The sequence below is a fragment of the Mitsuokella sp. oral taxon 131 str. W9106 genome (genome assembly GCF_000469545.1).
Classification (GTDB): Bacteria; Bacillota; Negativicutes; order Selenomonadales; family Selenomonadaceae; genus AWVT01.
Window position 1 is genome coordinate 56,674 of record NZ_KI273056.1, and the last position, 57,671, is coordinate 114,344.

General features: G+C 57.2%; 50 protein-coding genes, 1 tRNA gene and 1 pseudogene (2 of these 52 only partly in view). 12 read left to right on the forward strand and 40 right to left on the reverse strand.

Annotated features, from left to right (window positions below; all coding sequences use genetic code 11):
• The 5 genes from purB to HMPREF1985_RS03050 form a co-directional block, all read right to left on the reverse strand.
• Positions 1-1,123, reverse strand: the 5' portion of a protein-coding gene (gene purB, locus HMPREF1985_RS03030) for an adenylosuccinate lyase (protein WP_040636884.1). Its footprint begins 170 nt before the window's first position; 1,123 of the gene's 1,293 nt are visible here — the first part of the coding sequence; its start codon is at positions 1,121-1,123; its stop codon lies beyond the left edge, outside the window.
• Positions 1,124-1,463: 340 nt separating this feature from the next.
• Positions 1,464-2,495 carry a galactofuranose ABC transporter, permease protein YjfF gene (yjfF, locus tag HMPREF1985_RS03035; protein ID WP_021770987.1) on the reverse strand — a complete coding sequence of 344 codons (1,032 nt, stop codon included), beginning with the start codon at positions 2,493-2,495 and terminating at the stop codon, positions 1,464-1,466.
• Complete coding sequence (locus HMPREF1985_RS03040; protein ID WP_021770988.1) at positions 2,492-3,547, reverse strand: ABC transporter permease; 1,056 nt, start codon at positions 3,545-3,547, stop codon at positions 2,492-2,494. The genes yjfF and HMPREF1985_RS03040 overlap by 4 nt, the downstream gene beginning before the upstream one ends.
• Positions 3,547-5,055: a sugar ABC transporter ATP-binding protein gene (locus HMPREF1985_RS03045; RefSeq protein WP_040636885.1), complete on the reverse strand. Its 1,509-nt coding sequence runs from the start codon at positions 5,053-5,055 to the stop codon at positions 3,547-3,549. Before HMPREF1985_RS03045 ends, HMPREF1985_RS03040 begins: the two co-directional genes overlap by 1 nt.
• 119 nt (positions 5,056-5,174) lie before the next feature.
• Complete coding sequence (locus HMPREF1985_RS03050) at positions 5,175-6,194, reverse strand: ABC transporter substrate-binding protein (protein WP_040636887.1); 1,020 nt, start codon at positions 6,192-6,194, stop codon at positions 5,175-5,177.
• A 447-nt stretch (positions 6,195-6,641) separates the two neighbouring features.
• Between HMPREF1985_RS03050 and rbr the strand changes: the two genes are divergently transcribed.
• Entirely contained in the window at positions 6,642-7,190 is a 549-nt protein-coding gene (rbr, locus tag HMPREF1985_RS03055) for a rubrerythrin (protein WP_040636889.1), read from the forward strand.
• A 146-nt stretch (positions 7,191-7,336) separates the two neighbouring features.
• Positions 7,337-8,497, forward strand: a complete 1,161-nt coding sequence (locus HMPREF1985_RS03060) for an amidohydrolase (protein WP_021770992.1) — start codon at positions 7,337-7,339, stop codon at positions 8,495-8,497.
• Between the two features lie 87 nt (positions 8,498-8,584).
• Here the strand turns inward: HMPREF1985_RS03060 and HMPREF1985_RS03065 are convergent, their stop codons facing one another.
• The 13 genes from HMPREF1985_RS03065 to cysK all read right to left on the reverse strand — a co-directional run bounded on the left by HMPREF1985_RS03065 (position 8,585) and on the right by cysK (position 24,868).
• A complete protein-coding gene (locus HMPREF1985_RS03065; protein WP_021770993.1) occupies positions 8,585-9,220 on the reverse strand; it encodes a hypothetical protein in 636 nt (211 codons plus the stop codon).
• A gap of 135 nt (positions 9,221-9,355) precedes the next feature.
• Positions 9,356-10,060, reverse strand: a complete 705-nt coding sequence (locus HMPREF1985_RS03070; protein WP_021770994.1) for a hypothetical protein — start codon at positions 10,058-10,060, stop codon at positions 9,356-9,358.
• Between the two features lie 68 nt (positions 10,061-10,128).
• Positions 10,129-10,878 (reverse strand): hypothetical protein, encoded by a 750-nt coding sequence (locus tag HMPREF1985_RS03075; protein ID WP_040636891.1) that lies wholly within the window; start codon positions 10,876-10,878, stop codon positions 10,129-10,131.
• Positions 10,879-10,932: 54 nt separating this feature from the next.
• Positions 10,933-12,729, reverse strand: a complete 1,797-nt coding sequence (locus HMPREF1985_RS03080) for a sensor domain-containing diguanylate cyclase (protein WP_021770996.1) — start codon at positions 12,727-12,729, stop codon at positions 10,933-10,935.
• Between the two features lie 459 nt (positions 12,730-13,188).
• On the reverse strand, positions 13,189-13,962 hold the full coding sequence (locus HMPREF1985_RS03085) for an HAD-IIB family hydrolase (RefSeq protein ID WP_021770999.1): 774 nt from the start codon (positions 13,960-13,962) through the stop codon (positions 13,189-13,191).
• A gap of 10 nt (positions 13,963-13,972) precedes the next feature.
• Positions 13,973-15,640, reverse strand: a complete 1,668-nt coding sequence (locus HMPREF1985_RS03090; RefSeq protein ID WP_021771000.1) for a glycoside hydrolase family 13 protein — start codon at positions 15,638-15,640, stop codon at positions 13,973-13,975.
• Positions 15,641-15,708: 68 nt separating this feature from the next.
• Complete coding sequence (locus HMPREF1985_RS03095; RefSeq protein ID WP_040636893.1) at positions 15,709-17,829, reverse strand: alpha-glucoside-specific PTS transporter subunit IIBC; 2,121 nt, start codon at positions 17,827-17,829, stop codon at positions 15,709-15,711.
• Positions 17,830-17,999: 170 nt separating this feature from the next.
• Complete coding sequence (locus HMPREF1985_RS03100; RefSeq protein ID WP_040636895.1) at positions 18,000-18,785, reverse strand: MurR/RpiR family transcriptional regulator; 786 nt, start codon at positions 18,783-18,785, stop codon at positions 18,000-18,002.
• 189 nt (positions 18,786-18,974) lie between these two features.
• A complete protein-coding gene (locus HMPREF1985_RS03105; RefSeq protein WP_021771003.1) occupies positions 18,975-20,426 on the reverse strand; it encodes a TrkH family potassium uptake protein in 1,452 nt (483 codons plus the stop codon).
• Between the two features lie 22 nt (positions 20,427-20,448).
• The gene (locus tag HMPREF1985_RS03110) at positions 20,449-21,912 is read right to left on the reverse strand and encodes a TrkH family potassium uptake protein (RefSeq protein ID WP_051349044.1); all 1,464 of its coding nucleotides are present in this window, start codon (positions 21,910-21,912) and stop codon (positions 20,449-20,451) included.
• Positions 21,913-21,941: 29 nt separating this feature from the next.
• Positions 21,942-23,291 carry a Trk system potassium transporter TrkA gene (trkA, locus tag HMPREF1985_RS03115; protein ID WP_021771005.1) on the reverse strand — a complete coding sequence of 450 codons (1,350 nt, stop codon included), beginning with the start codon at positions 23,289-23,291 and terminating at the stop codon, positions 21,942-21,944.
• A gap of 140 nt (positions 23,292-23,431) precedes the next feature.
• Positions 23,432-23,911 (reverse strand): pyridoxamine 5'-phosphate oxidase family protein, encoded by a 480-nt coding sequence (locus tag HMPREF1985_RS03120; RefSeq protein ID WP_021771006.1) that lies wholly within the window; start codon positions 23,909-23,911, stop codon positions 23,432-23,434.
• 24 nt (positions 23,912-23,935) lie between these two features.
• Positions 23,936-24,868 (reverse strand): cysteine synthase A, encoded by a 933-nt coding sequence (gene cysK, locus HMPREF1985_RS03125; RefSeq protein ID WP_040636896.1) that lies wholly within the window; start codon positions 24,866-24,868, stop codon positions 23,936-23,938.
• A 354-nt stretch (positions 24,869-25,222) separates the two neighbouring features.
• Here cysK and HMPREF1985_RS03130 point away from each other — a divergent pair, with 354 nt between their 5' ends.
• The 4 genes from HMPREF1985_RS03130 (at position 25,223) to HMPREF1985_RS03150 (ending at position 27,450) form a co-directional block, all read left to right on the forward strand.
• Positions 25,223-25,669, forward strand: a complete 447-nt coding sequence (locus tag HMPREF1985_RS03130) for an RrF2 family transcriptional regulator (RefSeq protein ID WP_021771009.1) — start codon at positions 25,223-25,225, stop codon at positions 25,667-25,669.
• A gap of 305 nt (positions 25,670-25,974) precedes the next feature.
• Positions 25,975-26,208, forward strand: a complete 234-nt coding sequence (locus tag HMPREF1985_RS03135) for a hypothetical protein (RefSeq protein ID WP_021771011.1) — start codon at positions 25,975-25,977, stop codon at positions 26,206-26,208.
• A 220-nt stretch (positions 26,209-26,428) separates the two neighbouring features.
• Positions 26,429-27,145, forward strand: a complete 717-nt coding sequence (locus HMPREF1985_RS03145) for an AzlC family ABC transporter permease (RefSeq protein ID WP_021771013.1) — start codon at positions 26,429-26,431, stop codon at positions 27,143-27,145.
• Complete coding sequence (locus HMPREF1985_RS03150) at positions 27,145-27,450, forward strand: AzlD domain-containing protein (RefSeq protein WP_021771014.1); 306 nt, start codon at positions 27,145-27,147, stop codon at positions 27,448-27,450. The genes HMPREF1985_RS03145 and HMPREF1985_RS03150 overlap by 1 nt, the downstream gene beginning before the upstream one ends.
• Positions 27,451-27,461: 11 nt before the next feature.
• Here the strand turns inward: HMPREF1985_RS03150 and HMPREF1985_RS03155 are convergent, their stop codons facing one another.
• The 8 genes and pseudogenes from HMPREF1985_RS03155 to HMPREF1985_RS03190 all read right to left on the reverse strand — a co-directional run bounded on the left by HMPREF1985_RS03155 (position 27,462) and on the right by HMPREF1985_RS03190 (position 35,792).
• Positions 27,462-29,531, reverse strand: a complete 2,070-nt coding sequence (locus HMPREF1985_RS03155) for a diguanylate cyclase domain-containing protein (RefSeq protein ID WP_040636900.1) — start codon at positions 29,529-29,531, stop codon at positions 27,462-27,464.
• Positions 29,532-29,625: 94 nt separating this feature from the next.
• A complete protein-coding gene (gene panF, locus HMPREF1985_RS03160; protein ID WP_051349048.1) occupies positions 29,626-31,065 on the reverse strand; it encodes a sodium/pantothenate symporter in 1,440 nt (479 codons plus the stop codon).
• Positions 31,066-31,102: 37 nt separating this feature from the next.
• Positions 31,103-31,357 (reverse strand): YhdT family protein, encoded by a 255-nt coding sequence (locus HMPREF1985_RS03165; RefSeq protein WP_021771017.1) that lies wholly within the window; start codon positions 31,355-31,357, stop codon positions 31,103-31,105.
• 94 nt (positions 31,358-31,451) lie between these two features.
• Positions 31,452-31,958 (reverse strand): hypothetical protein, encoded by a 507-nt coding sequence (locus HMPREF1985_RS03170; protein ID WP_021771018.1) that lies wholly within the window; start codon positions 31,956-31,958, stop codon positions 31,452-31,454.
• Between the two features lie 215 nt (positions 31,959-32,173).
• The gene (gene manZ / locus HMPREF1985_RS03175) at positions 32,174-32,998 is read right to left on the reverse strand and encodes a PTS mannose transporter subunit IID (protein WP_040636931.1); all 825 of its coding nucleotides are present in this window, start codon (positions 32,996-32,998) and stop codon (positions 32,174-32,176) included.
• A 33-nt stretch (positions 32,999-33,031) separates the two neighbouring features.
• A pseudogene (locus HMPREF1985_RS03180) lies at positions 33,032-33,820 on the reverse strand (PTS mannose/fructose/sorbose transporter subunit IIC); the annotation flags it as partial.
• Positions 33,821-33,833: 13 nt separating this feature from the next.
• Positions 33,834-34,619 carry a glutamate racemase gene (murI, locus tag HMPREF1985_RS03185; RefSeq protein ID WP_021771020.1) on the reverse strand — a complete coding sequence of 262 codons (786 nt, stop codon included), beginning with the start codon at positions 34,617-34,619 and terminating at the stop codon, positions 33,834-33,836.
• A 36-nt stretch (positions 34,620-34,655) separates the two neighbouring features.
• On the reverse strand, positions 34,656-35,792 hold the full coding sequence (locus tag HMPREF1985_RS03190; protein WP_021771021.1) for a phosphatase domain-containing putative toxin: 1,137 nt from the start codon (positions 35,790-35,792) through the stop codon (positions 34,656-34,658).
• A gap of 162 nt (positions 35,793-35,954) precedes the next feature.
• Between HMPREF1985_RS03190 and HMPREF1985_RS03195 the strand changes: the two genes are divergently transcribed.
• Positions 35,955-36,605, forward strand: a complete 651-nt coding sequence (locus tag HMPREF1985_RS03195) for a ComF family protein (protein WP_040636902.1) — start codon at positions 35,955-35,957, stop codon at positions 36,603-36,605.
• A gap of 152 nt (positions 36,606-36,757) precedes the next feature.
• Here the strand turns inward: HMPREF1985_RS03195 and xylB are convergent, their stop codons facing one another.
• From xylB to queF, 11 genes are all read right to left on the reverse strand, one after another.
• A complete protein-coding gene (gene xylB, locus HMPREF1985_RS03200; RefSeq protein ID WP_021771023.1) occupies positions 36,758-38,260 on the reverse strand; it encodes a xylulokinase in 1,503 nt (500 codons plus the stop codon).
• Between the two features lie 6 nt (positions 38,261-38,266).
• A complete protein-coding gene (locus HMPREF1985_RS03205) occupies positions 38,267-38,974 on the reverse strand; it encodes a D-lyxose/D-mannose family sugar isomerase (protein ID WP_040636903.1) in 708 nt (235 codons plus the stop codon).
• A gap of 86 nt (positions 38,975-39,060) precedes the next feature.
• Entirely contained in the window at positions 39,061-40,140 is a 1,080-nt protein-coding gene (locus tag HMPREF1985_RS03210) for an aldose epimerase family protein (RefSeq protein WP_081695793.1), read from the reverse strand.
• Between the two features lie 78 nt (positions 40,141-40,218).
• Positions 40,219-41,310: a PTS fructose transporter subunit IIC gene (locus HMPREF1985_RS03215; RefSeq protein ID WP_021771027.1), complete on the reverse strand. Its 1,092-nt coding sequence runs from the start codon at positions 41,308-41,310 to the stop codon at positions 40,219-40,221.
• A 5-nt stretch (positions 41,311-41,315) separates the two neighbouring features.
• Complete coding sequence (locus HMPREF1985_RS03220; RefSeq protein WP_040636907.1) at positions 41,316-41,630, reverse strand: PTS fructose transporter subunit IIB; 315 nt, start codon at positions 41,628-41,630, stop codon at positions 41,316-41,318.
• A 76-nt stretch (positions 41,631-41,706) separates the two neighbouring features.
• Positions 41,707-42,576 (reverse strand): ketose-bisphosphate aldolase, encoded by an 870-nt coding sequence (locus HMPREF1985_RS03225; protein WP_040636909.1) that lies wholly within the window; start codon positions 42,574-42,576, stop codon positions 41,707-41,709.
• 37 nt (positions 42,577-42,613) lie between these two features.
• On the reverse strand, positions 42,614-43,102 hold the full coding sequence (locus HMPREF1985_RS03230; RefSeq protein ID WP_231385158.1) for a PTS sugar transporter subunit IIA: 489 nt from the start codon (positions 43,100-43,102) through the stop codon (positions 42,614-42,616).
• 37 nt (positions 43,103-43,139) lie between these two features.
• Complete coding sequence (locus HMPREF1985_RS03235) at positions 43,140-45,080, reverse strand: BglG family transcription antiterminator (RefSeq protein ID WP_021771031.1); 1,941 nt, start codon at positions 45,078-45,080, stop codon at positions 43,140-43,142.
• Between the two features lie 966 nt (positions 45,081-46,046).
• Positions 46,047-46,706 (reverse strand): TatD family nuclease-associated radical SAM protein, encoded by a 660-nt coding sequence (locus HMPREF1985_RS03240; RefSeq protein WP_021771034.1) that lies wholly within the window; start codon positions 46,704-46,706, stop codon positions 46,047-46,049.
• A 68-nt stretch (positions 46,707-46,774) separates the two neighbouring features.
• Positions 46,775-47,608: a pyridoxamine kinase gene (locus HMPREF1985_RS03245; protein WP_021771035.1), complete on the reverse strand. Its 834-nt coding sequence runs from the start codon at positions 47,606-47,608 to the stop codon at positions 46,775-46,777.
• Entirely contained in the window at positions 47,605-48,099 is a 495-nt protein-coding gene (queF, locus tag HMPREF1985_RS03250) for a preQ(1) synthase (RefSeq protein WP_021771036.1), read from the reverse strand. Before queF ends, HMPREF1985_RS03245 begins: the two co-directional genes overlap by 4 nt.
• A 128-nt stretch (positions 48,100-48,227) precedes the next feature.
• Here queF and HMPREF1985_RS11270 point away from each other — a divergent pair, with 128 nt between their 5' ends.
• The 5 genes from HMPREF1985_RS11270 (at position 48,228) to HMPREF1985_RS03275 (ending at position 52,096) form a co-directional block, all read left to right on the forward strand.
• The gene (locus tag HMPREF1985_RS11270) at positions 48,228-48,389 is read left to right on the forward strand and encodes a hypothetical protein (protein ID WP_155943511.1); all 162 of its coding nucleotides are present in this window, start codon (positions 48,228-48,230) and stop codon (positions 48,387-48,389) included.
• A gap of 52 nt (positions 48,390-48,441) precedes the next feature.
• Positions 48,442-49,083 (forward strand): HAD family hydrolase, encoded by a 642-nt coding sequence (locus HMPREF1985_RS03260; protein ID WP_021771038.1) that lies wholly within the window; start codon positions 48,442-48,444, stop codon positions 49,081-49,083.
• A 197-nt stretch (positions 49,084-49,280) separates the two neighbouring features.
• Positions 49,281-49,369 (forward strand) — tRNA-Ser (locus tag HMPREF1985_RS03265).
• 356 nt (positions 49,370-49,725) lie between these two features.
• Entirely contained in the window at positions 49,726-51,213 is a 1,488-nt protein-coding gene (locus HMPREF1985_RS03270) for an Eco57I restriction-modification methylase domain-containing protein (RefSeq protein WP_021771039.1), read from the forward strand.
• Complete coding sequence (locus HMPREF1985_RS03275) at positions 51,179-52,096, forward strand: BsuBI/PstI family type II restriction endonuclease (protein WP_021771040.1); 918 nt, start codon at positions 51,179-51,181, stop codon at positions 52,094-52,096. Before HMPREF1985_RS03270 ends, HMPREF1985_RS03275 begins: the two co-directional genes overlap by 35 nt.
• A 70-nt stretch (positions 52,097-52,166) precedes the next feature.
• Here HMPREF1985_RS03275 and HMPREF1985_RS03280 read toward each other — a convergent pair whose 3' ends face one another.
• From HMPREF1985_RS03280 to HMPREF1985_RS03290, 3 genes are all read right to left on the reverse strand, one after another.
• Positions 52,167-53,813: a ShlB/FhaC/HecB family hemolysin secretion/activation protein gene (locus tag HMPREF1985_RS03280; RefSeq protein ID WP_051349045.1), complete on the reverse strand. Its 1,647-nt coding sequence runs from the start codon at positions 53,811-53,813 to the stop codon at positions 52,167-52,169.
• Positions 53,814-53,911: 98 nt separating this feature from the next.
• Positions 53,912-56,611 carry an AAA family ATPase gene (locus tag HMPREF1985_RS11765; RefSeq protein WP_021771042.1) on the reverse strand — a complete coding sequence of 900 codons (2,700 nt, stop codon included), beginning with the start codon at positions 56,609-56,611 and terminating at the stop codon, positions 53,912-53,914.
• On the reverse strand, positions 56,608-57,671 hold the 3' portion of the coding sequence (locus tag HMPREF1985_RS03290; RefSeq protein ID WP_021771043.1) for an exonuclease SbcCD subunit D. It continues 118 nt past the right edge of the window; 1,064 of the gene's 1,182 nt are visible here — the last part of the coding sequence; its start codon lies beyond the right edge, outside the window — the gene reads right to left on this strand; it ends in the stop codon at positions 56,608-56,610. The genes HMPREF1985_RS11765 and HMPREF1985_RS03290 overlap by 4 nt, the downstream gene beginning before the upstream one ends.

Below are 57,671 nucleotides of genomic sequence, written 5' to 3' on the forward strand. Positions count from 1 at the left end.
CCCACTTGTACGCGTCCTCGCGCAGGACGCCCTTCCCTACGACCGTCAACATAATGCGCTGGCTGTAGATAAGCCCGCCCGTGCGCTCCATGTCGTGCAGCATCTTGTCGGGGTAGACGAGAAGCTTGTCGATGATGTCCGTGAGCTTCTTCGTGCAGTAGTCCACATTGATCGTGCTGTCCGGCAGGATGACGCGCTCAACGGACGAATGGGAGATGTCGCGCTCGTGCCAAAGCGTGATATCCTCAAGCGCCGCGACGGCATTGCCGCGCACGAGACGCGCCATGCCCGAAATGCGCTCGCAGTTGATCGGATTGCGCTTGTGCGGCATCGCGGACGAGCCCTTCTGCCCCGGAGAGAAATACTCCTCCGCCTCGCGGATGTCCGTGCGCTGGAGGTTGCGCACCTCCGTCGCGATCTTTTCGAGCGTCGAGGCGACAATCGCGAGCGTCGTCATGTACTCGGCATGGCGGTCGCGCTGGATGACCTGCGTCGCGAGGCGAACCGGCGTGAGCCCGAGCGCCTTTCCGACCATCTCCTCGATCCTCGGATCGATATTCGAGTACGTGCCAACCGCGCCCGAAAGCTTGCAGACGGAGACCCTTTTCTTCGCGCGCTCGACGCGCTCGATATCGCGCTCGATCTCCGCGCTCCAAAGCACGAGCTTTAGACCAAACGTCATCGGCTCGGCGTGGATGCCGTGCGTGCGTCCGATGCACGGCGTGTGCTTGAATTCTTTCGCGCGGCGGCGCAGCACCTCGCGGAACTGTCGCAGGTCTCCGAGGATGATGTCCGCCGAATCGCGCATCATCATGCAGATCGCCGTATCCTTTACGTCAGACGACGTGAGCCCCTTGTGGATGTACTTCGAGTCCTCGCCCACGTGCTCTGCGACGTTCGTCAGAAACGCGATGATATCGTGGTGTGTGACCGACTCGATCTCGCGGATGCGCGGCACCTCAAACTTCGCCCTCGCGCGGATGTTCTTCGCGGCTTCCTTCGGGATCTCGCCGAGCTCCGCCATCGCGTCGCATGCCGCCATCTCGACGTTTAGGATCTGCTGCCATTCGTTTTCAATCGACCAAAGGTGTCCCATTTCCGGTCGGGTGTAGCGTTCGATCATATCGCTCCTCCTCATAAAACTGCATGTAGCAAGCGGACGACTCCGCGCCTTTATCCAGCTTTGTCCAAGCACCAAGAAACAGCCCAATTGGGCGGGCTTGCATCCGCGTGCTGCCGGCCTCGTTTTGAGTTTGGAGAACTTGTCCTGATTCCCTCGTCCATCATAGCATTTCTTATAGGGCGGTGTCAATTCGCGGCGCAGTCCAAACCCCAAGCCGTTGCGGGACAATTCCTGCCGTCTCTGTACGAGCCGTATCTTCTTTTGCCCGAACCGCGCACAGCACAATGAAAACGCCCTCCGCTGCGCATTGCTCCGCAACAGAGGACGTTTCCCTTCGATTTTACGGTTTTTCGGGCGGGCCTGCTGCCTCGTTCCCTTCCATCGAGCTTTCGGAAGATAACTTGCCCTTTTGCTCTGTAATGAATGCCTGCATGATAATGAAGACGCAGAGAAGCGCTCCTACAACAATCTTTGTCCACCATGCGGAAAGTGTTCCTTGAAAGCTAATAAAGGTCAAAATGACACCTTGGATCAGAACCCCGACAAGTGCGCCCGGAATGAAGCCAACGCCTCCCGTCAGCAGCGTTCCTCCGATAACGGAAGACGCGATGGCGTCCATTTCCATGCCAAGCCCATGCAAGTTGTAACCAGTCAACATGGTGAGACTGTAGGCAAGGCCGCCGAGCGAGGAGCAAAAGCCCGCCACCGTATAGACAAGCACCTTCGAACGAAAGACGGGAAGCCCCATCAGTGCAGCCGAGGACTCACTGCCGCCAATGGCAAAAAGCGTGCGCCCAAAGCGCGTGAAGCCGAGCAGGGCGGCAGATACGACGATCGTAAGCAGTGCGACAATCGCCCCGACCGAGAGGAATCCAATACCGAGATCGATGCGATAGCTCGCAATGGCGACCCACGTCGGATTGGTGATGATAATCGTATCGCGCGAGATGACCGCCGTGAGCCCGCGGCAGAAGAACATGCCAGCCAAGGTGATGATAAACGGCTGCAAGTCGAACTTCGTGATAATAAAGCCCTGCACTGCGCCGAAGGCCGTCCCCATGAAAAGCACGAGCCCGACGGCGACGGGAAGGGGCATGCCCGTATTCTCAAGCAGCCAAGCGAGCACCATGCAGACCAGTGCGAGCACAGCGCCGACCGAGAGGTCAATCCCTGCGATAATCAACGTGAAGGTAATGCCGACCGTGACAATGATAAGCGCCGCATTGTCAATAAAGAGATTAAAAAACACCTGCGGGCGCATGAATCCCTTGTACATGGCCATGCCCACGCCGTAGAGCGCAAGGAACAAAAGGACTGTGACAAAGAATGAAAAATACGGCGAGGCAATCAGCCGGTTCAGATATCGTTTCATAGCGCATCCACCGCCTTTCCGCCCGCATGCTTTTTCGCGCGCCGTGCCTTGAACCGATCAAACATGTCCTGCGCCTTTTTCGACTGAATCAGGCAAATCACGACGACGGCGATCGCCTTGACGACCGGAAGCTGATCCGCTGAAACACCGAGCGCATACATCGTCGTCGTAAGCGTTTGGATCGTGACAGCGCCGATGACCGAGCCGCCAACATAAAACTTTCCGCCCGAAAGCAGCGTGCCGCCGAGCGCGACGGCAAGAATCGCATCCATCTCCATGTTGAGCCCTGCGTTGTTCGCATCCGCCGCACGAATCAACGAGCTTTCGATGAGTCCCGAAACGCCTGCGCAAAAGCCGGAAAACGCATAGACAAGGAACAGGACGAGTGTGACGTTGATGCCAGCAAACCGCGCCGCCGTCGGATTGATGCCAACCGACTGGACAAACAATCCGATGCTCGTCCGCTTCATCAGGAATACGACGAGCAGCACCATCAAAAGTGCGATAAAGAGATTTGTCGGAAGCGGCATCCCAGGAAGCACACCGGAAATATACGCAAACGGCTTGTAGTAGACTGTGATAATCTGTCCTTCCGTCAGAAGCTGGGCGACGCCTCGCCCCGCCGTCATCAAGATCAGTGTTGCGACGACCGCCTGAATCTTGAACTTCGCGACGAGAAGCCCGTTCCATGCGCCGCATAGAATGCCCACGCAGACCGACGCAAGCATCGCGAGTGCCATTGGTGTCTCCGCCACGCCGTCGCCGCGCCCGCCGATCAGCATACAGACGACAGCCGCCGAAATCGCGACAACCGCGCCGACCGAAATATCGATGCCGCTCGTCGCAATGACGAACGTCATGCCAAGCGCCAAAATGATGAGCGAGCTGGAACGGGTCAGAATGTCGATAAGGCGCCCGTAGAGCCTGCCGTCCTCGGTGACCTGAAGGGAGAGAAACCCATCCACAAAGCATGCGTTGAAAAGGAGCAGGACGAGCAGGCTGACGACGGGCAGGAAAAGCGAACTGCCTGCAAACCTTTTTAAGCTCTTCATCACGCCGCACCTCCCGCAATCGCTTTCATTAATGCGTCCGTGCTCACCGCATCGCCTGCCAGCTCCGCCACTTTGCGCCGATCGCGCAGAACGATGAGCTTCGTGCAGGTGCGCACCATCTCATCCATCTCCGATGAAATGAACACGACCGACATGCCGCGCTTCTTCGCAAGCGCAATCGCCATTTTCTGGATCTCCGCCTTCGTGCCGACGTCAATGCCACGGGTCGGCTCATCGAGAATCAGCAGATCGGGCTGCGTCGCGAGCCAGCGCGCAATAATGACTTTCTGCTGGTTTCCGCCCGACAAATTCTTGATGAGTTGGTCACGCCCCGACACCTTGATTTTGAGCAGCTTGATGCAGTCATCCGCTATGCGTGCCTGCTCCGCATACGGGATATGGCGCAGGATGCCCTCCTTCGCCTGCATCGCGAGAATAATGTTCTCGCGTACGGTCAGATCCCCGATGATGCCTGCTGCTTTGCGGTCTTCCGGGCAAAAGCCAATCTTCTGCCGCATTGCCGCCATCGGTCCATCTGGATGCCACGGTTTTCCTTTGACAAAAAGGGAGCCCCTGTCTATCGCATGGATGCCAAACAGGAGTTCTGCTGTCTCCGTGCGTCCCGAACCCAAAAGCCCTGCGATGCCAATGACCTCGCCCTTGTGTATCTTCATATCGACCGTTTCGAGTACGCCTGTAGCGCCGATTGCCTTTGCTTCTAAGAAGACCTCTTCCTTCGGCTCACTCTTTTCTCCCGCCTCGCCCATCGTGCGAACATCGCCAACCTCTTTGCCGACCATTTTCGCGATAAGCTCCAAGCGCGGCAGCCTTGCTGTCTCATAGGCGCCGACCAGCTCGCCATTTCGCAAAATCGTCACATGATCGCAAAGCGTGTAAACCTGCTCTAAAAAATGCGAAATGAAAATAATGCCCATGCCCTCTTTTTGGAGGTGACGGATGATTTTGAACAGCCGTTCTGTCTCCTGCTCATCGAGCGAGGATGTCGGCTCGTCAAGAATTAAGATTTTCGCCTCGATATCGACTGCGCGGGCAATGGCAATCATCTGCTGCAAGGCGACCGAATAATGATCGAGCGTCCGCGTCACATCAATCCGCACGTCCAAGCGCTCAAGAAGTGCCTGCGCGCGCGCGTTCACCGCCCGCCAGTCGATCCATCCATATCGTTTCGGCTCGCGCCCAATAAAGATATTCTCTGCAACCGTCAGGTTTGGGCATAGATTGACTTCCTGATAAACGGTCGAGATGCCGCACTCCTGCGCTTCCTTTGGCGTGCGCGGTGCGATTTCCCTGCCGTTCATGCGAATCGTGCCGCCATCCTTCTGATAGACCCCCGTAAGAACCTTGACGAGCGTGGACTTGCCTGCGCCGTTCTCTCCCATCAAAGAATGGATCTCGCCAGCGTTCAGCGTGAAATCGACGCCAGAAAGCGCACGGACGCCTGGGAACTCCTTTTCAATCTGCCGCATTTCCAGCAGCGCTCCTGTCATGCCGCTCCTCCCCTTTCCACACACAGCGTGCAAAGATGCAAAAATGCCGCCCCTTGCATCCATCTAGGCGCGGCATTTTTCTGCCGTTTCCGATTGCCCGCACGCGACAGGCGAAATTCTTAGTATTTGCGCTCCGGCAATGTCTTTTCCGCTACATCGGCAGGGAATATTCCTTCATCGACATAGACGAGCTTCTCGACCTTCTCTCCGGCCAAAACCTTCTTTGCCGTCTCCATGAGCAGATCGCCTTGGAGCGGATTGCACTCAATCGTACAATTTGCCTTGCCCTCGATCATGGCTTGGAAAATGCCCTTGACTCCATCGACCGACACGATGGTGATATCCTTGCCAGGCCGGAGGCCTGCAGCCTCAATCGCTTGGATTGCGCCGAGTGCCATATCATCGTTGTGCGCAAAGAGAATGTCAATCTTGTCGCGGTTCGATTTCAAGAAGGACTCCATGACCTCTTGCCCTTTCTGGCGCGTGAACTCGCCCGTCTGGGAGGCAAGGATGTTGTACTTGGAAGCATTCTGTGAGGCTTCCATCTCCGTCTTGAATCCTTCCTGGCGACGAATGGCAACCGACGAACCGACCGTTCCTTCCAAAATAACAATATTGAACTGGCTTCCGCCATCGCGCGGCTTCTTGTTTTCCTTCGTCATGTACGAGTCGATCCAGTCAAAGACTTTCTTGCCCTCGGAAAGAGAATCCGTTCCGAGCTTCGCAGCATAAAGCGAATCGTCGCTGAGCTTGACATCGCGATCCACGACTATCACGGGAATCTTCGCATCCTTCGCTTCTTTCAGCACGGTGTCCCATCCCGTCTCCACGATTGGCACAAAGGCGATAATGTCCACCCCCTGCGCAATGAAGGAGCGAATTGCCTTGATTTGATTCTCCTGCTTCTGCTGCGCATCTGAGAATTGAAGGTTGATACCTGCCGCCTCGGCTGCTTTCTTGATGGATTCCGTGTTCGCCGTACGCCACTCGGACTCCGCGCCGATCTGCGAAAATCCCATCGTAATCTGCTTGCCCCCCGATCCGGACCCAGACCCGGAGGACTTTGTCGCTCCGCCGCCACAGCCGGCAGCAACCGTCATCATCATAACGGTCAGTACTAAAGCAAGAATCTTTTTCATCGTTTTGCACCCTTTCCTCTTCCCATGATTCCCACCTCGTCCGACATCCATTCCCTTAAAATATGCTCGTACACAATTAAGGATTCTTAATGCGATGCCGTTTCCAAAGAAAGAAAATGGATTAAATTTTTTCTTTCTTATTTTATCGCTATAATATATCATTTTAATTGTCTTGTCAATTCTTATTTCGATATTTCACAATATTTTATCTACATGAAGTGCTCGAGCACACTTTTTGAGTTTGTGAGAAGAAGGATAGGAACCCCGGCAAATTGAGAATTGGGTGGGTGCCACGTTGACAAAAAGGCGCGCCATGGTATAATAAAGAAGTATTATTAATTATGGAATCAAGGATAACATGAAGTCGCCTGGATCGGTACGGATACGCTGCATCTGTTTGGGAGGCCAGCTTATCCGTGCTTCCTTGGAATGACAGGAGGGCTTACCATGGCAGAAAAAAAGACCGCTTACGCGGGAACGCAGACGGAGAAGAACCTGCTTGCCGCATTTGCGGGCGAGAGCATGGCAACGAACAAGTATACGTACTTCGCATCGCAGGCGCAGAAGGACGGCTATGAGCAGATAGCTGCCATCTTTCTGAAGACCGCCGGAAACGAGCGCTACCACGCGAAGATGTGGCTGCGCGAGCTCGCGGGGATCAACGATACGCTGTCAAATCTAAACGATGCCGCAGACGGCGAAAACCACGAGTGGACGGACATGTACGAAGGCTTCGCGAAGACGGCAGAGGAGGAGGGCTTCAAGGCGCTCGCCCGGAAGTTCCGTCTCGTCGGCGCGATCGAGAAGCACCATGAGGAGCGCTACCGCGCACTCATCAAAAACATCGAGACGGCGCAAGTCTTTGAAAAGAGCGAGGTCAAGATTTGGGAGTGCCGCAACTGCGGGCACATCATCGTCGGCAAGAAGGCACCGGAAATCTGTCCGACATGCGGGCATCCGAAGAGCTTCTTTGAGATTTCGGCAGATAACTTCTAAGGATCTGCGGACAAGCGGATAAAAGGAAAGCGGCGGGCGCATTCCGCCATCGGAATGCGGCCGCTTTTTCTATTGACATTCTGCCTGCAAAAAAATACAATGGCTTTGTAACCTACTTCGTTTATATGGTATAAAGGAGAACGCGTATGGCGGACAAAAACGAGCGGATTGAAACGACCATCACCGAGGAATTTCGCTGGCTGCACCGCCACCCGGAACTTTCCCATGAAGAGTTCGAGACGACGAAGCGCGTGCGCACGGCGCTCCTCGCGGCCCATGTACGCATCCTCGACCTGCCGCTCGCGACGGGGCTCATCGCAGAGGTCGGCGAGGGCGATCCCGTCATCGCGATCCGCTGCGACATCGACGCGCTTCCCGTCGAGGAGCAGACGAATCTCCCCTACCGCTCAGAGGCGTTCGGGAAGATGCACGCCTGCGGGCACGACTTCCACACGGCTGCCGTGCTCGGCGCAGCGCTTCTCCTAAAAGAGCGCGAAGGGGCACGCAGGGGACGCGTGCGCATCGTGTTCCAGCCTGCGGAGGAAGCACCCGGCGGCGCGAAGGACGTGCTGAAGACGGGGGCGCTCGACGGCGTCTCTGCGATTTTCGGCATCCATGCGGCGCCCGCGCTCGAAGTCGGCACCGTCGGCATCCGCGCAGGTGCCGTCACGGCGTCCGTCGATCGCTTTCAGTTCCGTTTCTGCGGCAAGGGAACGCATGCGGCGCACCCAAACCACGGCATCGACCCAATCCCCATCGCCGCCGCTTTCGTGCAGGCGGTGCAGACGGTCGTCTCGCGCAGCCTTGACCCATTCTCGGCAGGACTCGTGAGCGTCACGCACGTCGAAGCAGGCAATACGTGGAACGTTCTTCCCGAAACGGCCTTCGTCGAGGGCACAACGCGCAGCCTGTCCGCTGCGGATCGCACACGCATCCGCGAGCGCGTCTGCGCCATCGCCGAGGGCGCGGCGGCAGCAGGCGGCGCACGGCTCGAATCGGACTGGTACGCGGGACCGCCTGCGACGGACAACGATCCCGCTTGGACGCTCCTCGCGAGCAAAGTTGCCGAAGCGGAGGGTCTCGCCGTCCTCCCTGCTGAGGTCGCGCTCATCGGCGAGGATTTCGCCTTTTATCAGGAGTATATCCCCGGCGCATTCCTTCTCGTCGGCACGGGCCTTTCCGCACCGCTCCACAATCCGAAATTCGAAGCGAGCCCCACGGCGCTCTTCCCCACGGCACACTATCTCGCCGCACTCGCAGATGCCGCACGGTCCGCCCCCATAAAAAAGGCAGGCCAATCAAAGTAAAAGCGGGATCTGCCCGTTTGCCTCTGCCGCAGATCCCGTTTTCCAAGCGGTACGGTGTCCGTGCGCGCGCCCGTGTTGCGTACCCTGTCACCTCTCCCACGGCATGACGAAGCGAAGCTTCCCTGCCTTGCGTGCAGGCGGCTCGTCTTCCTTCTGCACGGACGATACCGGCGATGCGGAGGCGGCCTGCCCTTCGGGCGCGGCGGGTGCGCCTTCCGCCCGCCCGCCGTCCGCATCTTCCGCGTGGACTGCGGGCTTTCCCGCCGGCTCCTCCTGTTCCGCGCCGACGCGCGCCGCCTTTTTTGGCGCCGCTTCCTCGTCGTCCGCATAGTCGTACGAAAGTCCGCCCGTCGGTTCATCGTAGAGATCGACGGGACCGTAGCCGTACATGCGCTCCGCGCGCGCGCGCGCCGCCTGCTTGCGCTCCTGCTCCGCCTTCATCGCCTTGCTCCTGTGCGCAAGGCGCGTCGCGAGCGGTGCCGTCGATGGAAAGTCGCGCCTGAGCTGCGTCGTCATGCTGCCGATGCGCCGCACGGCGCCCGCCTCCATGCGCTGGCGCTTTTCCCGCGCTTCGCGCACGATCTCGACGGCACGCTCTTTCTGCGCGATCTCAAACTGCCGCCTCGCCTGCTCCATCTCGTTCTTTTCGTTGATGCGAAAGAGACGCCCGACGACATAGGAAAGCCCTGCTATGAGGACAAACAAGATGATCCCTGCCACCATGCGTCACACCTCCATTCAAAACCACTACGCCTATTGTACCGAAAACCGGCGCGCACGGCAAGGGGCGAGAACGATTCCTTGCACCGAAAAACGCGCACCTCCCGCTGCCGGGACATGCGCGTCCTGCGTTCTCATTTAGTCGAGGCGAATGACGCCCGGATTCGCGACCTTCCAGCCGTCGCCTTTCTTGTGGAATATGGCAGGGATGCGGATGTGAATGCCCTTCTTATCGCCCTTCTCGAAGTTCGAGGCGAACGTCTCCTTCAGCCCCTTCTTGTCGTGAAGCTCCTGCGTGTAGACTTGGTCGAGCTTCGGCACGACGGCGTATTCCGTCTCTTTTCCCGGCACGGACGCTGCCCAGCAGACGGCATCCTTAAGGCTCTGTGTCGACTCATACTGCGGCATGTGCTGATTCGCATGCTGCGTGTCGTAGCCGACGCAGACGAGGAGCTCGATCTTCTGATCCTTGATGAACTTCTCGCAGAGCGCCGGGCGCTTCTCGTCGGCCGCCGTGTCCGCGAGCGCGTTGTAGGCATCGACGAAATCCTGCCACGGCGCTTTCGGGCGCTCGTGCTTCGGCGGCTCTGCGGGTGCCGCAGGCTCAGGTTCGGACTCTGGCTCAGGGCCGGGCCCCGGCTCAGGCTCCGCTGCGCGGCCCTGAGCCTCCTCCTTCAGCATGCGTACCTCTTCTTCGAGCGCGGCAATACGCCCGGAAAGACCGCGGCGCTGATGGTGCAATGCGGTATTGAACGCCGCTGCGATGAGCGACAAGATGCCGAGCACGAGCCCGAGCGCTGCGACGAGCGCAATCACAAACGGTGAAAATACCATGTTCCCCATGGCTGCACCTAACCTTTCTCTAGATCAATCCCTTTACCGAACAAGGCGGCTTGCGCCGCCTATTTTGCTTACTGGTCAGGACTGCTGTCCCCTTCGTCGATGGACTTCTTCCTGCCACTGAGTATATCGTACAAATCGACCATATCCTTAATCTCCATGGCCTCTCGTGCCGCTATCCCGCGGTCATCGTTCGAGCCGCTCACGCCCGCCATGAAGATCTTCCCGCCGAGGCCGTACGCGACCTCTCGCATGGCGCGAAGCGCATAGGCATCGGCAGGCTGATCAAAGGTCTCGATGATGCCGCCTTCCTTTCGGTCATACGTCTCGACGGGAACAGCGGCTTCGATCTGATACGCTTCTTTCTTGCTCGTCTGAACGACGATGCCGTGGAATCCCATCGGGCGCTGCCCGAGGTGCGATACGGTGATGTAGAGCTGCACACTATTTCCATTTTGAATGATATAAGGCTGCAAGTAGATCCCGTCTTCCGTCGGCATCTCATAGGCGTAGCGCGTGCCGCCATCCCCCGTCTGCTCCATCTTCATATCCGCCGTCAGCCCGCGGATGACCTGATCCGGATTCTCTGCGGTTCCTGCTTTTTTATCGGCTTCGGCGCGCACCTTCCAACGCTCCGCGTTCTCCGCGAGCTCTTTCTGCTCGCGCGCCTCGATTTTCGCACGCGTCTCGGCATCTTTCTGGTCCTGCCGCTGCTGCATGACAACGCGAAGCTGCTGGTACTGCACGGCGGCAAAATAGCCTGCTGCTCCCGCCACGCCAACGACGAGAAGCACAATGAAAACAATCTTGAACTTGCTCAAAGCCTTGCTCCTTTCCATCCATTGCATGCGCCGTTTCCCGGAAAGGCACGCGCCCTACGCAGAAGCGACACTTCCCTTTCCCTTGATGCGCTTCGCCTTGTAGAGCGCCTGATCCACACGCCTGAACAGCGTTTCGGACGTGTCGCTGTCGCATGCCGTCGCGATGCCGCAGCTCGCTGTGAAATGGCTGCCGTCCGGCAGGATGTCAAGAGCCTTGACCTCCGCGCGGATGCGGTCGGCAATGGAGAGGGCCCGCCCCTCATCCGCACCGCCCAGGATCACGATGAACTCATCGCCTCCCCAACGGCTCGGCATGTCGGTCGCGGTGCGCGTGCACCGTTTCAAGACCTCCGCAAGCCCTTTGAGCGCACGGTCTCCCATCGCATGCCCGTAGGTATCGTTGATGTGCTTGAAATTGTCGAGGTCGAGCATGAGCAGCGTCAGCGGACGGCCTGCCTGGATCGCCTCGGGGAGCACCCGCACGAGCTCGCGTTCCGCCATGCGGCGGTTCATGAGTCCCGTGAGGTCATCGCGCTCCGCGAAATGCAGGAGGCTCGTATGCGCCTCCTCCCACTCTTCCGTGATGGTGCCGATGAAGTGGACGAGGTGCGCAATGACGGAGGTCTGATTGTGAAAGACCGGCTGCTGGACGGGCGGCAGCGGGCAAAGCGGCTCCTTTGGCGCGCCCTCCCGCATCCCAACGGTGACGAGGGTCATGTTTGTCGTCATGAGATCCCCCTCCAGATACAGGATCTCGCTATACGAATAAAAGCCGTTTGACGGGGCAATCTGTTTCAGGAGGGCAAGCTCCTGCAGCATCCCTTCCTGCAGGTAGCTCTGGCGTCCGAGACAGCTCACGACCTGCACCGCTTCGGGCTGGAACGCATGGATCTTGACATGCGCTTCCATCGCATCGCGGACGATGGCATGCGGATCGCCGTAAGACAAGCGTACCGCATCACCCACGTGAATATCCCCACCGAGAAGGACTGCCCCATCGGGACGAATGCCGCGGATGAACCGCGCGAGCGTCGCACCGCTGCGCTCCACGCAGAGGGGAAACGAGAGGATGTCCATGAGGTCGTTCCACCCCGCATCGACGCCAAGATAGCGTATGAAGAACTGGACGGCAGGCTTCGCATCAATTTCGACCACGCAGCAGGGGCCGTCAATCTTCGTAATCGTCACCGTATGGCCGAGAGGCCGCCACCCGAAGGAATGCTCGGCCGTGACCGCGAGTTCCTCGCCGCTGTATAGGATGGCCACGCCGCCGCGCTCTATTTCCTCATCCTCGGCGATGAGCCTGCCGCCCCCGAAGTACATCCTCGGATCCGTGCAGCCCGTCCACCCGCCAAAAATCACAAGGTCAGGCGCGGCCTTGGAGACCACCTCGGAAAAGCGCAAAAAATCCAACTCAAAATCCGTCAGGAGGATCTGCGCTGCACGGACATTCTTCTCCTTGCGGATCGCCTCGATAAAGCCTTCGCCTATGCGCTGCGGTACGATGTCCGAGTCTTCCCCGCAGTAAAGCGTCACATGGCTCGTCTCAAAGAATTGAAACGCGGCAAGGATCTTCGCCGCCCCTTCCCGATTCGGCACCTGCTTTGCGACGAGCGGCACGCCGGCGTCGGCAATCCCGATGGCGACATACGCTCCGACAAACCTCGCCTGTGGGAACGATGCCCGCACAGCGCGGCGCAGCGCATCCAGCAAGCCTGCCGCATCATCGCGCACAAAAACCTGGACCAGGACGGACGAGCACCGCGGCATGGCGTCTTGCTCTTTCCGTGCCTTTTCCATGCAGGAAGCAATATCCGCCTCCGTTTGGATCGCGTACGAAACCTGCTTCAAGGACAACCCTCCTAACCGAATACACAATACACGAATCCTATTCTATCTTGAGTATAAACCTAGTATAAACCATTCTATAATGGAACACAATATTTCCCTTAAGGAAGAATGCTCCTAGGAAGACCGTATGGGAATCGTTCCGCATTCTATCGTATGCAATCATAATGCGACGAAACGATGAAATCGACACATGGCGCAGCCCCGTTGGATCGCGCTGGCTATCCCACGCGCAGGACTGCGAGGATGCATCCGCATCGGACGGGACGCAAAAAAAGCCATCGGGCGCAGGTCCGATGGCCGAAAACTTTTTCCTCTTTTCGTTTTTTCGTTGTTTCGTTGTTTCGTTGTTTCATTGCCGGCTTGCCAGGAAGCAGTCCGTTCCTATGTTCCTATGGATGCCTGCGCGGCAGCCGCGTTTTTTGCCCGAAACGGAATCGGCAGGAAGAGGCGCGGCAAGCGTCACCGATTCGCGTCGAGCATCGCACCGACACTCGCGCACGTCGCGCGCGCATGCGCCTTAATGGCATCGCGCGCCGTATCGACGGCATAGCCGCCGTACGCCTCGATCATCGGCAGGTCATTGGCCTCGTCGCCGATGGCAAGGATCTCGGCGCCCTGCCAGCCGAACAGCTCAAGCGTATGCGCGATCGCCTGCTCCTTGCTGATCGACTTCGGGATGATGTCGACGGCACAGCGGTTCGGATAGGCGTGCACCGTATCGCCGTAGCGTGCGTTGACCTCCGCGCTCGCAGCGGCAGCGTCCGCAGGATCGGTGAAGCCGAGCGCGAACTGGTGCACGCGCGGAAGATCCGCAATGGCGCTCTCCTCGATCGTCACGATCGTAAAGCCCCATTCGGTCGCCTCACGCATGACCCATGAGCCTTCGCCCGCATGGCAGAGGTACGTGCGATCCGCCGCCGAAAACGCATAGTGGAACGACTTCGCCACCTTCGGAAGCGCCGCGACTTTCGCGAGAAGAGCGGGCGGAAGCTCCGCCTCCCAAAGCGGCCGATTGTCTGCGCCGCAGATGATGCCGCCGTTGTTCGCTGCGAGGTAGTCGTAACGGACGCCGTAGTGCGCGAGCATCGGGATGAGCATGCCGAGGTCGCGCCCCGAAACGACGCCGAACTTATGGCCTGCCGCCCGCCAACGTGCGATCGCCTCCGCATCGCTTTGCTCGATGCGCTCGTTGCGAAAGAGTGTGCCGTCGTAATCACTTGCTGCAAATTTCATGTCGTTCTCCTCATTTGATGTAGACGCGCGCCTCGCAGGGGCGAAGCGTGCCGCGCACCGTGTCCGCATAATTGCCGAAGAGGCGCTTCGCACCCGCATGGACGCCCTCGTCATAGGGCGCATCCTTCGCCGTAAAGTTCACGAGGACGTACGCCGTATGGTCGCCGAAGCTGCGCGAAAAGGCGTAGATGCGCTCGTCTTCCTCCATGAGCTCGCGGTAGTCGCCCGCGAGCAGCACATGCGATGCCTTTCCCGCGAGGCGCTCGTGCGCGAGCGCACGGTAGTAGTTGAGCACGGATCCGGCATCCCGCTCCTCGGCCTCGACGTTCACATCGGCGAAGTCCGGATGGACGGGGAGCCACGGCGTGCCCGCCGTGAAGCCTGCGTTCTTCTCCTTTGACCACTGCATCGGCGTGCGCGCGTTGTCGCGGCTGTGCGCCTGCACGAATGCGAGCGCCTCTTTTTGGGAAAATCCCTCGTCGAGCGCGAGCTGGTACTGCCCATGCGAGGAAATGTCGTCATAGTCTTCGATGCGCGGAAGCTTCATATTCCTCATGCCGAGCTCCTGCCCCTCGAACACGAACGGCGTGCCGCGCAGCGTGAGCAGCACCGTCGCCATCGCCTTTGCCGCGAGAATGGGATCGGCGTCTGCTGAAAAGTAGCGGCTCACGCTGCGGATCTGGTCGTGGTTCTCGAAGAAAATTGGGTACCAGCCGCTCGCCGCCGTGCCTTTCTGGCTCGCCGTGAGCGCGCCCTTGAGCTTCGTCAGCGGCCACTTCTTTGCATGGCACCAGATCTCGCCGCCCTCGAACTCGAGGTTCATGTGCGTGAACTCAAAGAGCATCGAGAACGCGCCCTTTTCCCCGACCCACTTGCAGAGGTCTTCGGGCGGCACGCTGTTCGCCTCGGCGACGGTGAAGATGTCATGCCCGTCGAACACTTCGCGGCGGAACTCGTAGAGGAAGTCGAGGATGCCCGGCGTGTTCGCGATCATCTCGTGGATGGAGACCATGCCGTCGCCCGCGTCTGGCTTTCCGTCCGCCAAGACGGACGGCTTCTTGATGTAAACAATCGCGTCGATGCGGAAGCCGCCGACGCCCTTTCTGAGCCAAAAGTTCGCCGCGTCGTAGAGCGCATGGCGCACGGCGGGGTTCTCCCAGTTGAGATCGGGCTGCGCCTCGGCAAACGTGTGGAGGTAGTACTGGCCGCGCTCCTCTACATACGTCCATGCCGAGCCGCCGAAGATGCCGCGCCAGTTCGTCGGCGCAGAGCCGTCTTCCTTCGGATCGCGCCATATATACCAGTCCGCCTTATCGTTCGTCCGATCCCGCTTCGATTCCAGGAACCACGGGTGCTGGTCGGAGGAATGGTTGTAGACGAGATCCATGACGATGCGGATGCCGCGCTTCTTCGCCTCGGCGATGAGCGTCTCCATGTCCTCCATCGTGCCGTAGGCGGGATCGATGGCGCAGTAGTCGGCGATATCGTAGCCGTTGTCGACCATCGGCGAAGGATAGCAGGGCGTGAGCCAGATCGCGCCGACGCCGAGCGACTTCAGATAGTCGAGACGGCGCGTGACGCCCGGAAGGTCGCCGGTGCCCGTTCCCGTCGTATCCTGGAAGCTTTTCGGGTAGACCTGGTAGACGAGTGTCTTCTGCCACCATTTGAGCTGATTCATGGTATTTGGTTCCTTTCGATATAACGTCCACCGCCCGCAGGCGGTGGACGAGAATTGCTATGGATTGTTCAGAAGGTAATGATCGTCGATTCGCCGACGGCAACGGGCGCATCCGGTTCCTTCTTCATCTGCGGATAGTCCGCAGAGTTCGTCACGGCGAGGATGATCGTATCCTTGTAGCCTGCCGCCTTGATCGCCTCGGAGCTAAACTGGATGAGCGGGTCGCCCGCCTTGACCTTTGCGCCGTTCTTCGTGAGGAGGCGGAAGCCTTCGCCGCCCATCTTGACCGTGTCGAGACCGATGTGGATGAGGATGTCCGCACCGTTTTCAAGGCGCAGGCCGATTGCGTGGAGGCTGTCTTCCATGATCATCGTGATTTCGGCGTCTGCCGGCGCGACGACCATGTCGTTGCTCGGATTGATGGCGACGCCGTCGCCCATCATCTTCTGCGAGAACATCTCGTCCTCGACTTCTTCGATGTCGATGAGGTCGCCGGAAGCGAATGCGACGAGCCTCATCGCGCGCGTCGGATCCATATCCGCGGCAGTCTCGCCCGAAGCGGAAGGCGCGGGGCTCGTGAGCGGTGCTTCGCCTTTCAGGAGCGCGTCGAAGTAGCCGCGCACGTTCGGCACGGATAGCCCGACGATGACCTGCAGCGCGCGCCCGTTCTTGACGAGGCCGAACGCGCCTGCCGCCGTGAACTTGCCCGCCGGCGCGACCTTGTCGGGATCGTTGACTGTGACGCGCAGGCGCGTCGCGCAGTTCGTGACTTCCTTGATGTTCGCCGCGCCGCCAAGGCAGTCGAGGAATACCTGCGCCTTGAGCGCATCGGGGTTTCCTGCCATGCCCTTCTTTTCCATCTCCTGCTTTGCCTTGTACTCGGCCTTCGAGAAGAGCTTGTCGTCCTCCTCGCCCTCCGTGCGGCCAGGCGTCTTGTAGTCATTGTGGAGGATCAGGTAGCGGAACACGGCGAAGTAGATGCCCGTGAAGCAGAGCCCGACGACAATCTGCATGATGTACGTGCCGGCATGATACTGGAAGAGCGGGATCCAGTTCTGCACGAAGCAGTCGATGAGACCGCCGCCGAAATTGCCCGAAAGACCAATCGCGAAAAGCACGGAGGAAAGCGTCGCCGAGAGGACAGCGTGCACGGCGTAGAGGAGCGGCGCGACGAAGAGGAAGGTAAACTCAAGCGGCTCCGTAATGCCCGTAAGCATTGCCGTGATCGTCGCGGGGATCAGAAGAGCCGCCGTCTTCTTGCGCTTCTCGGGCTTCGCGCAGAAGTACATCGCGAGCGCGGCGCCCGGAAGGCCGAATACCTTCGCGCTGCCGTGGAGCGCAAAGCCGCCTGCGGGGAAGAGCTCGGCGAGGCTCTTCGCGCTCGTCGCAAAGTCATTGAGGTGCTGCAGCCAGTACGCCTGGATGCCGCCGTCGCAGACCGCAGGGCCGTAGATGAACGGCAGGTAAATGAAGTGATGGAGACCGGCCGGGAGCAGGATGCGCTCCGAGAACGTGTACGCCCAGACGCCCAAGATGCCGCTCGTCTTGAGGAAGAACTGGAACGACTCGATCGCGTGCTGGATCTCCGGCCAAACCACGCAGAATACGAACGCCATCGGGATCATGACGACGAAGCCAATCGCGACGACGCATGCCGGTCCCTTGAACGTGCCGAGCCAGTCCGGCACCTGCGTGTCGTAGAAGTGGTTGTGCAGGTAGGCGCTGCAGCAGGCGATGAAGATCGCGCCGAGCATGCCCATGTCGAGCGTCTTGATGTTCGCGATCATCGCAAGCCCGGTGCCAGGGCCTGCCGCCTGCTCGTAGTTGACGCCGAAGAACGGCGCGTGCAGCGTGAGGAATCCCGAAATGAAGTAGTTGAACACCATGTAGATGACGAATGCTTCCATCGCGCAGCGCGCGGGCTCTTTCTTCGCAAAACCGATCGGGACGGCGATCGCGAAGAGGATCGGCATCTGCGAGAACACCGTCCACGCGCCCTGCTCGACCACGTACCAAAAATCATACCAAAGCGTCCCCTGTGCGGCGAGCGAGCCCAAAAGCCCCGTATTTTTCGCCACGATGGAGACGGCTACCGTGAGACCGAAGAATGCGAACAGAATGACCGGCGTGTACATCGCGCCGCCGAACCGCTGCAATTCCTGCATGACACGGTCTTTACTGATTGCCATACCAATTCTCCTTTCCGATGCCAACCGGGCACCGCCCATTCGGGGGTGCACTTCCCAACTGCTCCTAGTATAAGCCGAAACAAGGGGAATCACAATAGATTCCGCCTATCTTGACACGCCTGCACCACGGCGTAACATGGTACGCCGCGCGTACTTCGGTACAGTGGGCGTCAGCTCTCGCCTTCCCGCTCCTGCAGACGGTGCATATACATGCGGTAGCGCACGTACCATATCTCGACAAGCATGAAGTACGGCATCATCGACTTGAATGCAACGTGCCCGTCGGGATTCTCGTAGAGCTGGAATTCGGCAGGCGAGATGTAGAGATTGACCGTCGAGAGGCTCGCGAGCGTATTGTCGTGAAGCTGGGTGATCGAAATGACCGGCACATCGAGCAGCCGAAGCGAGCGCGCGAACTCCGTCACAGGCGCCGTCTCGCCTGAAAGCGAGACGATGATGAAGAGATCGTCCTTCGTGACCGACTTCAGGATCGAGCGGAACTCCTCATGTGCGGGGATCTCGAAGAGCAGCACGTTGTCGTAAAAAAAGAGCCGCTTCAGCTCTCGCAGGACATTCGCCTGCACGTAACCAGACGCATAGGCAAAGATGCGGTTCGCCTCGTGGATGAGACGGCTCGCCGCATCAAAATTGCGCTTGAAGATGCGCTCGCCCGTCTTGAGGTAGAAATCGCGCAGGTCGGCGAGCACGTCTTCGCTGTGGTAGGTCGGCTCCTGCTGCTCCAGCTTGAGCATGGCCTTCAGCTCGCCAAAGCCGTCGAAGCCGAGCTTCTGCGAGAAGCGTACGATCGTCGTGCTCGAGACGGCGCAGGCACGCGCGAGCTCGTGGATGGAAATGCGCCGTGCCTTCGCACGGTGCTGCAAAATGTACTTCCATATGACCATATCCGTTTCGCCGAGCACCGTACGCTTGGCGTTGATCAGCTCATCGAGTTTCATCGTATCTCCCTTTTGCGCGCGAAAGGACCGCCGCCTTTCTGCGCGTATCGCGTATGTGGCATAAAGCATGGAACGGGATGCATGCCGTGGATCCGTCGGTGCAATGCTTTCTACTGAATATTAATATAACACAAACAAAAGGAAAAGAAAACCGCCTGCGAAAGCGACGGTTTCCATGCGCTTCGCGCGTTACCAACGATTGCCCTTCTGCCAAAAATCGGGCGTGAGCATGACGAGCAGCGTGACCATTTCAAGCCTGCCGAGCAGCATGGAAACGCAGATCACGCTCTTCGTGAAATCCGATAGTCCCGCATACGTCTCCGTCGCGCCCGCGACGCCGAACGCAGGTCCAATGCCGCCCATCGTCGAGATGGAAATCCCGATCGCGTCGAACGCCGCAATGCCGTCTGCCGTCAGCAGCAAGGCGAAAAATGCGATGAGGAAGATGTATAGGGAAAAGAACTGCCCGACGCGCAGGAGCGTCTCCTCGCTGACCTTCGCCCCGTTCATGCGCACCTCGACGACACGGCGCGGATTGAGCTTTTGATGCACGACCGCCCATGCGTTCTTCACGAGCAGCACGACGCGCGCGATCTTGAGGCCGCTCGCCGCTGAGCCTGCACAGCCACCGCCGACCATGAGCAGGAGAAAGATGCCCTTGGAAAAGCTCGGCCACATCTCAAAATCCGCCGAGACGAAGCCCGTTGTCGAAAGCGAGCCGACCTGAAAACTCGCATAGCGAAACGCCGTGCGCCAATCCAGTCCCATCGCACAGGCGAGATTCGCCGTGATGAGCGCCATCGCCCCCGCGAGAATCCCAAGATACCATTTGAACTCCGTATTGCGCAGGAGGACCGTAGGTCCTTTCTGCCAGACGCGGTAGTAAAGGCCGAAGTTGCCGCCCGCGAGAATCATGAATACGGTCATGGCAGTCTCAAGGCGGATGCTATGAAAGTGCATCGCGCTGTCATCATACGTAGAAAATCCGCCCGCGCAGACCGTGCTCATCGCGTGCATGCCGGCCTGCATCAGCGGCAGCCCGCAAAGCACGTAGATCCCTGCCACAACAGCCGTAAAGAATACGTACATCTGAAAGAGCGCCTTCGTCATGTCACGCAGGCGCGGCAGCACGCGCTCGCGCGTTGGTCCCGTCGTCTCCGCATTGTACATGTAGATCGTACTCTGCCCCGTCTGCGGCAGAAGCGCGATAAAGATGACGATGATGCCGAGCCCCCCAAACCAATTTGTCATCATGCGCCAAAAGAGCAGACTTGCGGGAAGTCCCGAAAGCGTCGGAAAAACCGTCGCCCCTGTCCCCGTAAAGCCCGAAATGCTCTCGACCAAGCCGTCTAAAAGCCCCAAATAGCCGCCCATCAGATACGGGAGCATGCCGAGCGCCGGCGCGATCATCCAGCCAAATCCCGTGACCGCGATGCCCTCGCGCATCGTCAGTGCCTTCTCGGAAGCGCGTCCCTTCGTGTAAAGATACGTGCCAAGGAAGGCGGCGAGCGTGCATGACAGGAGGAATGCGCGCGCCGAGGCTTCGCCGCGCACCATGGCCATCACGAGCGGAATGCCCATGACAGCCGTCTCCGCGAACACGAGCCGCCCCAAAATGTAGAGGATAACCCTCGCATCCACGCTTCTTCCCTCCTTATTTCCGTCACCAATGGCGGCGGAAATACCGCACGCCCTGGTCGAGCAAAATCAAAAACGAAAAAATCTCCACGCGCCCAAGCACCATGACCACGCTCGCGAAGAGCTGCATCCATCCCGGTGCCCACGAAAAGCCGACCGGCGCGAAAAGGGACGCCGCCGCGCCCGTGCTCGTGAGACAGCCCGCCGCGACCGCCATCGCGCGCATGAGCGGCAGCCCCGAAAGCGAAAGCACGAGCGAACTCGCAAAAAAAACCGCGACGAAAAGGTAAAAGAACGTCAGGATGCGCTGCGCGATCTTCGGCGCGACGGCAAGCCCGTCCATCTTGATGCTCACGACCATGTGCGGGTGCAGCGTGCGGCGCACCTCGGCGAGCGCAAGACGCACGAGCACGGCGACGCGCATGAGCTTCAGCCCGCCGCCCGCCGCGCCGATGCAGCCGCCGACAAACGCGAGGAGCAGCAAGTAGAGCCGCGCGAACGGCGACCAGTCTGCAAGCGGCGCGGCGACGTAGCCCGTCGTCGTCAGAAACGACACGGCATGGAAAAAACCGTAGCGCAGGCTGTCAAAGAGCGCGAGGCGGTCATGGAAAAAGAGCACCGCCGACAGCAGGAAACCGCTCGCGAGAATGCCAAAGACGTATAGGCGAAGCTCCATGTCGCGCCAAAGCAGCGCAAAGCGCCTGCTGTGCCAAGCGCGCCAGCAGAGCAGGAGATTCATTCCTGCAAACAGCATCGTGATGCCGCCCGCAAGCTCGAGCGCGCCGTTTGCGTGCGCGGCAAAGAGCGCATAGTCCGCACTGCCGCCCGACGACACCGTCACCATCGCGCGCGTCACCGCTGCAAGCGGCATAAGCCCCGCGAGGAAATACAGGACGGAGGAAACCGCCGTAAGCGCGGCGTATACCGAAAGCCCCTGCCGCACCGAGGCGACCATGCGGTTCCAGACCGGGCTGAAGGAGAGCGACTGCCGCGCCGTAAGCGTAAGCCCGAAGCAGCCGCTGACATTCGGCAGGATGGCGACGAGCACGATGACAAAGACGCCGCCGCCGACCCAGCAGAGCAGGCTGTGCCAGAGCACGACGGACCGCACCGTCACCTCCGGGTACGACAAGCAGCTCAGCCCCGTCGTCGTCAGTGCCGACATGCTTTCAAAAAACGCCGCCGCAGGCGAGGAAAGGACATGTGCGAGGAGAAACGGCTGCATGGAAAACAGCGCGAGGAACGGCCATACGCCGACCATCGCAAGCGCGCTCTCGACGACGCGCATCTGCCGCCGCCCGCCTTCGCCCATGGCGGCAAGGCGCGCAAGCAGCGTGCCGCCCGCCGCCGCGCAAAGCGCTGGCAGAAAAAAAGGAAGGGCATCTTCGCCCCAAAGCAGCGCCGCAGCGAGCGGCACGAGGAGAGCGAGCGCGAGAACCTGCGCCATGCGCCCCAGAAACAGCGGCAAAAGCGAATCCACCTGCCCCACGGGCTCTCCCTCCTTTCCGGTTCCCGCGATCACTTCCCCTTGAAGTACGCCATCGCCTGTTTCGAAAAATCCGTCTGCACGAACAGGATGACGCGGTCGCCCGCAAGGAGCGTCGTATTGCCGTTCGGAATCGCCGCCTCGCCGCCGCGCACGTAGGCACAGACGAGGCACTCGCGCGGCAGCGCCGCGTCCTTTAAGGGGATGCCGACGACGGGGGCGCCCTCCTGCACGATGACCTCGACCGCCTCTGCCTTCGCGCCCTCCAGGAGCGACACCGAGACGACGCCGCCGCGCCGCGCGAATGCGAGCACCTCGCTTGCGGGCAGGAGGCGCGAGGAGAGCACGATGCTCACGCCGACCTTCTCCATGAGCTCGACGTACTCGTTCCGTTCGACGCGCACGACTGTCTTCATGTCCTTCTTCGAGAGATGGCGCACGAGCAGCGCGAGCATGAGATTCAGCTTGTCGTCCTCCGTGAGGCAGATGACGACATCGGCATCCGCGACGCCCTCTTCCACCAAAAGATCCATGTCCGTCCCGTCGCCGCAGATGGAAAGCCCGTCCGTGAGCTTGTCTGCCATGAGGCGCGACCGTTCCGGGCTCTTGTCGATGACCTTGACGTGCACGCCCTGCGCCTCCAGGAGAAGCGCGAGCGCGCGCCCCGTACGCCCCGCGCCGATGATGACGACGCGGTGCAGCTTCCGCGCCGCGCGCTGCACGAAATTCTGGCTGAATGCTTCGATCTCCTCGGGGATGCCGATGAAATACGCGTTGTCGTGCGGCATGAGGCAGTCGTCGCCATGCGGGATGATCATGCGGTGATCGCGGAAAATCATGCCTGCGAGGACGCCCGGCGGCAGCTTGATCTTCTTGAACGGGATCCGCGCGAGCGGGGAGCGGCGCTGCACCTTCGTCTCGAAGAGCCGGATCTTGCCATGCGCGAAATCCTCGACATTGAGCGCGGCAGGCGTCATGAGGATGCGGTTGATCTCGTACGCCATGATGAGTTCCGGATTGAGCATGAGATCGATGTCGAAATTCTGCTTGAGGTAGTCCTTCGCCTCATGGATGAACTGCATGTCGCGGATACGCGCCGCCGTATGCGTGATGCCGTGCTTCTTCGCGAGGATACAGGCGACCATGTTGACCTCATCGCTCGCCGTCACCGCGATCAGGATATCCGCACCGCGCACATCGGGATCGTCCATCGTGATCGGGCTGGCGCCGTTTGCCGCGATCGCGAGCACGTCGAGCGTATTGCGGACGGCTTCAAGCTGCGCGTCGTCATGGTCGATGACGACGACGTCAAACTGCTCCTTCGACAAGAGCTCCGCAATGCTGTACCCGAGCTTCCCTGCCCCGACAACGACAATCCGCATAACGCGCCTCCTCAGTCACAAAAACACATTTTCATTATACCACAAAAGACACCTTCCACGACAATTCGCCGAAAAAGGTGCCGCAACTTGTGGAAACGCTGCATTCATCCGTGATGGTTTCGTGATGGTTTCGTAATGCTTTACGACTCGTTGACGAGCTTTCCCGTCATAGATTCGACCGTGAGCGCAAAAACATAGGCACGCGAAAACGCCTTGTGTATTTCCGCTTCCACCGCTTCTTTGCTCGGATAATACTTCCGCCCAAGCTTGCGGCAGATTTCCTCGCTCCGCGCCAAATCGTCCAGTATCGAAACGCGCCCGCGCACGATGACCGACGTTACGTTGTACGCCCACTCGCCTTCTCGGAGGAAGCCCTGATTGTAGGTGCAGAACGCGGCGCGCGGATCTTCCCGGATGCGCGCGAGTTTTTCGCCCTGCTTCGCGCCGTGGAAGTAAATCGTTCGTTCCGCTTCCGAATAGTAAAAGTTGATCGGCACAGGGTACGGATAGCCGTTTTCCCCGTTTACCGCCAGAACGCCGCGCTTCTCCGTCTTCAAAACGGCGATGCAGTCCGCTTCCGCCACCTGCTGCTTGAATCGCCGCATTTTTGCCCATTCCATCGAGCCGTCCCCTTCCTCTCAAAATCAGTCCGCAAAAAGCTCCGTCGAGAGGTAGCGGTCGCCACCATCCGGGAGAAGCACGACGATGTTCCTGCCCGCATACTCCGGGCGCTTCGCGAGCTCTGCCGCTGCGGCGAGCGCCGCGCCGGACGAGATGCCGACGAGCACGCCCTCGCTGCGCGCGAACTGGCGCCCGTACTGGAACGCCGCTTCATTTGAGATCGCGATGACCTCATCGTACGCCGTTCTGTCGAGCGTCTCGGGGACGAATCCCGCGCCGATGCCTTGGATCTTGTGCGGCCCCGCCTCGCCCTTCGAGAGGACGGGACTCGTCTTCGGCTCGACCGCGACGACGTGGACAGCGGCGTTTCGCTTCTTGAGGCAGCGGCTCACGCCCGTGAGCGTGCCGCCCGTGCCGATGCCCGCGACGAATGCGTCGACCTTGCCATCCAGCGCCTCCCAGATCTCAGGTCCCGTCGTCGCCTCGTGTGCGGCAGGGTTCGCCGGATTCGTGAACTGCGAGGGAATGAAGGAGTGCGGCGTCTCCCTGGCGATCTCCTCCGCCTTCGCGATCGCGCCTTTCATGCCCTTCGAGCCGTCCGTCAGCACGATCTTTGCCCCGTACGCCTTTAGGAGGTTGCGGCGCTCGACGCTCATCGTCTCCGGCATCGTGAGGATCGCCTTGTAGCCGCGTGCCGCCGCGACGAACGCGAGGCCGATGCCCGTATTGCCGGAGGTCGGCTCGATGATGACGCTCTCCTTCTTGAGCTTTCCCTCCTTTTCCGCCTGCTCGATCATAGCCTTCGCGATGCGGTCCTTTACCGAGCCTGCAGGGTTGAAATATTCGAGCTTCGCGTAAATATTCGCTTTCAGCCCGGTTGCCTCGATGAAGCGGTTCGCCTTGACGAGCGGCGTGCCGCCGATGAGTTCCGTTGCGCTTTCATATACCTTTGTCATGTTTGATCCTCCCGCAAATTTCCTCTCTTGATAACATATATGCTTGATATGTTTCATAGTGTACCATAGATGCGGCATGCTGTCAATATCGCCATCTTTTCATTTGAGGAAGTGCGGATACATTCGCCACGCCATCCTGACGCATCTTTTCCCCGCACTTCGGCGGAAAATCCTCCACGGCACCACGCTGCGTCCGGTTTTCCACCTCGTTCGGACGAAACATCTACGCCAATCTGACGAACTTCATTTTATCCGTGATTTCTTGACAAATGCCCTAAAATTTACTATGCTTTATAGGCGATAAAACGAAAAATATATACTGGTATACTGGAAAGGGAAACGAGGCAGACCATCATGAAAATCTCCGCAAAAGGCCGCTACGGGCTCGCCGCCATGACTTACTTGGCGCAGCACTATGCCGCCGCCACGCCGGTCACGATCATCAGCATCTCGGAAAATCTCGGCATATCGAAGATCTACCTCGAACAAGTCTTCGCCCTCCTGAAGCGCGCCGGCCTCGTCAACTCCATCAAAGGCAGCCAGGGCGGCTACCAGCTCGCCGAGAATCCCCGCGCGATCACGGCTTACGACATCCTTTCCGCCATCGAGCTATCCCTCATGGAGAAGGCGGCTCCCTCCTCGCCCGATAAGATGCCCGAGCTCGACCGCGCGCTCGTCTCGCGCGTCTTCGAGCCGCTCGACCGTGCCATCCACGAAGCACTCGCCTCCGTGACGCTCGACATGATCCTGACGGCGATCGCCGAGGAAAAGTCCGCCGAAAGTCTTATGTACTTCATTTGACCGCTCGATTGGATCGTGTTCCATGATATGGATTGGGTCTTTTTTCCTAATGTTTCTCGTATCCGTGAAAAAAACGATGCCAGCGGGATGTTCGCTTAGATAAAATCTTTCTTAAATGGACAAGCCGACCAAAATCCTTGAATTTCGCATAAAAACGGGAAAACCTCATTTCACAAGCCATTTCATCTATGGTATACTACGTTCGTCGGTGGACAGATAGCCCCGATTTGTGCACCAATCGAAACAAGTGGTTTCATGGATCCAGTTTATGGCACTGTGCCATGGTTTATTGGAGGTGTTTTTCCATGATGATCAACGACGTTCGTGTAAACATCGAAAAGGGGTCGTTTTCCGCAGCGGATGCGGCGCGCTATATCGAGCAAATCAAAAAGACTTCAAAATTTACGCTTAAAAAGATAACGTTTTCTCGATCAGACGACTTCCTCGATATCCGCTACTCCTTTAAGGAAATCCCTTTCGAACGGCTTCGGAGGCTGGCTTTCACGCCGTCTTCCGAAAAGCAGGCGGTCAACAACTGACGATGCATCGCATTGCAAGCACAGGGACGCCGTGCAGTTCTGCACGGCGTCCTATTTCTTGTCCTTTTTTCGGCGCATTCGGCGCAATGGTGTTTTCATTTTCCCGTGCGTATTGTAGAATAGAGACTATCCTGCTCATAATTTTCATGATGATGGAAAGAAGGCGTTCCTCACGGCCCATACTCTGCTCAAAACGCGCCGGCAAGCATTTTACGAAGGCGTGCACGACGGCATCCCCATCGCACTCGGCTACCTCGTCGTTTCCTTCACGCTCGGCATCGCCGCGCGAAACGCGGGGCTATCGCCCGCAGAAGGCTTCCTCGCGAGCCTCCTGAACAATGCGTCCGCCGGCGAGTACGCAGGATTTACCGTCATCGCAGCCGATGCGCCTTACCTCACGATCATCCTCCTCACGCTCGTCGCGAATGCACGCTACCTCCTCATGAGCTGCGTCATAAGCCAAAAGTTCGCGCCCGATACGAGTATATGGCACCGCATCTTCGTCGCCTTCGACATCACGGACGAGATCTTCGGCATCACGATCGCGCGCAAGGGCTATGTCGCGCCCTTCTACAACTACGGCGCGATGGCAGTCGCAATGCCGGGCTGGTCCATCGGCACGCTGCTCGGCATCGTCGCGGGGAACATCCTGCCGCCGTCCGTCGTCAGCGCGCTTTCCGTCGCGCTTTACGGCATGTTCCTCTGGATCATCGTGCCGCCTGCGCGCGCGGACCGCGTCGTCGGCGCGCTCGTCACGGCGAGCTTCGCCGCGAGCTTTGCCGCCGCGCACATAGGCGTCCTCGCCGCGCTCTCGGCAGGCACGCGCACGATCCTCCTGACGGTCGTGCTCGCAGGGCTCGGCGCCGCACTTTCCCCGATTGCAGAAAAAGCGGGCGCGGCAGAAAACTCCGCCGCGTCCGAAAAGGAGGACGCCTGATGCAGCACAGTATATGGACATATCTCTTCCTCATGAGCGCCGTGACGTTCGCGATCCGCATCGTGCCCGTCACGCTCCTGCGGCGCGAGATCCAAAGCCGCTTCCTGCGCTCCTTCCTCTTTTACGTTCCGTACGTGACGCTTGCCGTCATGACATTTCCCGCGATCACCGAAACGACACAGACGCCCGTATCGGGCGCGCTCGCGCTCGTCGGCGGCATCGTCCTCGCGTTTTTCGGCGCGAGCCTCTTTCAGGTCTCCGCCGCCTGCTGCATCATCGTCTTCGTCGCAGAACGCGTTCTCTAGGGCGGATCCCGTCAGACGGGATCGCACAAGTCCGTCTCGACGAGGCAGACGTAGGCGACTTTCCCATAGGCATGGCTCGTCACGGCTTTGCGAATATCGCAAACGGAATGGATCGTGCCTTTTCTGCCCTGAATGCGGTAACGCAGGCTTTTTTTCTTCCCCGCTGCCGCCTGCGCGAAAAGCTCCCGGCCGATGGCATCGCGGTCCGCCGGATGGATGAGGTTCAATGCCCTTCCCTGCGTGAACTCCATGAGTTCTTCGGGCGTCCCGCACTCCGCCAAGCGAAGCATTTCCGAATTGGCGTAGAGGATCCTCGTCTTTTCGTCTGCCGAACAGGCGAGCAGCGCATTGGGGATCTGCTCCGTAACATCGCGCAGATTGAAGCCGAGCGAGGAACGATCCATGTCCTCCATCGCCTCGTTATAGCGCAGGAAGTGGTTCTTTCCCTCCATTTTCACGGCGTAGAGCGCCATGTCTGCCTGATGGAAGAGACGCGTCATGGTGAGGCCATGCCCCGGATGATAGGCATAGCCGATCGAAATCGTGTAATCGTGCGCGGCGCCTTCGTACGTAAAGCGTTTCTTGCGCAGGTGCAGGCTGCGGATCATTTCTTCCGCCTGTGCTTCCGACACGTCGACGAGCAGGACCGTAAACTCGTCGCCGCCGTTGCGCCCGACGATATGACGGCCGGGGAAACACGCCGTGAGATCCCGTGCGAGCGCGCGCAGCGTCTCATCGCCTGCCGCATGGCCATAAAGGTCATTGATGAACTTGAACCCATCGATGTCGAGGCTGATGAGCGCCGCACGTTCGTTCGCGCAATCGCGCTGCCATTCCTGGAGCGCGGCATCGAGCCCGGCACGGTTCAGTATGCCCGTCAGCGCATCGTAGCGCGCCATGTGGCGCATCTGGTCGAGTGCGCCGCGCACGCGTTCCGTCATGATATTGAACGCCTGTGCAAGCCTTCCAAGCCCATCCTCATGATCGTCTTCGATGACGACGTGGTAGTCGCCAGCCGCAATGCTGTCCGCTGCGCGTACGAGTCCTGCGATGCGGTGGTTGATATGACGGCCGAGCATCGCGCTCAGGATGAAGAACGGGATTTCCACGAGGACGAACAGCGCGAGGAACTGCAGGATGATCTTTTGCATGCGCGCGTATAGCTCGCCCTGCGGCGCAATCCCCATGACGCGTATCCCGTTTCGGAGCGGCGCACACACCGCATCGTACTTCTCTGCATTGTGCGCATAGCGGATGACGTGCCCATGCCTTTCCGCCGATTCCGCATCGGCATCGCCCACAGGCTGGTAGCCGTAATCCGTGCTCGGTGCACCGAGCGGCACCCCTTCCGTGTAAAAACGCGTTCCCGACGGATCGACGAGGACAGCCCGCCCCGTCTCAAAGAAGTGGATCGCATCGACCTGCCGGATAAGATCGAGGAAGTTCAGATCGATGCCGCCGATGGCAACGACCTTGCCGCCAGAAAAAAGAGGCACGGTATAGGTAATGAGATAACGGTGCTGATTCGCGGAGTAGTACGGCTCGCTCCAACGCGCTTCCCCGCTCGCGACCACCTCGTCCACCTGGTCCCGATAAGCGGGCACATTCACTTCGTCCCCAGTGGGCGTCTTGTGCCACGAGCGGCGAAAGGCTCCCGTCCTGGCGTCGCGCGTATAGCAGAGCGAGCCGGCTTTCCCCGCCCCCTCATCGAGATAGTAGACGTAGTACGAGGCCACGGGAGCGAGCTCGCCGACCGCATCTTCAAATGCTGTGGCGACGTGATGCTCGAGCTGCGTGAGTGTCGCCGGGTCTTCGATCGCAGCCGGTGAATCCACCATGCGGTAAAGCATATTGGTCGCATGTGTGACGGCAAACTCCGAACGCTTCAACATGAAATTGAACTGCTCCGCGTTCTGCGAGACGATGCGCCCTACATTCTCGATCTCGTACTGCTCGGTGAGCCCCGACAGTTTCCATACCGTAACCGTGCCGAGCGCGACGGCCAATGCGACCATGCCGCCGATGCTCATGCTGATGATCTTTCCGCTCAAGGACTGGAAAAACCTTGCAATCCGTATCATGATGTCCTCTGCTCTTCCCCGCTCCATTCCTTCCATGCGGATGCCAATCCAACCCTATCAGATGATCCATTATAGCATAGGACATAGGACCGTTTCATCCCTTCTTCGGGAAAAAGAGGAACCGGTTTTGTTCCCCTTCCTGTTTTCCCAAGAAAGTCCCGAGCAAAAAGAGGAAGAGGGACGCGGTGATGCCGGTCACAATCGGGTGAAGCCCTGCGACCTTCAGCCCAAAATACTGCGCGGCACAATAGACGGCCGTCCCCCCCGCCATCGAGAAAAGCGCGCCAAGACGATTCGCGCGGCGCCAGTAAAGCCCAAAGAGCAGCACCCAGAAAAACGCCGTCTCAAGCCCACCGAATGCGAACATATTAATGAGCCATATCAAGGAGGGCGGCGTGAGCGCGATGAGGAAGACGAGCGTGCCGAGACCCGCCGTCACGAGGGTAGAGAGACGGCGAAGCGTGCGCGGCTTCACCTCGCGCCCGCTCTTTTTCGCGTGATGCAAGAATACGTCCTTGACGAGCGCCGACGCCGCGACGATGAGAAGCCCCGAAATCGTCGAGATCGACGCCGCGAGCGGGCCGACGATCGCAAATCCGACGAGCGCAGGCGGCAGCGCGTGGACGATCGCCTGCGGGATGACGAAGTCGACGCCGCCGTAATCCGCCGGTGTCCCCGTGAGCACGCCGTGCGCGAGGATCCCTGTGAAATTCACGCCGATGTTCATAAAGCCGATGACGAACGTGCCGATGAGCATCGCGCGGTGCAGGGAATGCGTATCCTTGTAGCTGATGCCGCGCACGACCGACTGCGGCAGTGCGACCGTGCAGATGCCGACGAGAAGCCACTGCGTGAAATACAGCCCCACCGGCATGTTCCCGTCCGCGAGCGGCGTGAGCATGGCGGGATGCGCGGCGCGGATATGCGCTAGGATCGCGGAAAAGCCGCCGCCCGCATGGAGCACGTAGGAAAGAAGCAGCACGATGCCCGCCATCATCACGAGCGCGCAGCACGTATCCGTAAACGCGACGGCGCGAAAGCCGCCGATCGCCGTATAGAGCACGACGACGAGGCCGAAGAGCACGAGTCCCGTCCCGTAGGAATAGCCCGTCACCGTGGCAAAGAGATTCGCACCGCCGACGAACTGCGCCGCCATCGTCCCGCAGAAAAACAGCACGATGACGAACGCCGAGAGCGCGGCAAGCGTATCCGATCCGTAGCGCGCGCGAATGAGGTCGACGACCGTCACCGCGTCGAAACGGCGCGCGAGAAGCGCGACGCGCTTGCCGAATACGCCGAGCACGAGGAAGATCGCCGTGACCTGCACGACGGCCATGTAGACCCAACCGAAGCCGACCGAAAAAGCCATGCCCGGGCCGCCGACGAACGAGCTCACCGAGCTGTACGTCGCGACCGTCGTCATCGCGAGCACGAATCCGCCGAGGTCGCGCCCGCCGATGAAGTACTGCGCGACGAAGCTGCCGTGCGCCGCGCGTCGCCGCACGAAAAGGCCGATGGCGACCATGAGCGCCATAAAGAGAAGGAGCGGCGCGAGCGCCGAGAGACGACCCTCACCCACGAGGACCGCCCCCCTCCAGATCCATGTCGCAAAAGACGATGCGGACGAGCACGGCGACGCCTGCCACGGCGAAGAGCCAAAAGCCGACCGTCGACGTCCATACCCAAAGGGGCAGGCCAAAAAGCTCCACATCGACCTGCGCAAGCCCGAATCCCAGAAGGATCCACGCGGCGATCAGCACAAGAAGCAGCAGCCCTGTGGCCGCTGCTTCTTTTCGTACCTGCCGGTACTTCTCATAATCATTCATTTTTATGCCTCCTTGTACAGTCGCGCCCGAATCAGCGCGTACCGTCAAGGAGAATCATAGCACAGGAATGCCCCTTCGTCCATAGGCAAATGTGCTACATGACCTCCCCGTTCATCCCGTCGGGATATTCCCGCTGATAGATCTGTCGGAATGCCCGCTTGAACATGAAGTAAGCGAAGGCGTGATACCTGCGGATGTATTCCATATAGCCGTGCTCCTTGATATACTTCCGTACCCCGGTGCTCGTATAGTAAGGGATGGGCGTCCAATTCGTGCCGTCCTGCGAGCACTGCAGCATTTTCCCATCGTTCACCAAGCGGTAGCAGCGCGTTTTGTAGGAACTGTGGTTGCCCTCCACATCCGCAAGGATCGATACATAGCCAACCGCGTAGTAGTAGTCGCCGTCCTCCTGCCGCACCGTGCACGAGGAGAGATCGAGGTACTCAAAGGAGTTCGCGTGCGAGTAAGTGAGCGGGTAGTTCGGGTCGCCGTCCAGCGGGTCGGAAAGCCCGAACGCCGCCTCCGCGCGCGGCAGGAAGATTCCGCCTGCTGCCAAAAACACAGCGAGCAGGAGGGCGGCAAGGCATGGATGCTTTCGCATGGGGATTCCTCCTTTTTGCTTCTGAATTTGCTTCCTTAATCGTATTTCTTTCGGATCCTTCTTCTGAATCGTTCTATATTTCTATTTCGCGAGAAATGAGCAAAAATCCTCCCCAAGATACGAGAGATACGAGCCGAAGAAGCAAGGCACGCAGAAAAAAGCCCTGCCTTTTGACAGGACTTTATGGCTTTATGGCTTTAGCCTTCAGCCTCACGTCATGCAAAGAGACCGGCCGCGTAGCCGACGATACCAAGGGCAAAGAGCCCGCAGATGAGGATGAGCGGGTTGACGCCCTTCTTCAGGAAGTACATGCACGCGAACGTCATCAGGAGCGGAACGATGCCCGGCATGAGGCTGTCAAGGATCGACTGCACGGTCGTGGCGATGACTTCGCCCCTGCTGTCCGTGTACGTCGAGAGAACGAGCGGCATGTTGACGGTCGTCCACTTCGCGACGAGTGCGCCCATGACGAGAAGGCCGAGGACGGAAGATCCCTCCGTGAGGCAGCGCATCTTGTTCCCGCCCATCTCGTCGACGAGCTCCGTGCCTTTGGCATAGCCGTACATGACACCGTACCAATTCGTCAGCAAGCGGATGAGGTTGAATGCGACGAAGAACAGCAAGGGGCCGACGATGCTGCCCGTCAATGCGATGCCTGCGCCGAGTGCGGCGAGGACGGGGCGCAGCGTTCCCCAAAAAATCGGATCGCCGACGCCGGCGAGTGGCCCGATGAGACCGACCTTGACGCCGGAGATCGCCGCATTGCTGATGGCCGCGCCGACTGCCTTCTTTTCCTCCATCGCGGCGATGATGCCCATGATCGGCGTCGCGAGGAACGGCTGCGTGTTGAAGAATTCGAGGTGGCGCTGCAAGGATTCCCGGTACGCTTGGGGGTCATCCTTGTAGACCCTCCTGAGCGCCGGGATCATCGAAACGCAGAAGCCGATCGCCTGCATGCGCTCGAAGTTGAAGGAGCCGGACAGGAAGTTGGACCGGATAAAAACGGAAATCAGATCGCCCTTGGATACTTTCCTATCCATCGCGCCGCCCCCTTGCACCCAATCCGAATCGCCGCTATCGTCAACGGCATCAACGGCATTTCCCGTGCCGCCGCCCGGATCCTGCGCAGCGGGATCGCGCGCAAGCCCCTTGATGTGGAAGTACGCGCAGATGAGGCCGACCGCGCCGATGCCGATGAGGTTGACGTTCGTGAAGACGGCGAGCAGGAAGCCGAGGAGAAAATACGGCATGAATGGCGTTGCGTTCATCTTGTTGATGACCATCGCATAGCCGACGACGACGATGAAGCCGCCCGAGACCTGCAGCCCGCGCGTGATGACCTCTGGGATGGAGCCGAGCATGGCATGGACTGGATCCGTGCCGGCGACGAGCGCGACGATGGCAGCAGGAACGGCGACGCGGATCGCCTGCAGGAAAAGGCCTGCGGCATGGCACATCTCGATGCCAGACGCGCTGCCCTGAAGGGCGAACCGATCGGCGAGATGCTGGAAGAAGACCGTGACCGTGCGGACGAAGATCGTGAGCGCCTGGCCTGCCGCTGCGAGCGGAACGGCGAGCGCGATGCCCGCACCGATGCTCTGGTGCCCGGCGATGACGAGGATCGTCGAGACGACGGATGCGAGTGCGGCGTCCGGCGCCATGGCAGCACCGGCATTCATCCAGCCGAGTGCGAGCATTTCGAGCGTGCCGCCGAGGAGGATGCCCGTCGTCATGTCGCCGAGCACAAGCCCCGTGAGCGTGCAGGCAACGAGCGGACGGTGGAACTGCGCTTCATCGAGGACAGAGCCCATGCCCGCGATAGCCGCGACGACGATGAGCAGGATAAAGGAAACGGATGTCATACATTACCCCTCCTTATGCAAGCGCGTAAACTTCGTCGAGCCGCTTCATGCAGCGCGCGATATGCGCAAGCGTTGCTTCATCCGTCACGGGACGCCCGGAATAGTAGCAGCGCGTCCTGCTCTCGCCCGCTTGCGGAAGCGCCGCCTCGCCGCCCAGCTCGTGGATGAGCTCGCGCACTGCGCCCGCGTTGCCGTCAACGAAGCAGACATTTGTGGGCAGGAGCGCGCGAAGCGTATCCTTGAAGTAATTGAAATGCGTGCAGCCGAGCACAAAGGCGCTGTAGTCCTCGAGCCGGAACGGCGCGAGCGCCTCCCGCAGGTAGCCCGTGACGCTTTCCGAACGAAATTCCTCGCGCTCGGCGAACGTCACGAGGCGCGGCAGCGCGATGCAGTCGACGAGATGGCGATGGTCGATGCGGGAGAGCAGCAGGCGGAGCTTCTCGCCCTTGACCGTCACGGGCGTCGCCGCGACGAGCACGCGGCGGCTTCCATCGAGGTCGAGCGCGCGCTTGACCGCAGGCTCCATGCCGATGATGGGAATCGCATAGCGGCGGCGCATGTCCGCGATCGCGACAGACGTCGCCGTGTTGCACGCGGCGACGATCGCGTCCGCACCCTCGCCGACGAGAAAGTCGAATGCCTCCGTCACGTAGCGCAGGATATCGGCGCGGCTCTTTTCGCCGTACGGCACGTGATCCTCGTCGGCGTAAAAAAGAAAGTCGGCGCACGGGATGGCCTTTCGTGCATGGTGCAGGACGGAAAGCCCGCCCAGCCCCGAATCAAAAAACGCGATCTTCAATTCCTACCCCTCCCAAGGGACCCCATACTGGCAGCTTCATTTCCTCCGCACTTCGCCAAAGCCGCTTCCCCCTGCTTCAGAAACCGGCTCTATGGGCGGATGCGCTTTCAGCCAAGACGACCAAGACGTCCGATAGCCGTCCGCATAGCACGCCTGCACGTACTGGTAAAAATGTGCCATCATGCGAACCTTCTCTTCGTAATACGGCGTCTTCCAATCGGCATCGCTTCCCGCCTCGATGGGATAAGCGCCGTAATAAAACCCGCCGATCTCATGCTCGCGGCAGAGGATGTCGCCGAGCGGGACGCCCGGATTTCTCATCATGTCGGTCATGACCATAAATGCCGTCGTGCGCCCGACGCCCGCCTCGCAGTGAAAGTGAAGCCATGCATCCTTCGGCACGGTGCGGTAAAAGCGAATGAATCGGTCGATCTCTTCCGCGCTCGGCCATACGTGATCGGTCGCCGTGATGCGGACGTAGCGCATGCCTGCCGCCTCGGCGACCTCCCGCTCCGTCGCATAGCGCATGACGCGGCGCACCGTGCCACCTTTCGGGAGCTTGTGCTTATCGAGCGGGGCGATGTACGCCGTGTGGCCACACGCTGCCCGCAGGCGGCGGCGCTCGTCGGCGCGCACGGCGCCGTGGCTCTTGCCGATGTTTGCCCAGTCGCGCCGCCCGTACCAGCTCACGGGAATATCGTCGAGAAATCCGTGCGATTCCTGCCGCAGGTCGACGTCGTAGATCGGCCCTGCCGTCTTTTCGCGCAGTTTTGCCACGACGTTCTTAAGCTGCGCAGGCGTAAAAGCGGCACTGCCCGAAATCGAAAGGGAATCCAGCCCCTCACGCGACGGCACATAGCCCGCTGCGAGATGAAACCGCTTCGCAGGCGCATGAAAGGCGTCCTGCGCCGTGCGGAAATGGCGGGGGAGCTCCGTCTTCCCCGCACTGTCGAGACGCCAGACGAAGCCCTCAAAATCGCGCGGATCTATCGCCTGAAGGATGCCCTCTGCCTGCATGCCCTCTGCCTGCATGCCCTCTGCCTGCACATCCGCCTTCTCATGAGCAGACGCATCCGCCGCATCCGCCGCGCCCTGCGCGCCCATGCAAAGCGCACCGGCAAAAAGCAGCACGCCGGCGACGCGGACTGCCCCTTTTCCAGAAAACTCCATCATCTGAAACCCTCCTCTTTGCTGTCGCACCGCTCGATGCCGTCCGCAGCGAGCAAAACACATGCTCTATTATAGCACATATAGCGCACAATCCGAAATACGGCGTGCTATAATAAACGCATCCCCGTATTTCGTATCCTCGTATTTCGTAAAAGAAGGATCGCTATGGCTCATTCCCCCGTATCACTCCTCCTCGACTTTCTGTTCCCGCCGCGCTGTCCGCTCTGCCGCGCCTACGTAGAAACGCGCGGCACGCTCTGCGCGGCCTGCCGCCAAATGGTCCTGCGGCCGCACCGCCTCGCGCTGCCGCCCGCACTCGCCGCCATCGTGCACGAAGCATGGGCAGTCGCGCCGTACCACGAAGGGCTGCAGCCGGTCATCCGCGCGCTCAAGTACGGAAGGAAGCGCGCCCTCCTCCCCGCCTTTCACACGCTCCTTGCCGCCGGCTTGCCGCTTCTGCGTGCCGACTTCGCCGTTCCCGTTCCGCTTCACGCCGCGCGCGAACGCGAGCGCGGCTTCAACCAAGCGGAGGCGATCTTTCATGCCTACCTCGCAGCGCAGCAGATCCCCATCCTCCGCGCCCTTGCCCGCACGAGACCCACCCCGCCGCTCTACGGGCTCGCTCCGCACGAACGCAAAGCGGCGCTTCGCGGCGCATTTGCCCTTGCGGAGCCCATCGCGATCCGCGGCAGGCACATCCTCCTCATCGACGACATCCTGACGACAGGCGCGACGCTCACCGCCTGCGCCCATCTGCTGAAGAAAGGCGGCGCCGCGCGGATCGATCTGCTCGTTCTCGCGAGCGACCACGCGTAACCATAGCGCAAAAACAAGAGCGGCATCCCTGCCTCGCAAATAAAAACCCATGGCTTTTCTTCCTCGTAAAATGGATTTGACACACAAAATACGAAAAGAAGAATTGCCATGGATTCATTGCAAACTGCCATAGAACCAAAGCAAAAAGAATATTACGATGTCATCTCCGACAAAATGCGATAGTCTTCTTTCACATCTTGGTAGATTTTCTGATATAATCCATACCCCTTCTGATAATATGCCACATCCCTTGGGTTCGGTTGCTTCATCGTATCTGCAAAACCCACGCAGCTACATGCCTGATCGATGGATGAATACGCGCCTACGCCAACCGCTGCCAAAATGGCGGCTCCCAGCGCTCCATTTTCCGCATAATCATCAGCCAAGACCTTGCAATTATACATATTGGCCAAAATGCTTCTCCACAGCTTGCTTCCAGCGCCACCGCCACAAACCTTCATAGAAGAGAACGCGATTCCCATATGCTCAAAAACCGCATGGCAATCCTTCAAGGAATAGGATACGCCTTCCAAAATGGAGCGAATTACATCCCCGCGCGTATGAATCCCTGACAATCCAAAAAACATACCACGCGCATACGAATCCAGGATTGGCGATCGCTCTCCCATAAGATAGGGAAAATAGAGCAGACGGTTCGCGCCGCATGGCGATGCCTCTGCTTCGCGCATAGCTTGGGATACCGATATTTCGCCTTTAAGCACTTTTGTCAAAAACCAGCGCAAAGACTCGCCAGCGGACAACGTGCACCCCATGGTAATCCACGCATTCGGCACGGCATGGCAAAACGTATGCACGCGCCCTTCCTTATCAATACGCGGTGCATCCGTATGCGTCAGCAATACGCCGGATGTGCCGATTGTCGTAAAAGCGCGTCCTGCTTTTATCGTCCCCGTGCCAATTGCCGCCGCCGCATTGTCCCCTGCCCCGCCAACGACCGGCGTTCCCTCTGCCAATCCGAAATATCTTGCCGCCTCTGCTGTAACGTATCCCGTAATCGCCACAGATTCATGCAGCTTCGGCAACCACTCCGGGCGGATTTCCAGTCGCTCTAAAATTTCAGCGGACCACTGACGAGCGGGAACATCCAAAAGCTGCATGCCGCTTGCATCCGACACTTCCGTATCATAACGATTGGTGAGCAACAGACGCAAATAATCTTTCGGCAGCAAGATATGGGAGCATCGCGCATAAATTGCAGGCTCGTTTTTTCTTACCCAAAGAATCTTTGATGCCGTAAACCCCGGAAGCGCTGGATTTGCCGTAGTTGCTATTAACGCATTTTTCCCGATTCGCTCTGTCATTTCCTCGCATTCAGCAACCGATCGCTGGTCACACCAAAGGACAGCAGGACGCAATACATTGTTTTCTGCGTCCAACATGACCAAGCCATGCATTTGCCCTGACATGCCTATGCCAATGAAATCGGATGCATCGATCTTGCCTTCACGCATTGCCTGGGAAATGGCATTTTTTGCCGCTTTCTTCCATTCAAGCGGATTCTGTTCTGCCCAGCCATTTCTCGGTTGGTCCAGCGCATAACTGGAATTTCCCTTTGCTGCAACATGAAACGCCCGATCAAAAATAACCGCCTTTGTATTCGATGTGCCTATATCAATGCCGAGAAAATACTCCATTGCGTATCACCTCCCGGAGCGTTTGCCATAGGCAATGTAATCTTTATAGTCTTTGAACATCAAATGCTGGGGAAGCTCGTCCTCTTCCACTTTTGGCAGGCGCGACTGCGCATGAAGAAAGCGGTTGTCTGTCCGGTCATCATTGGTCATCGAAACCTCAAACAGGGCAATATCCCCAGTTCCCGGAATACCTTGCCATTGATGATATTGCTTTTGGTTTAATGTGACACTTTGTCCAGGTTTTAAGACGATACTGCCACCTGCATGGATGACAATTTTTTTGCCGTCTACTTTTACCTTAACCGGCGTATCCGAAAGTTGTTCATTTTCATCCGAATTATACAATACAATCCGCAGGTCGCCTCCCCCACGATTGATAATATCTTCCATCTTGTACCAATGAAAATGAAAGGGAAGAATCTGTCCATCCCGAACGAAGAGAAGTTTCTCGCAATATGGTTTCGGATACCTGTCTTTGTGCTTGTAGTTCCCATTCCGAAAAGTAAATGCGGTCAGCCCGGTATGCAAAAAATCATTCGTGTCGAAATCTGTAACATCCCACCCAAGCATGTTATCGACAATCTCTTCCTCATCTTCCTGAACCTTTCTCCAGTCTTCTGGCGTATAATAAGCGAACGGCGGCAACGGAATTTTAAAATCTTCCGTTGCCTGGATGGTATACTGAATGATTTGATTAATATCTGATCGTTTCATTTTCATCCTCCTATAGTATATAATATCCGAATTTTCGGAATCACGAATTCATCCAGCTGCTTGGCTTCTTTTTGTTCGCATCCCCTTCACAAAAACAGCAAAGGAATGCTTCTCGAATTCCGTATGTTTGAAAAAGAAAATACGGTCTCACTATCATATGGTCGGCCTAGTGCTATGATCACCCTTTCAGGGGATTCCGAATGGATCCGATCTGGAAGAGCTTGCGTCTCCAAGGCAATGCCGGCATGAGGTATCAGTTTCCCCTCTTCCAGTAAAATCTTGCTCTGAACCTTATTGCAGGTATACACTACGACAGATTCCTCGCTCGTCTGAAAATCCACGCAAATACCAGATTTGCGAGACAGTAATTTCCCGATATGTTCCTTCCCAGCAAAACGAAAAGCATGATCATATCCACCATGAACCAATTTTTGCTGCAGATGCGCATCCATCCCGTATTCCCCTATGCGACGCAAGGTTCTGAAATCAAAAATCTTCTCATCAGCACAGGAAATAAATTGACCGGTTGGTATCGTTTTCGCATCTACCGATTGAACACAGTCTGCCTGCAGACTTAGTTCATGGTCTAATATGGTCGGTGATGCACCTATGCCATCCAGATTAAAGTACATATGACTTGTCATATTGCATAGTCCAATTTTATTGCTGTCCGCATGATAGTGTATACGAAACTCATCCGATTCATTCAGGGAATAGGTTACACGTACGTTCAGATTGCCCGGCCAGCCATCGTGCTCCAAATCGACATGATCGAGAACCAGCCGATCCTCTCTGTCCTCCTCTATTGGGATGATGTGCCAAAAGCAATGATGGAATCCTCCATCCCCACCATGCAGGCTACAGGTTCCTTCATTTTTTTCAAAATGCAAAGACGGCCCATTGGGAAGATGACAGCTCGCATTTGCTATGCGCCCTGCCACTCGACCTATCACAGTGCCCAAAAACATAGGATTTTCTTCATACAGGCTTATATCTTCATAGGCCAAGATTCTATTCCTTTTGTAATTGAACTTGTCCGGATAAATGATGCGACGTATGATTCCCCCATAATTCAAGACAGAAACTTCCATACCATGAGTATTTTTCATGGTATACTCCCATAGCTCCAATCCACGAAAGGCACCCAACTTTTCATTTTCAATCACAAGAATTCCCCTTCCAAAACAGAAATGCGCCATTGAACCGCATCCAAGTTGACGCACTTCCATTTTGCCATGACTTCATCATCCAGAAATCTTGATTTGTGACGAGTCGAGTTCTTTTTCCTTCTCCTCAACCGAAACGACTTCATCTTCTGCCTTATGCTTGAGGAACTGCAGACAAATCGCAAACGCTGCAGATCCAGCAAAAAGGCTTAACAGCCAAAGTCCGGGATTCGCAATGCCAGGGAGCGCAAAGAAACCGCCTGCCGGTACGGTCGAAGCACATTGCCAGTACATAACGAGTGCCCCATCCACGGCTGCACCGACAGCCGTGCAAATCGTGATACGAAGCAAATCATTTAGGATAATGGGGTAGGAGCCTTCCGTAATCTGGCAACACCCCATAAGGAATGCCGATTTCAGCGCATCCTTTTCTTGCGCAGAGAACAATGTACGCTTTGTCGCCTTGCTTAGGAAATAACCAATCGTCAAGCCAAATGGTGCAATCATGGAAGCAGAAATCAAAACGGAAATTGGAGTGCCAATCCCTTGCGTCATCAACTGCATGACGAAAACAAACGTCACCTTGTTAATCGGACCGCCATAGTCAACGGCAGACAGGATTCCCAGCACAAGCCCAAGAACGATGACCGATCCACCGGAGCTTTGCATGCTCGTCAGTAACGCGTATATCCCATCGGTCAGAACAAGAATCGGAACACCGACAACGTATTGCATGAATACGCCGACAAGAATCGTAGTGAGCAATGGAAGAATCATTTGCGGAACAATTCCCTCCATAAACGATGGCACTCGGATTACTCTTTTCAAATAATTAACGCACCAGCCGCCAAGGAACCCAGTCAGCAAGCCGCCCAAAAAGCCATAGCCGCTCGCCTTGCATAACAGTCCAAGCAAAAACCCCGGTGCAATGCCAGGACGGTCAGCAATGGAATAGGCGATGAAGGTAGAAATGAATACAGGCAACATCCCCAAGCCATTCCCGCCCAATGTAGTAAGCGCATCCGGAAGCGAGAATCCCGCTTTGTAGTCCGTAATGGCATGTCCTCCGCAGACATTGCCGATTACCATCAGCATGCCAGCAGCACAAACAAATGGGATCATAAACGAAATTCCCGTCATCACATGCTTCCGTATTTGAAAATTTGCCATTTATCTCACTCCTTTTGTGCAATCTCTTCCAACTTTTTGACCAAGGCTGTTGGTGAATGAATGGCCACCTCCGTCGGTATCTCAACAATTTTTTTCCCGTCGAACCGTTCCTTTCCTTTGATTTGAATATCCACAGCAAGAACAACAATATCCGCAGCTTCAATTTCCTCGGGTGTCAAGGCATCCTCCGTGCCAATCGTTCCCTGCGTCTCAATATGAATCTTATGGCCTGCTTGCTCTCCTGCCTGAATTAATTTTTTCTTCGCTATATAAGTATGTGCAATTCCTGCAACACACGCTGAGATCCCAACAATATTCATAGGTTTTCCCTCCCAATGGATTGTCCCAAAGATGCTTCTCATGCAACAATGGCATGCAAAGCAGCATGGCGTTCATTCACAGCGAGAAGCATTTCACTTGGTCCACATCATGAAACAATGCCATTTTTTCCTCCATCGTATCCCTGGCCATACGAATGCATGACGGATAAATTACATTGGGCTCACGCTCAAAGCCTTTATCGTTCAAATATTGCTCAACCCCCTTCATGAAACTGAACTTGATGTCACTGGAAATGTTAATCTTACAGATACCGCGCTTTACCGATTCAGCGATTTCCTCATCCTTATTGCTGGAGCCGCCATGAAGCACGAGGGGCGTGGAAACGGCATGGCGGATATCCGTAAGCAAATCCAGCTTCAGCTTCGGGACAAAACCTTTCGGATAAATCCCATGCGCCGTGCCAATCGCGATTGCCAAAGCATCGACACCCGTTTCTTCAACAAAGCGTTTCGCATCTGCCGGATTGGTATATGTAACTTTTGTCACGCCGCCTTCAATCGAATCACCCGTCTGCCCGATTGTTCCCAGTTCACCTTCAACGGTAACACCAAGCGGATGGGCTGCAGCAACAACCTTTTTCGTAAGAGCAATATTTTCTTCAAATGGCAAGAGCGAACCATCGATCATGACCGATGTAAAGCCTAATTGAATCGCATGCAGGCACTGTTCATAAGTGCCGCCATGATCCAAATGGATGGCCACAGGAACCTTGGTATGATTGGCTTCGTAAATAACACTGCTTACAAAACTATCCCGAAGGAACTTCAATTCATCCGGATGAACCGCCATAATGACCGGCGCCCTTTTTTCCTCGGCGCTTTCCATCATTCCGGACAAAAGCTGACCCGTTCCTGCATTAAAGGCCGGCACCGCGAAATGATTTTTCTGAGCAACCTCAAGCAGTTCTTTCATTGTTACCAACATAACAAAACCCTCCTTAAAATAAGCCACAAATGATATATCAATTCATCTCTTGTGATAAAAGATGAATGATTTCCTTTTTGTCATCCGTCTCCAGCAATCGCTTCAACGTATCATCGTCAGCCAAGGCCATGGCTACCTCTGACAAAAGCTTTAGGTGCACATTTGTCGTATCCGCATTACGTACAGCAAAAAGGATAACGACCCGCACCGGTTCTCGGTCTAGACTTTCCCATGGAATCCCATCCTTGACACGCCCAACAGCGATTGACGTCGCTTTGACCGCATCGGATTTCCCATGCGGGATGGCTATATGGTTCCCAATTCCCGTCACTCCTTCTTTCTCCCGTTCAAAAACATCTTTGATGAAATCTTCTCTGTCCGTTACATTTCCCACCTCGTACAATCGATCAACCAATCCTTCAATTGCCTCGCGTTTGTTGCGCGCGACCAAATCTAAATCAATCAGTCTCTCATTCAATATTCCATCAATTTTTCTTGATGCCATCTTCTTCACGCCTTCCATCATGCTCAACATCCCATGCTATTTTCATATCGCATGCCCGTTATTGTGCGATTCGTTCCAGCAGCAACTCAAAGCTCGGATTGTCAATCAGCTCGCGAACACCAAGTCCTTGAACAAAATAGTCGTAAATCCGATTGAAAATATCTTCCCACATACGCGCATTGCTCTTTGGTATACTCAGGCAAAACACGACCTGCACTCTCTCATACGACCACAAAACCGGCTCATTCAAGACCGCAACAGCAATCGCTGGCTTCGACGCACCACTCTCAAGCGCATGCGGCATGGCAATCAACGATCCAATTTCAGTCGAGGACATCTGTTCTCGTTCATAAATGGACTTTTTTATCGTCTCATCAATGTACCCATGCTCCAGCATGTGCAATGTAATTTTCCCCAAAACCTCTTCTTTCGATTTCGCCTGCATATTCGGGAAGAAAAGCTCCCTGTGAAAAAATGCCTCTCTTTGACCATTCGGAAGGAACGCCTTCTGCATTCCCAGTATGGCCTTTTCCAGCATGCGCATATCCGAGTCGCCAATGACAGGATGCACATAGATGATCCGGGCTTGCTTCTTTTTTGCTTCCATTTCTGGAAGCGGCACCGTAGAAATAATCAAATCCATGCTCTCTGCCTCGTTTTCGGTCAGTTCATATCGGTGACACATCTTTGTGATTTCTATATATCCACCAAAGTGCCGAACAATCGTTTCCTTCATGAGAAGCGACATCGTCACGCTCGTGTCACAAATCAAAACACAGGATTTTTTTTGCAGCCTCATGCGCTCCATTGCTGCGCCGAAATGGATTGCCAAAAACCCAATCTCATTTTCATTCGTTTTGATGCTTTCCTTCGATTCCACAATCCTAGACGCAATGACCGCGAACTCGAATGCAAGCGGGAAATCCTTTTTAATCACTTGCAAGATCTCATTTCGGACGCCAATGTTAAAACGCAGCCTATGCAGCGCTGCTTCCAAATGGATTTGCAGCCCTGTAAAAAGCGTCTCATCTTGCTGAAAATCCACATGATATTCGACACTTATCTTTTGCAATATAGCTGCCACCAAGCATCTCGTCTCTTGGTCCAGCGAGGCATCCTGCGCAAAAATCCGCTCACTTGCCACCAAGTGCTGCGCAATGTAGAAAATCTCATTTCCGATATCAATATGAAGCTGTCGTCTCAGTTTGGATACAATGTCCTTCGCAACAAGGAAGCTTTTTGTGGAGTGCAGGAAGGAAATCTCCTCAGCAGAATATTCCACCGTTGCCTTTACCTCAATCCGGCGCAAAACGATGAGGATATGAATGACAATCCCATGAAATGCTATATCGGACAATGGAAAGCTATAGTGCATCACGCTGCCTAGGACAATCTTCTTTACGCACTCAATCTCGCGCCTAGAAAACACGCTGTCATAAAACGCATTGTGCCTTCCGCTGATTTCCATATTGGCAAAAAGCATATCCGCAATCGCTTTTCTGATTTTTTCCTCCCCGCCCTCAATTCGGATCTTCCCTTCTCGATCGGCCTTTAATCGAAGCCTGTACCCTCCTAGGGCTGCTTCCATCTCCTTCCAGTAATTTTTCAGCGTAGTAAGACCGATAAACAGCTCTTCTGCCAAATCCCATTGGCTCAGCTTTTTCTGATGAAGCGCCGAGAGAAGTATCTTCGTAAGAATGTATTTCATGCGTTCTTTTTGCGATGTGCGCCCTTTCCGCCTGGCCAAGCCGCGCAACCGTTGCACAAACGCCTGCCAAACCTCCATGTTCACCACTTTCAGCATATAGCCTACCCGCGGCTTGACAATCAGGACGGCGCCATTTGCCTGAATCCATTTACGTACTTCCTGCATATCATTTCGCACGGTATGCGGGCTGCTTTCCACATAGGTGGAAAGCAACTTGCTCGTCAACGCCCCCCGCGCTTCAGCAAGAGCAAGAAGCAGTTTGACTTCCCTTCCCTTCAGCCGATCTTCCATCGTCGTACCTCCCTCCCGCTTTCATCTTAATCCTTATTATAGTTGCGGCTTTTCTCCTTTCATAGACTAATAATTGGAACATTTTGTCTGCATTGCGCCAAACATCGGACAAGAAAACACTTCCTGATTCCTGCGAACGCAGCTAGAGACTCTCTCTGCCATTTGACCGGCAACCTTCCAATGTAAAATGATCATGCGGAGCACAAGGATCCCACATTTCCGTTATCCCTTTCAAAAGAATAATTAGAGTAAATGATAATTAAGTGCGCTAAAAATAGAGAAAATATCTTGCCAAAACTCTTGCAATCCTCTGACAACTATGCTATACTATGGGTAACAAGAGGAGATAGGATGCAAAGCGCGATCAAGCAGTCCGAAAGGATGAAAGCAGTGCCGTGCTCCTGCCGAAACAGGCTCTCCTCGAAGCAATGGATTCTGCCGAAAGGATGTGAGGCAATATCGAAGCTAAGATTTGGCGGAGCTTCTCCACCACCTGACAAGGCGCAGCATTGAAGTGCATTCCTCCTCACGGCAGGGATGCGGCAGCATGATGACTAGGAGTCGCCAGCCGGCCGCATGAGCCAAGGGAGCAATAGCGCCAAGGATCGGGAAAGGATGGGAAGGACGCCCCCGTGGGTATCTCCCACATCATCTGGGAAGCCATCGATATGTGTAGCTGGTATGGGTATCCCCCTTCGGATTTCCACTATCGCCTATCGTTATCGGTAACGGACGGGATGAACTGCACGTGCAAATGTGATTTTGGTATCACGGTTGCCTTAGCTAGGCATTCGATATGCAGCTTTCCTGCTCGAGAGGGAATCGTTGCAGACAACTAAATAGAGAAGAAGGTAATTTGTTATCTATGAGGACCCCCAAAGGAAAACGGCTCTTATGACGTCTGTGAGCGTCTGAGAGCCGTTTTTCACTTCATTTATATTTTATTTCGTTTATGTGTCACTTCGTTTACGAATCCTCGTAGGCGCGCACGCGGAGCGTCAGCCCGCGATCCGCGCAGATCTTGCGGCATTTCTCGATTTCATCCGGTCCCTCGACCTTGTCAACGATCGTGAGCACGACGTTCGGCACGTAGGGCTTGCAGTGCTGCGCAAAGGCGAGCATCGCCTCGTACGACTTCTCGCCGAACTTCGCGCGCGTGAGCGCGAGGTAGCGCGCGGCATTCGAAGCGTTCAGGCTGATCGAGACAGTATCCAGGATGCCCGCAAACTCCGATGCGAACACCCTGCCGTGCTCGAGCTCGCCAAGCCCGTTCGTATTGACGCGCGTGGGGATATCGGGATGCATTCCCTTGACGTAGCGCAGGAGCGCGATCAGGGCTTCAAGTCGCTCCGTCGGCTCGCCGAAGCCGCAGAAGACGACTTCCTTCACGTATTCCCACGGCACGCCGTCGAGCTCCGCCTCGACCTCTTCGACCGTCGGCTCCCGCTTCAGCCAGAGCGATGACTGCTCCGCCATCTTCTTCATTTGGCGCAGGCAGAAGGTACAGGCACAGTTGCAGCGATTCGTGAGGTTGACGTAGAGCCCGCGCCTGCCCTCCGGCTGTTCCTTCAGCGACTCTTCCATCGGCAGGTAGCGCCCGCCCTTATGCGTGGCATAGACGATCATGTCTTTCGTTCTCCTTCAAAAAACGCGTGCAGCATGCTCTCGCATGGTGCACGCATACACCAAACGCTTTATTTCAGCTCGCAGAGGTACTCCTCGAACGGCAGCCCGTAGTTCCAAGGCAGATCGAGCTCGACGGCGTAGGCAAGGCACTTGCTGATGAACGCCGCCGCGCGCTCCGTCGCCGTCATGAGGGCATCGCCGCGCACGAGAGACGCCGCGACGATAGCGGCGAAGGCATCGCCGCTGCCCGAGCGGTCGCCGCCGATCTTCGGCACGGCAAAGACGCGCCCGCGCCCTGCCTCGTAGACGAGCATGCGGACGGTATCGCCGCCGTCCAGCCCCGTGATGACGACCTGCTTCGGCCCCTCGTCCGCGAGCGCCGCCGCCATCTCCTCAAGCGCTTCATCCGTGACGATGCCGTCTTTCGGATAGGGCCTTCCGAGAAGCTGGCAAGCCTCTGTGAGGTTCGGCGTCACGAGATCGGCAACGTGCAGCAGGCGTCGCATCTTCTCGCACATCTCCTGCGTATACGATGCGTAGAGCTTCCCGTGGTCGCCCATAACGGGGTCGACAAAGACGCGCGTCGCGTGCTTCTTGAACCGCCGCACGAAGCCCAAGACGATCGCGATCTGCTCCGCCGATCCCAAAAAGCCCGTCGCGATCCCATCGAAGACGAGCCCGTTCTGTTCCCAGCTCGCGATGTACGGCTCCATGCGCGCCGTGTAGTCGTCGAGATAATGGTTCGGAAAGCCCGTATGCACGGATAGGATCGCCGTCGGCAGCGGGCACGCCTGCACGCGCATCGCCGAGATGAGCGGCAGCTCGACGGCGATCGAGCATCGCCCGAACCCCGTCATGTCGTTTACGAGCGCAATGCGCTTCTGCCTTTTTTTCGTACTCAACGATTGTCCACCTTGTCCATAAAATAGAGGTCGTGCTCCATGAAGCGGTGCGCCGCGAGCTCCTCGTACTTCGTTCCCTGCCGCCCGTAGTTCGCCCACGGGTCGATCGAGATGCCGCCGCGCGGCAGGAACTTGCCCCATACCTCAATGTACTTCGGATCCATGAGACGCACGAGATCCTTCAGGATGACGTTGACGACGTCCTCGTGGAAATCCCCGTGGCTGCGGAAGCTCACGAGGTAGAGCTTCAACGACTTGCTCTCGACCATGCGCACGTCCGGCACATAGGAGATGTAGATCGTCGCGTAGTCGGGCTGTCCCGTGATCGGGCAGAGCGCCGTGAACTCCGGGCAGTTGAACTTCACCCAGTAGTCGCGGCCTTTGTGGCGGTTCTCGAACGTCTCGAGAATCTCCGGGCAGTAGTCGTAGTGGTATTGCACCTGCTTCTTGCCGAGCAGGCGGAGCCCTTCGTTTTTCTTGTCGCGTGGCATTGCGCACCTCCCATCCGCAGGACGCCCGATCCTGCGCGCTTCTTTTTCACGCGCTCCCCGTGAGGAACTTCCTCTCGAAACACCCCGCACGCTTCGGCCTGCCGAAGCGGTATCTGCATGGAGTTCGCATGGCAGTGCTTCGTCAAAAGCTCGTATTCCTCCTCCGCCTCGACGCCCTCGCCGCACGCCTGGATGCCGATGCTGCGGCAGCGTGCGGCGGTGCACGCGATTTCTCCTTTATGATAACGAATCACAGGAGAAGAATCAAGCACCGCCGTCACAGAATTTGAGTCCGATCCCCATTCATGTTATGATAGGAAAAAGAAAAAAGGAGGAACTTGCTTGAACGACTATCGCCTCTACCTCTTCGACTTCGACTACACGCTCGCAAACTCCGAAGCGGGCATACTCAAATGTTTCCATCTCGCACTCCGGGGTGCGGGCTATCCAGACGTGGCAGACGACGCCATAAGGCGCACCATCGGCCTGCCGATGGCAGACGCCGTGCAGCAGATCATAAAGGGCACGAAGGAGGAGGCGCGCGCCTTCATCGAGGCGTACCGCCCGCTCGCCGACCGCTACATGACGGAGGGCACGGTCTTTTTCCCGCGCGCACTCGAGACGCTTCGCGCCCTCAAGAAACGCGGTGCAAAAATCGCCATCGTCTCGAACAAGACGGGCAGCCGCATCCAAGAAAAATTTGACCGCGACGGCGCACGCGACTGCGTCGACCTCATCGTCGGCAGCGACGAGGGGATCGCACCGAAGCCGGCGCCCGACGGCCTTTGCCATGCGATCAAGCGCTTCGGCGTGCCGAAGGACGCCGCGCTCTACACGGGCGACAGCACGGTCGATGCTGCGGCGGCAGCGCACGCCGGCATTGACTTCGCCGCCGTGCTGACGGGCGCGACGCGGGCGGACGCCTTTGCCGCTTACCCGCATGTCCTCCTGCTCGACGGCGTCGAAGGCTTGCTCGTACGCTAGAATCATGCTATAATTGTTTCGCTATATAAGGAATCACGGATAAATTCAGCCACGCCATCTTGACGCATCTTTTTTGCCCGCACTCCGGCGGGAAATCCTCCACAGAGCATTGCTCTGCATCCGGTTTCCCACCTCGTTCGGGCGAACCATCTACGCCAATCTGACGAACTTCATTTTATCCGTGATGCCTAAGCTTCGGAGAGGTGTCCGAGTGGTTTAAGGAGCCGGTCTTGAAAACCGGTGATGTCTCACGGCACCGTGGGTTCGAATCCCACCCTCTCCGCCATATATGGAGTGGTGCTCAAGAGGCTGAAGAGGACGATTTGCTAAATCGTTGTCTAGTAGAGGGTTTCGCTTAATTCTGTCTATGTTGTTGCAATTTTGGAATTTGGTTGTCCACAGGCTTGAGCGAGAGAAAGAGAGTATGACATATATAACATAATAAAAGGAAACTGATATCTTTTATGTGTTGGTTTCTTTTTTTATTGGCTAAATGGGAAGCTAGAAAACAATTATATTCCTACAATTAGGATATAACAAAAAAAACAATTAATTAATAAAATTCGGCTAAAAGGAAATCCCTCATTAGTCGCCCAGTATGATATAATATTCCTGTTCAATAAAGAAACTAGGAGTTTTAAGATGCTTGATTATATAATAAACAAAACTATGGAATATTTGGATGGTATGCCAAAGACTAAGCGGAAAAAGATCGGACAGTTTTTTACTGGTCTTGAAACCGCTAGGTTCATGGCAAGCCTTTTTTCTTTGCCTAAAAAAGAACATTTGGATATTCTCGACCCAGGTACTGGTTCAGCAATCCTGACCGTTGCTCTCATGGAACGGCTAGAACAAGAAGCAACTATAAAAAGCGTTTCCTTGATATGTTATGAAACCGAACCTGCTATCCTTGACTTGCTGAAAGAGAATTTAGAATATATCAAGTCTGCTGTTAGTTTTGAATTCAATTATAAAATGATTATAAAAAATTATATAACCAGTCAGCAAAAGCCACTTCCTATTGCTGATTTGGTAATCGGAAATCCTCCTTATAGGAAAATACCTCGTTTGGCAGAAGAAGCCACCATGATGGAGCATGTTGTTTACGGTGCTCCTAATCTGTATTTTCTGTTTACCGCCAAAAGTATTGAAAACCTCAGAGATGGAGGCGAACTGGTATATATCATTCCCCGTTCTTGGACATCTGGGGCATACTTTAAGGCTTTTAGAACATTCTTATTTAAGGAAACCACAATAGAGCATATTCACCTGTTTGTTAGCCGCGACAAGGTTTTTGAAAACGAAGCAGTATTGCAGGAAACCATGATTATAAAGCTAAAGAAACAGGCAAATCAATTAAATGAAATTGTAATATCTTCTACCGAATCAAGCTCAGATTTCAATAATATCCAGTATATTAGAGTACCTAAAAAACTGGTTGTTGGAAATGATGATAACCAATATGTGTATTTGGTAACTAATAAGGAGGAAGTAGATGTTTTAGAACGGCTCAGTGTTTTCCATAATACATTATCTTCTCTTGATATGAAAATGAAAACAGGGCTTACCGTTGATTTCAGGGAACGGGAACACCTGATGGATGAGCCAACTAATGACAATGTTCCAATGTTTTTTGCACAACATCTTCAGGACGGCAGGATTACATTCCCTATAGGAAAACACGGGGAATATTTAGATACACGCAAATCTGCTTTACTACAAATGAATACTAACTACCTTTTTGTAAAGCGTTTTACCACGAAGGAAGAAAGCAGAAGATTACAGAGCAGTATTTATTTGCAGGATGATTTCCCAGACCATAAACAAATAAGCACCCAAAACAAATTGAATTTTATAGCCAGAAACAAAAAGGAACTCACTAAACCAATGGTTTACGGCTTGTATTGTTTATTCAATTCTACCTTGTACGATAAATACTACCGTATTCTTAATGGTTCAACTCAGGTTAATTCAACGGAAGTAAACACAATGCCTATGCCTACTTTGGATGGAATTGTTTTCTTAGGGGAACGGTTATTGAAGGAAAACGATTTATCTGAAAAATACTGTGATGATGTTTTGGAGGAATATTTAAATGACGAAGCTAGAAGAAGCGAAAGAGTTTCTTGAATCTGTCGGTATGCCTAAAAAACAACTAGCAGATGTGTGTGGTTTAGCATTACTCACTTTAGCAAACATAAAGCCAAATGATAAATGGGCAAACGCTACTAATGAATGGATAAGAATTCATGATATTATCCAATTTGCAAAAGAACATTATGGGATAGAATACGCTGAAAACAGCAGGGAAACTATCCGTAAACAGGCTATGCACCCTTTCAGGCGTGGAGCTTTAATAGAAGATAACGGCAAATCAACTAACAGTCCTAACTACCGTTATCGGCTAACAGAAGAAACCTGTTCTTTAATAAAAAGTATCGGCTCTTATAAGTGGCAACAGGAACTTGTTGGTTTTTCTGCCGTACATGAATCTTTAATAGATATTTATTCCTCAAAAAAAGAAATGCAAAAGATGCCAGTTAAAATAAACGGTGCGGATTTCTCATTCTCATCAGGAAGTCACAATCAGTTACAAAAATCTATTATAGAAGAATTAGCCCCACGATTTGCACCTCATTCTGAGTGTCTTTATGTTGGCGATACCACAGAAAAAGACATGGTAAAGAATGTTGGGAAATTAAAGCAACTGGAGTTTGAGATAACTTTGCACGACAAGATGCCAGATGTTGTTTTATATCGTGAGGATAAAGACTGGATTTATTTTATAGAAGCAGTAACCTCAGTCGGACCGATGAATCCGAAGCGTATAGACGAAATATCCGATATGACTAAAAATGTAAAATCAGGCAAGGTGTTTATTACAGCTTTTCTTGATTTTAAAACATATAAAAAATTCTCCGAGGAATTGGCTTGGGAAACAGAAGTATGGATTGCAGATATGCCAGATCATATGATTCACTTGAATGGAGATAATTTTTTAGGACCGAGATAAGATTGAAAAGGGACTGTGGATAAAATGCGAAAGCATTTTGTCACAGCCCCTTTTTTGATGCCGTATGGAATTACCAGATCTTGCCGAGCATGAACCAGACGCGCCCCTTTGCCTTTGCCGCCTGGCTCAGATTCTCGTCGCCACCGATGCGCCGCGCGTAATCGAGACGCGCAAACCAATCGTTCGGCTTGCTGTAGGAAAGGCCGATGCCGTATCCCTTGAGCGTCATACCCTCGGACTGGAACGACTTGTAGCTCGCATGCCCCATGTCGAAATACGTGCTCGCGACGAGTCCCGGCACGTCCGTGTAATAGCGCGCTTCGAGCGTCGCGAGATAGCCCATGTCGCCCGATCCCTCGCTCTGCGGATACGCGCGGACGCCGTTCGCACCGCCGAGCGTGAACTGTTCCGAGCTGTCGAGTGCATGGCTCGCGAGCTGTCCCGCGAGCTTCAGCGAGAGGTCGCTGCGATGGCCGACCGCCTGCACGAGCTTTGCCGATGCCTCCATCTTCGTATAGGCGCCATCCGTTCCGCCGACCGCACCGAGCCGCTTTGCATAGCTGGAATCCATGGAGATCGTTCCCGTCGTGAGCGTTGCCGTGTACTCCGTCATGAACGAGCCGCTGCGCACGCTGCCTTCCACGCCGACGTGGACGCTGTGCGACTGCTTGTCGCTGTCGGCAGCCCCTGCGAACTTTCCGATATCGTCCTTCAGCTTGCGGTAGTCATACCCGTACTTGACCATCAGCGCGCGGTCGCTCTGATGGTATACGGGGCGCTGTCCGAAGACGCTGATCGTATCCGCACGTCCGTAGGCGCGCCAATCCCTGAACTTGCCGCCGAGATGGTAGTCCATGCGGCTATAGCCGAGTCCGAGCGTCGTCCCGCCGCGTCCGACAAGCGTCTCGTAGTTGATGTAGTAATTATGCAGATCCTGGTTCGATATCATGCCGCCGACCTGCATGCGCGCCCCCGTTCCGTCGATGTCGTAGAGACTGTGCTGCAGGCCGTAGCGATAGCGTCCCGTCGCCTGTCCGCCGTAGTTCTCGGCGTACAGGATGGTGTTCTCGCCCTTGCCGTCCTCGATGCGCACGGTGATGTCGCTCGCGCCGAACTCCTTGCCGGGCGAGAGCACGGCGACGGCGCGCGTGCCGCTCGCATCGGAGAGCGTGTAAAGCGTCGTCTCAAGCTGCTTCGTGCGCACGATGTCCCCCGCCTTCAGTTGCTTGACGAAGCCCATTGCAATGTCGTCCTTGAGCTTGCTGTGGTTCTCAAGGCGCACGTCGCCGATGTGCCCGGGGATGAGCTTTATGAGCACCATGCCGTCCTTGCTCTGCTGCGAAGGCAGGTACGCCGCTGCCGCAGGGTAGCCGTGCTGGCGGGCGTACACCGTCAGCGCATGGATTGTCGCGTTGAGATTCGCGAGCGTCTTTCCCGCGCCCATGCCGTCCTGGAGAATCTTCGTCAATTCCTTTTTGTTCAGGTCGAGCTCCAATGCTTCGAGGCGGAAGTTCGTGATCGTGAACTTCACTTCCTCTTCCGTCGCGCCCCTGACGGGCAAGTTGTCCTCCATCGAGACCTCCGCCTGCGGCGCCTGATCCCGGATATCCTGCCCCGGCTTCGAGAGCGACGACGCAGCGAACGCCGTGCCCGCAAGCGATCCTGCGATCCATGCCGCAAGCACGCCGCCCGCACCAATACGATATGCACCCTTCATAAAGTCCGACTCTTCCCCTCTGTAAAAAATGATCCCTGTTATTTCTCTTGATTCTAGTTTACTGATACGGCAGCGGGAAATCAAGCCCCAATATTTTCTCATCCCTCCCGCCTGCCGATCGCAAAGTACGCGCGGCTTCCCTTGGCCCCGCGCTCGACCTCAAGCCGTGCGGGGATGCGCGCCTCAAGCTCCGTGACGTGCGAGATGATGCCGACGAGCCGTGCGCTGTCCTGCTGCAGCCCGACGAGCGCTTCAAGCGCCGTGTCGAGCGTCTCCATGTCGAGGGAGCCAAATCCCTCATCGATGAACATCGTATCGAGCCGCACGCCGCCCGCGTACGACTGCACGACGTCGGCGAGCCCGAGCGCAAGCGAAAGCGAGGCGAGGAACGACTCGCCGCCCGAGAGCGAGCGCACGCCGCGCGGCCGCCCCGTCTCCGCATCGAGCACGGAAAGCTCAAGCCCTTCCCAGCTCCTGCCCTTCGTCTGATCCTGTCCGAGCTCGCCCATGACAAGCTGAAAGCGCTGGCGGCTCATGATCGAAAGGCGCGCGTTCGCCGCGTCCATGACCTCGCAGAAGATCGAGCGCTGCACGTAGGTCTGGAAGTGAACGCCGTGCTCGCCACCCGCTACGGAAGCGAGACGCTTCGCAAGGCGGTAGCGCGCATCGAGTTTTTCATGCCGCTGCGCGCCCTTTGCGATCTCCGCCTCGATGCCCGCGAGCTGCTCCTGCCGTGCCTTTTGCCCCGCCTCCTCCTGCTGCGCCGCGCGCGCCTGCTCGCGCGCCTGCTCTGCCGCCTGCAAGAGGGCGGGGGTATCCGGCTTTTCCTTGCCCGCGATGGCAGAGGCAGCGTCCTTTGCCGCGCGCTCGGCGCCCGCGAGCTCCTTGGAAAATTCGATGATGCGCTCTCCCATCCGCTTGCGGTACGTCTCCTTCTGCCAATTCCGATCGCGCGCGATTGCCTCGTACGCCTCCCGCGTCAGCTCCGATGCCAGAAGTGCCGCCTCGAAGTCTGCGCGCCCCTTTTGCGCCGCATCCTTCGCCGTTTGTGCTTCCGTCTCCGCGCTCTCTGCCGCCGCACGCTTCTGCGCCGCCGCGACCTTTGCCTGCTCCGCCTGCGCCCGCGCCCGCTTCCAGGCATCCTCAAGTGCTTCCCCACGCGCCTTCGCCTGACCGAGCCGCGCCAAGAGCGCACCGGGCGCGCGCAGGTCTTTTGGGAGCGCATCCGCTAGAGCCTGCAGACTGCCCCGCGCCGCACCCTCTGCCGCGCCCGCCTGCATGGCGGCCGCCTGCGCCCGCTTACGCTCCGCCGTCAGGCGATCCGCCACTTGCTGTGCCTCCACATACGCTTCCTGCGCCGCTGCGTAGGCGCGGGCATCGTCTTTTGCCCGTTCGTATTCGTCCGCGCGGTCTTTCTCCGCCGCACCGGGCGCGCGCCGCGCGGGGCTCGGATGCGTGAGCGCGCCGCAGACCGGACAGGGCTTCCCGTCCACGAGCGCCTCCGCGAGCGCAAGCGCTGCGCTTCGCTCGTAGAGCGTGCGCAGGCAGGCGCCCTGTCGCTCTGCCGCCTGTGCTGCGCTGCGCCGCGCGGCTTCCTCGCGCTGCACGAGCGCCGCCGCCTGCCCCTGTGCCTCTGCTGCCGCGCCCATCGCCTGCTCGGCCGTCTTTTGTGCCGCGTTGTACTGCGCGGCCGTCTGCACGAGGCTGCCAAGCGCCGCCTGCTCCTTGCGGCACGCCTCGCGCTCCCCCTCGCGCCCTTCCTCTGCGGCTAGTGCCTTCTGCGCCTTCTGCGCCGCCTGCTCGGCTCGCTCCGCCTGCGCCTGCGCACGCGTGCGCAGGTCGGCGCGCCGCTTCGCTTCCGCTTCGAGCATCACGGCGCGGCTCTCGCGCTCCATCGGAACGACGGCGCGCTTCGCCTCCTCAAGGCGCGTGCGGCAAGCTTCCATGGTCACGGCATCCGCCTGTTTTTTCGCGAGCTCTGCCGCGCGCGCCGCAGCCTCCTCAAACCGCGCGGCAAGCGCCTTGCCCGCCTGCCATGCGGCTTCCTTCTCCTGCGCCTGCCCCTGCGCCACGCGCACGCGCGCCTGCGCTGCCTGCAGCATTTCCTTGCCGCCCGCAAGCTGTGCGCAAAGCGCCGCCACCGTCTCGCAATGCGCCTGCTCCAAGAGAATCTGCTCTCGCTTTTTTAGCTCCCTTGCCTCCGCTTCAAGCACACTCGCCCGCTTCTTCAGGCACTCCTCAATCGCACTGTAGCGCTCCGTCCGAAAGAGCTTTTGCAGGATGATGCTGCGCTCCTTCGAGTCTGCGACGAGGAATTTCTGAAAGTCGCCCTGCGGCAAGAGGACGACTTGGCAGAACTGGTCATGGTCGATGCCGATGAGATCGACGATGTGCTTCGTCACCGTCTGCGGCATCTTCGCGAGAAGTTCCTCCGCATCGCCGTCGAGACGGCAGAGCGTGCCCTTTGCAGGGATCGGCGTCTTGCGCCCCGGGACTTCCTGCTTGAGCGAGCGGTAGACGCGATAGACGGCAGAGCCCAGCGCAAACGTGAGCTCCGCCCACGTCACCGCGTCCTCCGGCGCACGGTCCGCACGCAGGATGCTGCTCTTCTCGCGGCTTTTCCCGCTCGCCTCGCCGTAGAGCGCGTACGTCAGCGCGTCGAGGATCGTCGTCTTGCCCGCGCCCGTCGCACCGTGGATGAGAAAGAGCCCGTGCCCATCCAGCCCGCGCGCAAAGTCGAGCTCCTGCTCGGCCGCATACGAGCCGATGCCGAAAAATCGCAGCTTCAGCGGTCTCATTCGCTCGCCCTCCCTTCCGGCGCTTCCCGCGCGTCCTTCTCCGCACGCGCCTCACGATCCATCGCATCGACGCATTCGGTGAAAAAGGCCCGCTGCTCTTCCGTCATCGCCTCGCCTGTCGCCTCGCGGTAAAAATCGGCGAACTTCTCCATGTCGCTCACGCCCTCGTTCGCGGTGCGCGCCTCGGAGCGGATCGCCTGCGCCTTGAAATTTGGAAACTCGATGCCGAAGATGTTGTCGTAGCGCTCCGCAAGCTTTTCGCGCGCACTGAGCGGGCGCACCGTGTCGAGCAGGCGGACAAGCACGTAGTCGTCCCTCGGCAGCGGGTCGCTCCCCGCACGAAGGTCGTCCAGCATCCCCTCGACGACGCGCACGGCATGGCGCGGCGCGAGCGCGTGAAATGCATGCGAGACCGCACCCGCCGCATCAATCGAAACAAGCTCGAACCCCTTTTCCTGCCGAACCTCGTCAAACGAATAGCAGAGCGGCGAGCCCGCGTAGCGAATGGTCTCCGCCCCCGCGCGCTGCGGTCCGTGCAGATGGCCGAGCGCCGCATACGAAAAATCCTTGAAATGCGCAGGCGATATTTGATCGCTGCCGCCGACGGACAGCGCACGCACCGACTCCGTCCTGACGCCGCCCGCAAGAAACGCGTGCGCGACGGCGACGCTCGGCATGCCGCCGGGAAGCGCCGCGCGTGCCTTCTCCACGACGAGCGCCGCCGCCTCGTCGAACGAAAGCGTTTCGCGGATGCCAAAAACATCCCGCACCTCGATGGGATCGAGATACGGGATGAGCGAAAAGGCGACAGGTCCCTCCGCGCTCCCGATGATGACGGGCGAAAGGTCGTCCGTCAGGCGCGCGCGGACATGGACGCCTGCCATAGCGAGCACCTCCGCGCCGAAGTCAAGCCGCCGTCCGCTGTCATGGTTGCCCGAGATGAACAGCACCTCCGCGCCCGCCGCGCGGATCTTTCCGAGCACGGAGCCAAAGAGCGCCACGGCTTCCGCCGGCGGCACGCTGCGGTCGTAGACATCGCCCGCGATGACGACGGCATCGG

Bases quoted from the DNA above. Each gene is read 5' to 3' on its own strand.
- HMPREF1985_RS03120 (WP_021771006.1), bottom strand. From the start codon at position 23,911: ATGGAATGGGCAAAAATGCGGCGATTCAAGCAGCAGGTGGCGGAAGCG.
- HMPREF1985_RS11765 (WP_021771042.1), bottom strand. From the start codon at position 56,611: ATGAGACCGCTGAAGCTGCGATTTTTCGGCATCGGCTCGTATGCGGCC.
- xylB (WP_021771023.1), bottom strand. From the start codon at position 38,260: ATGGAGTATTTTCTCGGCATTGATATAGGCACATCGAATACAAAGGCG.
- HMPREF1985_RS03170 (WP_021771018.1), bottom strand. From the start codon at position 31,958: ATGCGAAAGCATCCATGCCTTGCCGCCCTCCTGCTCGCTGTGTTTTTG.
- cysK (WP_040636896.1), bottom strand. From the start codon at position 24,868: ATGACAAAGGTATATGAAAGCGCAACGGAACTCATCGGCGGCACGCCG.
- HMPREF1985_RS03135 (WP_021771011.1), top strand. From the start codon at position 25,975: ATGATGATCAACGACGTTCGTGTAAACATCGAAAAGGGGTCGTTTTCC.
- HMPREF1985_RS03150 (WP_021771014.1), top strand. From the start codon at position 27,145: ATGCAGCACAGTATATGGACATATCTCTTCCTCATGAGCGCCGTGACG.
- HMPREF1985_RS03240 (WP_021771034.1), bottom strand. From the start codon at position 46,706: ATGATCGTCTATGCCACGCATAAGGGCGGGCGCTACCTGCCGATGGAA.
- rbr (WP_040636889.1), top strand. From the start codon at position 6,642: ATGGCAGAAAAAAAGACCGCTTACGCGGGAACGCAGACGGAGAAGAAC.
- HMPREF1985_RS03195 (WP_040636902.1), top strand. From the start codon at position 35,955: ATGGCTCATTCCCCCGTATCACTCCTCCTCGACTTTCTGTTCCCGCCG.
- HMPREF1985_RS03130 (WP_021771009.1), top strand. From the start codon at position 25,223: ATGAAAATCTCCGCAAAAGGCCGCTACGGGCTCGCCGCCATGACTTAC.
- trkA (WP_021771005.1), bottom strand. From the start codon at position 23,291: ATGCGGATTGTCGTTGTCGGGGCAGGGAAGCTCGGGTACAGCATTGCG.
- HMPREF1985_RS03065 (WP_021770993.1), bottom strand. From the start codon at position 9,220: ATGGTGGCAGGGATCATCTTGTTTGTCCTCATAGCAGGGCTTTCCTAT.
- HMPREF1985_RS03230 (WP_231385158.1), bottom strand. From the start codon at position 43,102: ATGATGGAAGGCGTGAAGAAGATGGCATCAAGAAAAATTGATGGAATA.
- HMPREF1985_RS03190 (WP_021771021.1), bottom strand. From the start codon at position 35,792: ATGATGGAGTTTTCTGGAAAAGGGGCAGTCCGCGTCGCCGGCGTGCTG.
- HMPREF1985_RS11270 (WP_155943511.1), top strand. From the start codon at position 48,228: ATGGCAGTGCTTCGTCAAAAGCTCGTATTCCTCCTCCGCCTCGACGCC.
- HMPREF1985_RS03045 (WP_040636885.1), bottom strand. From the start codon at position 5,055: ATGACAGGAGCGCTGCTGGAAATGCGGCAGATTGAAAAGGAGTTCCCA.
- HMPREF1985_RS03040 (WP_021770988.1), bottom strand. From the start codon at position 3,547: ATGAAGAGCTTAAAAAGGTTTGCAGGCAGTTCGCTTTTCCTGCCCGTC.
- HMPREF1985_RS03205 (WP_040636903.1), bottom strand. From the start codon at position 38,974: ATGAAACGATCAGATATTAATCAAATCATTCAGTATACCATCCAGGCA.
- HMPREF1985_RS03095 (WP_040636893.1), bottom strand. From the start codon at position 17,829: ATGGCAATCAGTAAAGACCGTGTCATGCAGGAATTGCAGCGGTTCGGC.
- HMPREF1985_RS03275 (WP_021771040.1), top strand. From the start codon at position 51,179: ATGACGAAGCTAGAAGAAGCGAAAGAGTTTCTTGAATCTGTCGGTATG.
- panF (WP_051349048.1), bottom strand. From the start codon at position 31,065: ATGGCGCTCATGGTCGCCATCGGCCTTTTCGTGCGGCGACGCGCGGCG.
- HMPREF1985_RS03280 (WP_051349045.1), bottom strand. From the start codon at position 53,813: ATGAAGGGTGCATATCGTATTGGTGCGGGCGGCGTGCTTGCGGCATGG.
- HMPREF1985_RS03225 (WP_040636909.1), bottom strand. From the start codon at position 42,576: ATGTTGGTAACAATGAAAGAACTGCTTGAGGTTGCTCAGAAAAATCAT.
- HMPREF1985_RS03100 (WP_040636895.1), bottom strand. From the start codon at position 18,785: ATGAAACTCGATGAGCTGATCAACGCCAAGCGTACGGTGCTCGGCGAA.
- HMPREF1985_RS03220 (WP_040636907.1), bottom strand. From the start codon at position 41,630: ATGAATATTGTTGGGATCTCAGCGTGTGTTGCAGGAATTGCACATACT.
- HMPREF1985_RS03165 (WP_021771017.1), bottom strand. From the start codon at position 31,357: ATGAATGATTATGAGAAGTACCGGCAGGTACGAAAAGAAGCAGCGGCC.
- HMPREF1985_RS03090 (WP_021771000.1), bottom strand. From the start codon at position 15,640: ATGAATCAGCTCAAATGGTGGCAGAAGACACTCGTCTACCAGGTCTAC.
- queF (WP_021771036.1), bottom strand. From the start codon at position 48,099: ATGCCACGCGACAAGAAAAACGAAGGGCTCCGCCTGCTCGGCAAGAAG.
- HMPREF1985_RS03235 (WP_021771031.1), bottom strand. From the start codon at position 45,080: ATGGAAGATCGGCTGAAGGGAAGGGAAGTCAAACTGCTTCTTGCTCTT.
- HMPREF1985_RS03085 (WP_021770999.1), bottom strand. From the start codon at position 13,962: ATGAAATTTGCAGCAAGTGATTACGACGGCACACTCTTTCGCAACGAG.
- yjfF (WP_021770987.1), bottom strand. From the start codon at position 2,495: ATGAAACGATATCTGAACCGGCTGATTGCCTCGCCGTATTTTTCATTC.
- HMPREF1985_RS03050 (WP_040636887.1), bottom strand. From the start codon at position 6,194: ATGAAAAAGATTCTTGCTTTAGTACTGACCGTTATGATGATGACGGTT.
- HMPREF1985_RS03060 (WP_021770992.1), top strand. From the start codon at position 7,337: ATGGCGGACAAAAACGAGCGGATTGAAACGACCATCACCGAGGAATTT.
- HMPREF1985_RS03155 (WP_040636900.1), bottom strand. From the start codon at position 29,531: ATGATACGGATTGCAAGGTTTTTCCAGTCCTTGAGCGGAAAGATCATC.
- manZ (WP_040636931.1), bottom strand. From the start codon at position 32,998: ATGGATAGGAAAGTATCCAAGGGCGATCTGATTTCCGTTTTTATCCGG.
- HMPREF1985_RS03070 (WP_021770994.1), bottom strand. From the start codon at position 10,060: ATGGGGAACATGGTATTTTCACCGTTTGTGATTGCGCTCGTCGCAGCG.
- HMPREF1985_RS03215 (WP_021771027.1), bottom strand. From the start codon at position 41,310: ATGGCAAATTTTCAAATACGGAAGCATGTGATGACGGGAATTTCGTTT.
- HMPREF1985_RS03270 (WP_021771039.1), top strand. From the start codon at position 49,726: ATGCTTGATTATATAATAAACAAAACTATGGAATATTTGGATGGTATG.